Here is a 57,671-nt window from a genome sequence, read left to right as displayed (position 1 = left end):
AGGTAACTGAATGAAATTCCCTAAAAAAACAACACGGAAACGAAACAAAGCGATCGGCTGGCTGAAATGGCTAATACCCGGTCTGTTTGTGAAACGTTGGCTGTTTTTAAGTATCTTTGGCATTATTTTAATTAGTCTAGGGCTGGCAATTTCTGCCAAACTCACGCCTGTTCTATTTATTACCCGTCTGGTTGGCTCAGTGCTCGAAAACTTAGCGCAATTGCTACCACGCCATATTAGCGGACCGATCGCTGTCGTCCTTGGCATCGGGCTTTTGTGGTTGGGGCAAAAGCGCATCCTGCGATCGATTACTCAAGCCTTAGTACCTGACAACGATAAAGAATTGGTGGATCTCTTACTCACCCATCGCAAACTCAATCGAGGACCAAAGTTAGTAGCGCTTGGAGGTGGCACGGGGCTATCTACGCTACTTAGAGGACTTAAACGGTATAGTGCCAATATCACTGCGATCGTTGCTGTTTCCGATGATGGTGGCTCTTCGGGGCGCTTGCGACGCGAGCATGGGGTCTTGCCCCCTGGGGATATTCGCAATTGCCTCGCTGCCCTCGCTGACGAAGAAAAACTGGTCACAGAATTATTTCAATATCGGTTTCAGTCAGGCGAAGGTTTATCTGGGCATAGCTTTGGGAATTTATTCCTCACGGCGATGAGTGAGATTACTGGAGATTTAGAAAAAGCTGTCACCGCCAGTTCGCAAGTTTTGGCCGTAAGAGGTCGCGTTTTGCCTGCTACCTTAGATGACATGGTACTTTGGGCTGACTTAGAGGATGGTCGCTACATCGAAGGCGAATCTAAAATTTCCGAAGCCCATGGCAAGATCAAACGGATTGGCTGTATCCCTGAAAGCCCTACTGCACTTCCCCAAGCCGTCATAGATATTGCTGAGGCAGACTGCATTATCATCGGGCCTGGCAGTCTTTATACCAGTATTATTCCAAACCTATTAGTGCCTGATATTTTAGAAGCGATCGTCAATCGTCAAGCTCCTTGCATTTACGTATGCAATATCATGAGCCAATCAGGAGAAACTGAAGGCTATAGTGTTGCTGACTATGTGAGGGCGCTAGATAACGTGGCTGGGGTACGATTGTTTGATGTGGTTCTCGTCCAGAAATATCCACCATCCGAGCGATCGCTTCAGCACTATGAAAGTAGCGGCTGTCATTTCACCAACTTCGATCGCGATAACTTGGTAATACTCAATTGTCCAATTTTACTTGCCAATGTCATGCAAGAAACTGCCAATGGGATCGTGCGGCATGATTCCGATAAATTAGCTGGAGTACTAATGCGTTGGTACAATCGACAATAGGTAAACCGCAGACCCTTAGAATCTTAAGATGGCAGAACCCCAAAAATATCACCTTAGAACCAATAGTGATATCTATGCCCTCAACCAAGTTCAACGTTGGTTTAAACAGTTTACGGTGGTTCCTAAGCAAATTTGGATGCAGTGCGATCTGGTTTTGGTCGAGGCATTTACCAACGTTGTTTGCCATGCCCATGAAAAGCTACCAGAAGATACCCCCATTGATATTGAGGTAACTATGTTTCAAGAAGCTATGGAAATTCGGATCTGGGATTTTGGTAAGCCCTTTGATATGCAACAGGAGATCGAGAGACTTACTGCCGAACAACGAACATCTTCTGAAATTGCAGATCTTCCTACAGGGGGTAGAGGTCTGCTGATCAGCCAGAAGATCGCCGATGAAATTCGCTACGAACGGCTGTCCGATCATCGAAATTGCTTTATGATGCGAAAAAATTTCACCAAAACCTCAACAAATTCTGTTTAGAAATACTAATAAACATTGGGCAGATGAAATCTGCCCAATGTTTATTTCTGCGTAAAAGGTAAAAGTTTGAAGCTTTTTAAAAGGGTAACCCCCTGTGAGGAACTACAAATAAATACTGAGCTAGGAAGATTGCTATGACTGTAAACAAGATTTCCGAAAGTATCGGTGGATGGAATTGGGGAGCATTTTTTCTCACTCCATTTTGGGCGCTTTCCAATCAAGCATGGCTAGGCTTAATTTGTTGGCTACCTCACTTAATCTTGAACCTAATATTAGCGATCTTGATGTCCAACCAGAAAAATTTGATTGGAGCAGTTTTAGGCATCTTAGATCTATCATTGAAAGTAAACCATCCAGTTTGGATCGTTACCAATACTCGCAACTCCCACAAATAAATCTATATTTCGCATCACTTCTGAAAAGGCTAATGTGGGAACTTGCTCTAAAGAGATTGGAATATGGCGATCGTTTAAAAAGCAAACGCGATCGCTTACTACATACAGATAAATTTGGAATGTACTCCCTGTTTGACATCACAGTTGAGGTATTCCACTGGATTCAACTCTGGTGAGTATGAGGGTAAGGGAAATAGTTCGATCTGTCCGTGCATGTTGCTTAATGCTTGGATACTCATGCTCCAATCAGTGCTTGACGGCGTTTGGGTCTGGCTCATAAGCTCGCTTGAGAGACTTTTGAGGCGTATAATCCCATCGTCTCAAATATTCACCTACTGTGCGGATAGGCATCTTGACCCCGCACTCTTGGGCTATTAATTTTTGTGCCGTGGGGTCTACGAGTCGTCTATCAGGTTTCTTCATACCTCTACTTTAGCAATTTCACCTCTGACTACGCATTCTGTTTAATTGCCAAGTTACTATGTAGAAGGAGTTTCATCAGAACTCTGCGCTTTGTCCAAAGCCGCGTCATAATGACTTCTTGACTCTTGGAGAAGTTGCTCTACCTTAGCTGTTTCCTCTGGATCTAAGGCTTTTCCTGCCTCTTTCGCCGCACGTTCAATTGAGCGCACCTCCTCGTAAAGCTTATGCCCAACTCCATTTTTGACATCCATTATTTGCTGTAAATGCAATTGAAGTTCGGCAATATGACCGTTAGAAAGTCTGACATTCAATAAGATGTCTCGATATCCTGCAGGAGTTGGCTTGGCAAATCGATTTTTTTCCCGAACAAGAGCTAGCATTTCCTTGCATTTACCGAGCCCTAGCATCAAATCGCGATAGCTATTGTAAATGATTGAAGCTCGACATATATCAACAAGTCGAGAATGATCTCCACCATATTCGCCTTCACTCTTTGCCACTGCTGTGTTTTGGTCTTTTAATTTGGGTATTTTTGCAGTGCCATTTGTTATAGAAGCAATATTAGAGACTATCGGATCGAACTCTACTTTAGCGACAGATGCCTCTTCGTAGAGTTTAAACATAAATTTTTTGCCTACACCTTGATGTAGTTCCTCGACTTTACTTGCAGGTTCTTCTGCGGGCTTACTAGTCGCTTCATCACCATCTCTTTGGATATTGGCTTTTGTTTTTGCAGTAGTTCGCACTAGTGGCGTTGTCGTCGGTTTCTTTTGAATCACATTACCATTTTGCTGCACCACATGCGTCAACTCATGGGCAATCAACTCTTGCCCCCCGCGACTGCTTGGATCGTAGGCACCCTGCCTAAAGAACACATCCTGCCCTGTCGTAAACGCCCTTGCCTGAATCGATTGATTTAACCGATCGGACTGCGAATCCGTATGCACCTTCACGCCACTAAAATCTGCTCCCATCGCCTCACCCATCTTTGCTTGCAGATTGGGCTCTAAAGATTGACCACTACCCCGCGCGTTTTGAATCGACGACTCTAAATCTGCTGATGCCTCTACTCCAGCTAGGGTGTCTCGCCTTTGCACCAAAGACTTTGCCTGTAGTTCTTCCTCTTCTTCTAGCATCGCCTCGCGCTGAATTGAGGAGATTGCGGGCATCATCTGTAGATCCTCTTCCTCCTCGGGTTCGCGTTGGATTGAAGAGATTACGGGCTTCATCTGTAAATCCTCTTCCTCTTCTGGCATTGCCTCGCGCTGGATTGAGGAGATTGCAGGCTTCATCTGGAGCTTCTCTTCCTCTTCTGGAACTTCTTCCCGTTGAACGCTTTCAGGAACATTAATCTTTTGTACGACTTCTGCTGCCACCCGATCTGCTTCCTGCTCGTACTTGTCGCCCACTGCCCCGATCGCTAACTTAGCCTGTATCGTTTTTGCTTGATTTTCCCTATACCTCTGCACCATTTCCTGATGTTTTCGCTGCATGATGCTCTCTGACGAGCCACGTACAGGGGTATACCCATAATTAGGGTCAGGTGCTACGTTCCCTCCCTCTTTGACCCTTTGCCGCATCTCGTCTAACTTGCGTTGCATGATGCTCTGTGACGAGCCACGTACAGGGGTATACCCATGATTGGGGTCAGGTTCTGCGTTGCCTCCCTCCTTATATCGCTGAACGATACCCTCCCACTTTCGTTGCATCACCCTCTCAGACGAGCCTCGGTCATCATTACCAGAGAAGCTAAGATCGGTAAAGTAAAGATTTTCTTGAGACGATCGCTTGTCTTGATTTTCTAAGTCTCTCTCGGCTTGAGAGGATTCCGAAGCTTGAGGTGCAGCAGATGGTTGGACTTGAGGAGGTGCAAAGGGGCGTGTTTGAATTTGTACGGCAGGTGGGACAAATGATGATTGGGCTGCGGGCTTGCTGATATATTCGCTCACGATCGAACACCTCTCTCGAATACTTGAATATTACCTAAATTTCAGGCTGTGAGGCAAACAACAACCTGCGATCATAAACTCTATAAATTGGATTTTACATTTGGTGTAGGCTGTTTAATCAAATCAACAAAGATCTAGTGGAGATCTAGCCACAAGCTATTGATCACTTAAACTTCTCTTATGTAAAAAATTATGGATTTTTTGTTGGGTTTGGGTTGTCGGACTGCAAGGAACACAGTTTCAGCCATTCCTCTTCTTCTTTATGTCTAGCATGTAATCGTCTTTCAATTTCTTTCTTTAGTTCCTCAGGCTTGTCACTTAAATGCGCTAATCCCAATCTTTTTAGTCTTTCTTCGCTCGACATTGTTTTATCCTCTTAATTTTGTTTTCTACTTCGTCTTTTTACTTTCAACCTCTAAATCTGCTGCACTAAGAACTTTATCGATCGTGTCATTTCCTATTATCTGACTGACTCCAAATACAATTCCCGTTCCATAAAATTCTTTTTTCCCCTTATGTTTTGGATGTTCGATAGTTGCAAGTTTGTCACTAGGATTTACTTTCTCAGGATTCTTGTTATAAGTTCCAATACTCGTTTCTTCTACAAATTTCTTGATGTCATCTGATGCGCTATTTAGTTGCTTCTCTACAGATTCTTTGGTTTTACTGCCATCTTCTGCTACTACTAAAAAACTAAACTCATCTCCCCCATGCCGAAATTTTCCTACCTTAACTTTTACAGTCTTTATTGCTTGGACTTTATCATCGCATAATTTGGCTATATGCTTGAATACTTCATTAGCACCCGTGTGTCCCAAAACACTATTTAGCCCTCCTAAGTTTCTTATGTCTACCTCGACATAAAAGCCCGTTGCCTCCTTATGCTCTTTAATATATTTTATAGCATTGCTTACTGAGGGTTCTCTATCGCTGGCTACATCAAATCCAGTTACCGTATCTTTATTAGCAGCTCCGCTCAGGGTGAAGAGATTTCTTGCTGCTGGTTCTTTTACTCCTTGTTTCATTGCAGCTAAAATAAAATTGTTTTCCCGAACTTGAGCGTGGTCTACAAAACCCTCATCTTGGGTCATACGTTCTTCAAAATCAGTAACGATTAGGTCTGTCTTTTTAGCTGCCTCTTGCTCGTCATGTTTTTGCGACAGAAGATAATTTCTTAAGGGCACAATCAAAGTATTTGTAAGAGTAGCAAGTGCAAAATCCCAACCACTGGATTGAGTATCGTTATGAGAAGCTAATTGTGTGGCATTCTTACTAGAGCCATTCTCTGGACTTGCAACACCTATAATTGTATTAACAGTGCTATTTTCTGTTATTTGACTGACTCCAAATGCAATTCCCGTTCCATAAAATTCTTTTTCCCCCTTATGTTTTGGATGTTCGATAGTTGCAAGTTTGTCACTAGGATTTACTTTCTCAGGATTCTTGTTATAAGTTTCAATACTCGTTTCTTCTACAAATTTCTTGATGTCATCTGATGCGCTATTTAGTTGCTTCTCTACAGATTCTTTGGTTTTACTGCCATCTTCTGCTACTACTAAAAAACTAAACTTATTTCCCCCATGCCGAAAGCTTGCTACCTTAACTTTTGTAGTCTTTATGTTTTGTACTTTATCATCGCATAGTTTGGCTATATGCTTGAAGACCTCATTAGCACCAGTATGTCCTAAAACACTATTTAGCCCTCCTAAGTTTCTTATGTCTACCTCGACATAAAAGCCCGTTGCCTCCTTATGCTCTTTAATATATTTTATAGCATTGCTTACTGAGGGTTCTCTATCGCTGGCTACATCAAATCCAGTTACCGTATCCTTATTAGCAGCTCCGCTCAGGTTAAACAAGTCTTTTGCTGCTGATTTTTCTACTCCATATTTCTCTGCAGCTAGAATAAAATTGTTTTCCCGAACTTGAGCGTGATCTACAAACCCCTCGTCTTGGGTCATACGTTCTTCAAAATTAGTAACGATCAGGTCTGTCTTTTCATTAGCCTCTTGCTCGTCACATTGCTTCTTAAGATAGGTTCCTAGAACCATAATTAAAGTACCTGTAAGAGCTGTAAGTGCAAAACCCCAACCGCTTAATTGATATACATTGCTATTGGAAACTAATTGCGTAGCGTTCTTACGATAATCCTTTTGATTGGATTCGTTCAGAGCAGCTAGCCCCATTAAATCTGCTTCTTTTTCTAGACCAGCATCATCATTAACGATCGCCCCATGGTACTGGACAGTCGGTTGCACCCGTCCTTGTTTTTGCTGAGCAACATGCCATGCCTCATGGGGTAAATGTTTCTCCTGACCAGATGCAACATGTATCTCAGTTCCACGAGCAAAAGCATGTGCCTGAAATTGGGTTGGTTTATCCGAGTTGTAATGCACTCTCACATCATCCATTGAATATCCTGAAAGGCTTTCAATACCTGTTTTGAGACTATCGGGCATTCCAGTTTGGTTAGGGTGCTGCTTCTCTGATGAGACTTGGGAATTTCCTGCTATTTCATCTTTCGCTTGAATCTCGTAATCTTCCACTGATGCCGATGAGACTTTAGGGTTAGGATGTTGCTTGTGTTGCTCCAGTTTTTGAGGCGATCGTTGTACTGCTCCTCCATTCTGCTGTACGACATGGGTCAACTCATGGGCAATCAACTCTTGCCCCCCGAGACTGCTCGGATCGTAAGCTCCCTGCCTAAAGAAGACATCTTGCCCCGTCGTAAACGCTCTTGCCTGAATCGATTGATTTAACTGGTCAGACTGAGTATCTGTATGTACTTTCACTCCGCTAAAGTCAGCCCCCATTGCCTCTCCCATCTTTGCTTGCAGACTAGGATCTAGAGACTGACCGCTACCTCGCGCACTTTGAATCGATGACTCTAAATCTGCTGAAGCCTCTCCTCCATCAAGGGTATCCCGCCTTTGCACCAAAGACTTTGCCTGTATTTCTTCCTCTTCCTCTGGCATCTCTTCTCTCTGTATTACATCAGAAAGCGATTTCATTTGTAGTGCCTCGTCATCCTCTGGTGATTCGAATCGTTGAATAGATTCGGAGAGAGGCTTCATCTGTAATTTTCCACCTTCTTCTATTTCTTCTTCCCGTTCTTCCTCTTCCTCCTCTCTCTGAACGTTTTCAACGGCATTAATTGTTGGAGAAATCGGTGCTACTACCTGTGGAGATGGGGCAAAAGCAATATTTTCTGGCTGACGATCTGTTTGTGGTAACGCTGTTTCCATAGGTTGAGTCGTATCAGAGAGAGGCTTCATCTGTATCTCTTCATCTTCTTCAGGGGCTTCTTCCCGTTGAACGCTTTCTGGGGCATTAATCTTTTGTACGACTTCCGCTGCGACGCGATCTGCTTCCTGCTCGTACTTGTCACCCACCGCTCCGATCGCTAACTTAGCCTGTATCGTTTTTGCTTGATTTTCCCTATACCTCTGCACCATTTCCTGGTGTTTTCGCTGCATGATGCTCTGTGACGAGCCTCTAACGGGGGTATATTCATAATTGGGGTCAGGGGCTGTGTTCCCTCCCTCTTTAACCCTTTGCCGCATCTCATCTAACTTGCGTTGCATGATGCTCTGTGACGAGCCTCTAACGGGGGTATACCCATGATTAGGGTCAGGGGCTGTGTTCCCTCCCTCCTTATATCGCTGAACGATACCCTCCCACTTTCGCTGCATGACGCTCTCTGACGAGCCTCGGTCATCGCTACCAGAGAAGCTAAGATCGGTAAAGTAAAGATTTTCTTGAGCCGATCGCTTGTCTTGATTTTCTGAGTCTCTCTCGGCTTGAGATGATTCTACGTTTTGTGGAGCAGCAGATGGTTGGACTTGAGGAGGTGCAAAGGGGCGTGTTTGAATTTGTACGGCAGGTGGGACGAATGATGATTGGGCTGCAGGTTTATTTGTATATTCGCTCACAGTCAAGCACCTCTCGCGTAAAAAAGTATTTTAGCCGAAACTCTTCTCAAATATGAATTTTTTGTGGAGATAAATATAGGAATCCTAAAGGGCTTTCAGTTCTTACTGCATTCAAAAACAATTAAGGATCGCTATAGGCGCGATCCTTAATTGTTTGTAGCTAAGACTTTATGCTCAGCTGTTGAATGAGCGTTTGAATCAGCTCTTGTTCTCGGTAAGGTTCGCAGAAATAAGCCGCAGCCCCAAGATTCATCGCCTGTTGACGATGCGTTTCGTTACTACTTGAAGTCAAGAAAATCACAGGCAAGTGACTCAAAGCTTCATTAGCCTTGAGCTTTGATAGCATTTCGTATCCATCAATGTGAGGCATCTCAATATCAGAGACGATCGCGTTAACGCGTATCCCACTTCGGATTTTCATCAGAGCATCATCACCATCTTTTGCCTGCTCAGTTTTAAAACCCGCTTTTTCTATTGCCAACACTAAATTACGTCGCGTGTTGCTCGAATCATCAACAATCAAAATTACATCGTCAGAATCAGAAGGATTGCCAACATTAGAGGGGTTTGCAGTTCTCTTTTGAGATGGAGACTGTGGAGAATAGACCATGGAGGGGACTCCCATACGATTGGCTTTTAGCCACTGGAGCGAAATTTCAGCAGGCGATAACAGCACGACTGGTTGACCATTTCCAAGAATTAAACATCCTGAGAAAGCATCTGGCAAAGAGATATCTCCCTCAATAGCATGTAAGTGCGCGTCTTGTTTCCCCCAACAAGCGTCAACAGGAATTGCCATAAACTCTTGCTCGTGCTGCAAAATCAGCATCGAAGGCGCTGAATTTACAGGCTTATAATCATGTTGCTTAGCATTTAAATGACAATTTAGCTTGAGGCGATCGCTCAAACGTACAACAGGAACTTCCCGATCTTGCCAAATAAATATACTCTCTTCCTCTTTAGACAAAATGTCCTCAGGTGTAAAGGGAATTATTGCTTGAACTGCATTACAAGGCGTTGCCAAGAACATTTGATCGACTTCGATTAATAAAATTTCGATCCTAGGAGACTTGCGGGGCAATGCGATCGTAAACTTTGTTCCTTCTCCTGATTTAGAAGCAACGGAAATATCAGCACCGATTTGATGGAGATTTGCCCGAACCACATCCATACCCACACCACGCCCAGACAAAGCACTGACTCGATCTGCCGTACTAAAACCCGGTTCAAAGATAAAAGAAATTAACTTTGCCTCACTTACCTGCGTAAGTGGCGATGGGTCAACGCCTTCTTTTAATGCAGTTTGCTGAGCTTTAGTACGAATCTTTTCGATGTCAATACCTCCACCATCATCACGAACTGTAATCAAGATTCTTCCTGCGGATTGACTCGCAGTAATCTCAATATTGCCACGCTCTTGCTTACCTCGGGCTCTACGTGTCGCCATATCTTCAATGCCATGATCGAAAGCGTTACGAATTAAATGCTGGAGTGGATCGACTAAAGCATCAGCGATCGCACGTTCGATGAGTGTTTCCCCGCCTTTGATACTAAGTTCTACCTGTTTGCCATACTGTAAAGACAAATTGTGTAGAATTTTCGGAAACCGACTCACTAAATCTGAGAAGGGTTGTATCTTGGCATAGTTAATGCTAGTCACCAATTGACTAAATTCATGCCCAACACTAGCTGATTCTTGTTCGGCTTCCAATAGGGTTAGATGAATTCCTTCTGAAGTTTCCTCAAGTTGGCTAATTGCTTCCGTAACGGACTGTGCCAAGGCAAGTAACTGACTCGAGCGATCGCGGAGTGGTGTTTTTGTGTAATTAAGGCGTATTACAGAAGTAGAAACACCACCTCCATTCGACTCTCGATATGTTGATTCATTCAGTAGGTTCTCTTTGTTTTTGGCATCTAGTTGATTAATAGCTTGGCTATAGATTGCATGAAGCTCATCTTGCGAGTCATCTAAATTGCGAATATTACGCTGTAGAGCCCGAGACAGTTCTTTTAAACGGGACAACTGCATATCTAGATTGCTTTTACTGATTACAAGTCCATCAGCAAGTCGAGAGAGATTTTCTAGCTGACTTACTGGCAATCTGACATTCGTGCTTTTGGGATAAATTGATACTCCATAAGAAGTTGGTTCGGTTATATTCCCAGACAGATCGATATCTTTGGCTAAATTTATATCTTCAAAGGCATCATAGTTCGCATCAATGACTGCATCAATAGCTTCGGGAGCTATATCCGTATGGAAGGTTAAAGCCACTTCAGGTTTAGCGATCGCTAATTCTTCTACTCGATCTGATTCAGGATGTGTTTGGTCTAAAGGAACTTGAACCTCATTCTCAGTAAGTTTCGGTTGATAAATCTCGGAACTAGAAAGATTGTCCTCAAGGGATTGGTAGCTGGTCTGAGCAAGCGTGGATACAGTAATAGGCTCAGAAGGCAGTGAAGATGACTCGGAATTCCAATCCACCAAGAAATTCCCACCATTCTGAGGAATATCAGCACGGTCGAGCATTCGATCTAGCCCATCCCAGAACGCTTCATCCATTTCAATCAAGTCGGGCTCAATCAAGTCAGGATCTATCAGGCTAGATATCGGTGTCTGTCCTAAACTGTCATCAAATGTTTGCGATCCTGTGTTAGGAATTGCTGACTTACTTCCAGGAAAAGTATCAAGGCTCCTCAAGAATCCAGAATTAGAGGTCGTGCCCTTATCCTGCTGGAAATCTTCCTCAGAGGTTTCATGGGTAAAAATCTCTGATATTTCTACTTCATTGTCGAGAAACATCTCTTGATAGTGAGTAATTTGTCCCACGTCAATCAAATCGCGATCGATCGCATCTTTTTCCAGCAAAGCTTCTTCGCGATAATTCTCAGCCTCCACATCTGCTAAAGCAGTTACAGGTGATGCAATCTGCTCTTCATCTGAATATTCAGGAGGAAATTCCTCAACGAGATTTTCTTCTAAAGATGGATCCGATGAGAATATTTCATTCTCTTCATAACATATTTTTGGCTCTCGATCGGAGTCAGCAACAACAACTTCAATTCTTTCTGGTCTGCATTCAATAATTCCTGCTTCTGCTGATTTAGTTTCTATCGCCTCATCTGCTACAGATTCAACTTCTTGAGGAGATTCATTTCTATGATCGGCGATCGTGATTCGATCTTCAGAAAAGGGATCGGAAACATTGGCGTACAACAAGCTCGAATCCTCGTTAGTTTCAACCGTGGAATGCATTGCATCAAACAAATCGACCGAATTCCTCAATTGTTCTAGATCGAATGGGCTCCGTTCCTCCTCCACCCACAATTCCACTTGGCTCATATCCTCTTCTGATATAAACTCCTCTGATGAAGCAATTAAAATTACTGTTTCTTCCTCATCATAAAATTCTTCTGGTTCCATAATAGTTGGATCCATAGTTGCTGGTTGTGCGATTTCTCTGTCAATTGTTTTTGCTACTGGAACTTTAACCTCAGTGGGATCGAGCCATGTAATTAGATCGGTCTCAAAAAGCTCTTCGCTCTTTTCATGGATGTAGGGTCGATCGATGTTATCTAAATCAGTGAATTCTGGTTCTATGCTGCTAGGAATTGATTCTGATTTACCGATCAGGACTAAAGCTTGCGATCGCCGCCATGCAGACAAAGCCACTTGAGAAAGCATAGGAATAGAATGCTTACCTGCATTGATATGCTGTGAAACAGATTCACACAGTTGGACGAAATTCTCTAATGCTAGCATTTTGCCTATAGCGGCTAGATCGGTGGCTATGCTTAAAAGCTCATCATCCAAACGATATAGGGTTGCTGGGGACGCAAGCAAAGCCTCCAGATTTTCTAAATGGCTCTCGACTTCGGTTTCAAAGATTAATGCAGAAATGTCAACGAATTCTTCAACAACATTTTCAGGCTGAGCCTCCGCAAACTCTTGCAGTTTTTGCTGGAGCCGATCGAAGACAAGATCGATATGTTCTGCTAGCCAAGCCCGATCTACTGACTCCCCTTGACGATTGAGCGCCACAATTTGATGCAATTGCTCGATACCTTGTAAAAATAGCGTGTGAATCTCTTGCGTTAACTTAGGTCGGGCAAAGTCCAGTAACTTTAGAGCATCTTCAAGGCGGTGAGCTGCACTACTCAAACTATCAAGCTGCATCAAGGATGCTCCTCCTTTTAGAGAGTGCGCCGATCGCAGCATACTATCAATTGTTTCTCTAAAATCTAGGGCTTGGGTCTCTAGTCCTGCCAGATTATCTTCAATCGCAAACAGATGTTCTTGTGCTTCCTTAAGCAAAATCTGTCTTACCTCAAATTCAGCATTATTCATAGGGAATCACCATTTGCCTTTAGGCGTGTTTTCAATCGGAGACTGCCCCACGCCTAACATTTTTTGTGCTTAGCTAACCTTAAACCTGTCTACAGATTTTTGTAATTGCTCTGCCAACTTCACAGATGTTTGCAGAGACTTAGATACCTTGGTTGATGAGGTTACCGTTCGTCCAGACACCTGGGAAATATCTTTCATCAAGTTAGCGATGCACTCTGAAGTAAGAGCTTGCGAACCTGTGGCATCAGAAATAGAGCTAACCAGCTCGTCAATCTGTTGCGAAACAGCCGTAATTTGCTGCAAACTTTTTTGAGCATCTTCAACTAGTTGAGTTCCCTCAGTAACTTGGCTTGTGCCCAATTCCATTGCATTCATCACCTCGCTCGTTTCAACTTGAATGCTACCAATCAACTGCTCGACCTCTCTGATCGCTGCCGCAGATCTAGCCGCAAGTGTCCCCACTTCCTCAGCGACGAGAGCAAAGCCTTGACCATGCTCACCCGCTCGCGCAGCTTCAAGACTGGCATTGATCGACAGAAAGTTGGTCTGTACGGCAATTTCATTAATCAGCGATACCACTTTGGCAATTTGCTGAGATGATTCACCCAAACGCTTCACTTTTTTGGCTGTTGCTGTTACCGTCGATCGCAGGTTTAAAATCCCTTGCATGGTCAAATCGATCGCTTGGTTTCCTGCTTGGATGCTGTTAGAAGCATAATTGGCAACTTCCGTAGCTTGATTGCTGTTCCGAACAACCGTTTGAACGGACATATTCATCAGTTGGACGGAGTTCAAGGTGCGTGAAATTTGCTCAGCTTGTTTGATCGCCTCACCCGATAGCTGGGTTATCGCATGTTGATTGTGCCCCAACGATTGGTTTACTTGGGCAGCAGCGGTTTTGACTTGACTGACAATTTGCCTGAGATTTGCAATGACACCATTAAAGAAAGTAGAGATCTCTGCCATATCTCCTTCAACCATGCCCGCAGAAACAGTTAAATCTCCTTTTGAAAGATCCTTTACCTCAGCAACCATTTGCATTAATTGCTTGTGGAAAAGTTCTTTCTCTTGGCGATGCTGAACGATTTCAGCTTCTTTTCGCGCCATATGAGATTGCACCTTATTCACCATGGCACCGATCGACTCATCGGAGACATCTAGATGGGTCTCATCAATTTTGGCTAGCTGTACTAGGGTCTTGAAGAGTCGTAAAACCTGATGTTGAAGTCGCTCGTTATCTTTATGCTGATTTTTGAGAATGGTCTGAAACTCCTCAGTCATTTTGTTGATGCTAAGGGATAGCTCAGCTAATTCATCATCCCCAGTCACAATCAAGCGCGTTCTCAGTTTACCCTTCGAAATTTGATCGATCGCACCATTGATGTTTTTAAGGCGAGTGCTGAGTTGGTTTGAGAGTGCGTAGGCGATCGTACCTACAAGTAAAGGCGTCAAACCAATGCCAATCGCTGCTACCAGCAGCAGCATTTGATTGGCAGCCAAGACATTGTTTTTATCCGTGCTGGTTAACACGTCCCAGTCTAAGGCTGTAGCTGCGAGTTTTGGTACGGGTGCATAGGCAAGCAACCTAGAATTACGTTCGTTGGTAATCGTTTCTTTCGACTGACGATCTGCCCTCAGATCTGCCAAATTTGTAAAATCTGCGGTGGCATCTGTCCCCGTTCGAGCTGACTCCGTACTCACCACATACTTACCCGTAGTATCGACCACCGAAAAATTACTAACTCCAGAGCCTTTCAGGTTTTCTAGTAAATTCTTGATCGGCATCCGAGCTTGCAAAATTGTGCTCACTTTTTGTGTGGTCGGATCTTTAATGGGAACAGCAAAAGCGAGCGCATATTCCTGCTCGGTCAAAATAGGCTTACTAATTAAGAGGCTATTTGCCGCTAGGACTTGTTTGAGAAAGTCTTTATCGATCGTGTGGGGCGTGGGTGTACCTGCCGACTGAGCCAGTAAATTACCTGTAAGATCGAAAACCGCAATACTGTCAAAGTTTACATTAGCCTGTTTGTAGAGGCTGAGTCGATTGGTTAACGCATCTTTAATCGCTTGTTTTTGTTGGGCAGGCGTTAGGGGCTTGGCAGGTGGGGTTTTATTGACTTCTCCTGAGACAAATAGGGTGCTGAGCAGGCTGACGTTTTCATATTGTTTCAACATAAAGCGACTGAGCGTATCAGCAAGACTGGCTGCCTCAACTGCTTTAGTTTGCTTAACCTGCGCGATAAAATTTGCACTACCAGACTGATAGGTTGAGATGCCGATCGCGATCGCTGGGATCGTTGCCAGAGCGATCGCCCAAGCCGTAATTTTTAGCTTAATCGAGGAAAATTTAATTGGAGGAGATGGTTCCTCAGCAGGTTCAGCCATATCATCCAAGGCTATTGCTTTGTTAACGCCTTTGTTAACACCTTTGTCAACGCCTTTGTTAACGCCGTTGCGATCGGGTTGATGGGCAATCTCTTGGATTTTGACTGAAAGATTGGACGAATCCGCCGCAGATGACTGGGTATTACTCTTATTTTTCTTGTTTTGATCGAGCTGACTTTGAGGGGGCTGGCTAGACAGGTTACTTTTGCTCTGCTCGCTCTGCCGATCTTGTTTTGTTTGCTGATCTTTAAACAGTTTTGGGGTAGGCGTATTGGGTTTAAGAGGTTGTTTCATTAGAGGCGGCATAGGTGGAGGAACCGAGAGCACTTGCGTATTTAATCCCACATCCACAGGAACAGAGTTTGCATTTTTAGTAACACTTTCTGAGGAAGTCGTCATGGTATTTATTTTCTGTCCGTTTGTCTTAGGGTTGATGGCAGCACCCATATCAGCAAGCACCTTTACTTGGTTATTACTCGGAAGATTTCCCAGAGTAGCTTTTATTACGGTTGTTCGATCGGATGTTTGCTCTACTTTTGCTGTGGTTGCCTTTGCGATCGTAGTTTGATCGTCTGAAGATTGTTTTTGAATTTGTGTTAGAGAAGTCTGCGCGAGTTCGAGCAGGCTAGGGTCATCGGTTAAGGTAAGTACTTGCTGATACTGAACCTTGGCATACTCAATTTTGCCTGCTTTACGAAAAGTAGCACCTAACCAAATATGTAGTTTGGGATTGCGCGGATCCTCATACAGTAACTGTGAAAACTGGCGCATGGCTTCCTCATACCGTTCTTCTGCATATGCTTGTAAAGCCTCCCGAAACTGTGTCGTCATCATGACAACCCCCTCATAACTAACGATTTAGTGCTTTTATGGATGCGTCAATCTTAAGAAGTAGGGTTATGTCTCACTGCCTTCCTACATATAGTAAAACCTAAACGGGATAAATCCTCTAGCGCCATTTTGCTGTATTTGTAAACTAGTGCTATGATCGTAGCTAACTTGTTGTTTTTATTGTATAAAAATTGAACAAATTAATCTTAATAATTGGCTGCGATTGGCAGCTAAACATCAAGTTAGATGAAAGAAGGCAATCCGATCCTGCACTTTCTTGGGATGATGCCTGCGAGGGGCCCAGTATAATCTGATCGACCTGATAACTATCAGGGTTGTGACTATACTTTTGGGTTTCTACTCTGTAAGCCCATCTAGCTATTCTACAGTCAACAGCCTAGGTCGATCGCTTCTCTCTAGTGAGAAGGCAAGAATTTTTAAATTTTAATAGACAGCAACTGCTCTTAAACGCTCTTTTCTCAGCGTCAAAATTTTAGCGTCTTGTAGTTTTTGTCATCCTCAGTTCGCAATTACATTGCATACCTCACCTTGTGATGTAGTTGTGCCTTTTAACCTGTGATGTCAATACCATGCAAACTTTTTAGCTCTAGGTAAAACCCTGAGTCAATAAACTTTGCCTGTCAAACTGCTGCGAAATGCTCTAACCTCACTCAGCAAATATCGCTGGATGAGCGGATGCTGAAATTGAGTTGTGTCAAAGGGTTTGCCTCTATGCCAATGTCCAAAATTTTACTTGAGCTATTTTTTTAGAGGGTCACCAACCATGAAGCGCGCACAACTATTGCACCAAACCGTCAAACACATCGACATCAAGGCTCATGACGTAGTCGGTTTAGTCGATGCCATGGCACAAACAGCTTTTCAAGGCAGAAATTTGGGTCGTGCAGCTCAAATCTACGACCAGATGATTCAAGACAAAGATTGCGCGATCATTCTTTGTTTGGCTGGTTCTCTATTTAGTGCTGGTCTGAAAGGGGTTGTTGTCGATTTGATCGAAAACAATATGGTAGACATGATCGTGTCTACGGGCGCAAACATCGTCGATCAAGATTTCTTTGAAGCCTTAGGATTTCATCATTACGTTGGCGATATTCTTGCCAATGATGAGGTTTTGCGCGAAGAACGCATCGATCGCATCTACGACACCTACATTGATGAAGATCAGCTGCGGATTTGCGACATGACGATCGCTGAAATTGCTGAAACTCTTCCCCATCGTCCGCACTCTTCTCGCGAGTTTATCTATGAAATGGGTGCCTATCTAGATAAAAACGCCAAGAACCGTCATTCTGTCGTGTTGGCTGCTTACGAACATCAAGTCCCAATCTTTGTGCCTGCCTTTAGCGATTGCTCGGCTGGCTTTGGCTTGGTGCACCATCAGTGGTACTCTCCTGAGTCCCATGTCACGATTGACTCTGTGCGCGATTTCCGCGAACTTACCCAATGCAAGCTCGCTTCACCCCATACGGGTTTGATGATGATCGGTGGTGGCGTTCCTAAAAACTTTGCCCAAGACACAGTCGTTGCTGCTGAGCTACTTGGTTTTGAGGCTGCCATGCATAAATATGCAGTTCAAGTTACCGTGGCAGACGAACGCGATGGCGCATTGTCTGGCTCAACCCTACGGGAAGCCCATTCTTGGGGCAAGGTCGATATCGCCACCGAACAGATGGTATTTGCCGAAGCAACCCTTGCTGTGCCCTTGATCGCTGGCTATGCCTATGGCAAGCGTAATTGGTGCGATCGCGCCCCTCGTCAACTCGCACAGTTGTTTAACAAGACTGTCCCCAGCCCAGTTTTGGCAACAGTTGGAGTATAAGCGCGATTGGTTTGGGCGTTCGTTAACGCGATAAACCAGTTGAGCGAATCTGTTTCAGAAAGCTGCGAAAAGTGTGCGGTAGTCTGGGCGTTTCGCCCAGACTACCGCAATTTTGTTTGATCCAGATTGACAGCAAGATTGAAGATCGGTTAGTTTTTTGGTTAAGGATTAGTTAAGAGCTAATTTAGCTATGATTAAATCCCAAATATGTAGAGTTGGAGATTGCGTAAGGGTAAAGTACCCTTACTACAAGGGTGTGTATGGGTATATCCATGCAAGGGAAGAGTCAGGGCGTTGGTTGGTTAAGTTGATGGAAGATAGAACAAATAGCGCTGTCGAAACAATTTTGATCTCCTTAGAGGAACATGAATTTGAACGGGTTGAGGCTTCAATAGAACCAATAGATTAATCGCAAGCACGAGCAAGAGGGACGACAATGGACGAAGAATTTGAATTTGAAGCACCTAAACCCCAAGAATCTCAGCGAGATAAATTGGATTTTCTGTTCCCATCTCGTCGCTACCTTGGTTATTGCACACCTGAAAATTTGGTGTTTGATGCAAACTTGCAAGAATTTTCACAACGAGTTGGTTACATTACCGCCTTAGAAACAGGTGGTAAAATTTCACCCCATGAAGCATTTCAGCAGCTCGAGGCTTTATGGCAGCAACTCAAAACTTCAAAAGAGAATCTGTTAGGTGTGGGAGATGAATAAGAGCTAGGGAATTTCTAAGTATGATGAAGGTAATCTTGCTTCAATCGCCCTTTTTATGCAGCTAGAACCTAATCAACGCACAAAATTAGACACTTCGGATGATGCGCTATTTTATGAATATCCCCGCTTTGTTACCCATGTTGACAATGGCTTTATTCAACAACTAACCAATTTGTATCGCGATCGCTTAACCCCTCAGACGCGGATTCTCGATCTGATGAGCAGTTGGGTGTCGCACTTGCCCGATGATTTGGAATTTGCCCATGTGGAAGGGCATGGTTTAAACCAAGAGGAATTGGCACGAAATCCTCGCCTCGATCGCTACTTTGTCCAAGATCTCAACCAAAATCCTCAACTTCCCTTGGCGGATGGGAGCTTTGATGCGGTGCTCAATACCGTCTCGGTGCAGTATCTCCAATATCCCGAGGCAATCTTTGCGGAAATCCATCGCATTCTCAAACCTGGTGGGATCGCGATCGTCAGCTTCTCCAATCGCATGTTTTACCAAAAGGCAATTCAAGCTTGGCGCGATGGTTCCGATGCCAGTCATTTACAGTTGGTAAAAAGTTATTTTGCCTCCGTGCCCCAAGGATTTACCAAGCCAGAGGCGATCGTCCAAACAACCCAGATGCCAGGCTTTCTATCATGGCTAAATGCAGGCAATAGCGATCCGTTTTACGCGCTGATCTCCACACGCTGTTAGGATAGAGCCATTAGCAGTTAGCTGTCAGCTTTTTTGTATAACAATCCTATGTGATACATAAGAGATTCTTTGTTCTGCCTAGACTTGTAGGGGCAATTCATGAATTGCCCCTACGCACTCATTTAGGATTGCTATAGCATGGCAGTTGCCTATAAATTCCCATGGATAGAATTCCCACAATATTGATGGTTTTTAAAGAGAGATTTCGCTTGCTTAGCTTTGCTTTGGGGGCGATCGCTTTACTATTTAGCTTGGTACTCGCAAGTTGTAGCGCACCCGTCCAAGATGGCAAAATTCATCTCACGTTTTGGCAGGGGGTAAATCCGCCCACCAATCGCGAGGTGGTGAATAAACTGGTCGATCGCTTTAACCAGAGCCAAAACCAAATTTTTGTGGAGTCGGTGTATGCAGGACAGCCCGATCAGCAAATTCCCAAGATTTTATCGGCTGTGGTCGGCAATGCCACCCCAGATTTGCTGTGGTATTCCCCTATGATTACAGGGCGACTGGTAGAACTCGATGCCATTCGCCCTGTGGATGACCTGTTGAAGCGATCGCCTATGGCAAGCGAACTCGACCCAGGACTGCTACCGACGATGCAGTATAGAGATCGGTTGTGGTCTGTGCCGTTTGGAGTGAATAATATCGGCATTTACTATCGTCCCAGTTTGTTTGAGGCGGCGGGCATCAAAAAATTACCCGAAACTTGGGATGAGTTGCGCCAAGTTGCCCAACAGCTAACCCGCGACACTGATGGGGATGGTCGCATCGATCGCCACGGCATCTTTTTACCCCTCGGCAAGGGTGAGTTTACGGTGTTTATCTGGACGCCCTTTTTATGGAGTGCGGGTGGCAATTTGGTTAAGGGCGATCTGCCGCAGTTAAATACCCCCGAAGCAACTACAGCGCTGAAACTTTGGGATGACTTGGTGAAATCAAATGCAGCAATTTTGTCTCAGCCCGAGCGCGGTTATGAAGAAGACAACTTTATCGCGGGGAAAGTTGCCATGCAGATCAGCGGCTCTTGGGCGCTGCGGTTTATGACCAAAAAGAAAATTGATTTTGGCGTGATGCCGATTCCACGCGATCGCATCGTGGCAACTACCATTGGTGGAGAGAATCTGTTTTTGTTTAAAAGCTCTCCCGAACGCGAAGCAGCCGCATGGAAATTTGCCGAGTTTGTCATGAGCGAAGCATTTCAGACAGAATGGGCAAGCCAGACAGGCTATTTACCGACCAACCTCAAATCGCAGAAGAGTGCGGAATATGCCAAATATATCGAGCAACAACCAGAGGTAAGTATCTTTTTGCAACAAATGTCGGCGGGGCGCACCCGTCCTCTCTCACCCGACTATCCGCGTATTTCTGAGAGCGTGGGCAGAGCGATCGAGGCAACGCTGTTACAAAAGAGTACCCCAGAGGAAGCCTTGGCAAAGGCTCAGCGAAATTTAGATTTGGTTTTGGGTAAAGGGTAATTAACCCGAACTGAGGTTAGCTACAGCCCATTCCCAATCAGGACGAAAGCAGACCAGTAATAGGGATGGTTGAAGTTAATCTCTCCCTGCTTTACCGATCTGCGAATCATGCTGAGCTGTGCCTCTCTGAGCGAAGTTGACATGCTGGTATTTCCCTTTTGCAAATTGCTATACAGCGCTTCCATTAACAACTGCGTGCCGCCATCGGATACCGTCCAGAGAGAAGCGATCGAAGCCTTTGCCCCCGCACGCTGTACCTGATAGCCAAAACCGAGAATTTCCGCACCATTGCCTAAGCTGCCTACACCTGTCTCGCAGGCACTGAGAACGACTAAATCGGCATCCTTGAGCTGCCAGTCATTAATCTCGGCTAGGGTGACTTTGCTGCCATCGCCAAACAACACGTAGGAATCTAAGGGGCTGCCCGATATAAACTTAGCATGGGTGGCGATGTGGACGATCGCATTACCAGAAACTTTTACTTTGCTGGCTTGGGCTGTGAAGTCCTGCTCGATGAGCTTGGTCGTATTTGGGAATGAAGTTTGAATGTTTTCGACTTCGGGAATGGTGGCAGGCAATCCGTCAACTCCAAATCGGTTTTCTCCTTTTTTACCACCAAATGCACCTGCAAAGATACGAATGTTGGATTGAGGTTTGCTATCTGGATCGAAGAGGCTATAGGCAATCAGGTTATCGATGCGATATTTCTCTACTAACCACTGTTTGCCATCATAAAGTGCAGCAAGGGGAATGTAGCGCAGGATTCCGTCAGGGGCATAGAGAATGGTGGTAGCGTTGGCTTGTTTGAGATCGGCTTCGATGGGTTTGATCAGAATGTCGTAGAGTTTGGGGCTAGAGTTTTTGATGTCTAGGGAAGTGTAGTCTCGCAAGTCAGCGCGAACATCTGTAACGAGTTTCTCTAGATCGGCTTTTTTGATGGGAACGGTGCGGTTGATGGGGAAGGTATTGGCGGAGAAGACGATCAGTTCCAAACGATCTTCGAGAATCAGGGGATAGAGTAGGACAGCTCCTTTTGGTAGCTTTTGTAAGTAGTCAGGAACTTTGTTGATTTCTGATTTTGGCAGTTGCTGAATCTGGCTGGCAAGTTGGCGGTTGAGTTCTGGAATCTTTTCATAGCTGAGAGCTGATAGCTGTTCGCTCATCGCTTTCTCTGGCGCTAAAAGTTCGACTCCCTTTGCCGTGCGATCGTTTCCTTTGACATTTTTGAGATAGTCTTCGAGTTCTTGGATTTTGAGCAAGTCGAGAACTTGTAATGCTTCAGTGACTCGCCCTTGTTGGAGTAGGAGATCGACGAGACTACGATAGCTAACAGAGACGGTTTCTAAATAAGATTTTTGCTCCGATTTATCGAGTTTGCGAATATCTTTGCGAATGGACTCCCATACTTTGACGGATTGTTTGTAAAAGAGAATGGCAAGATCTGGTTGTTTTTGGGTTGCCAAGACAGAGCCGATATTGTTGAGCGCTTTGCCTTCGCCTTCTCTATCCTTGATTTCCCGCGTGATCGCTAAGCTTTGCAGTTGGTACTCGATCGCTTTGTCGTACTTGCCGAGGTATATGTAAGCGTTTCCCAGATTTCCAAGCACTGCGCCTTCAACCAGTCTGTCTTTGATTTCCCGCGTGATCGCTAAGCTTTGCAGTTGGTACTCGATCGCTTTGTCGTACTTGCCGAGGTTTCGGTAAGCAATTCCCAGATTTGCCAGTGACTGTTCCTCACCCTTCCTATCTTTGATTTCCTGCGCGATCGCTAATCTTTGCAGTTGGTACTCGATCGCTTTGTCGTACTTGCCGAGAGCATCGTAAGCAATTCCGAGATTTCCCAGCGTTGTACCCTCACCCAGTCTGTTTTTGATTTCCCGCGCGATCGCTAAGCTTTGCAGTTGGTACTCGATCGCTTTGTCGTACTTACCCAGATAAAAGTAAGTGAGTCCCAGACCTCCCAGCGCTGCGCCCTCACCCAGTCTGTCTTTGATTTCCCGCGCGATCGCTAATCTTTGCAGTTGGTACTCGATGGCTTTGTCATACTTGCCGAGGTTTCGGTAAGCAATTCCCAGATTTCCCAGCGACTGTCCCTCACCCAGTCTGTCTTTGATTTCCCGCGCGATCGCTAAGCTTTGCAGTTGGTACTCGATCGCTTTGTCGTACTTGCCGAGGTCATCGTAAGCGTTTCCCAGATTTCCCAGCGACTGTCCCTCACCCAGTCTGTCTTTGATTTCCCGCGCGATCGCTAATCTTTGCAGTTGGTACTCGATCGCTTTGTCGTACTTGCCGAGGGCATTGTAAGCAATTCCCAGATTTCCCAGCGACTGTCCCTCACCCAGTCTGTCTTTGATTTCCCGCGCGATCGCTAAGCTTTGCAGTTGGTACTCGATCGCTTTGTCGTACCTGCCGAGGGAATAGTAAGCGTTTCCCAGATTTCCTAGCGCTGTACCCTCACTCTTTTTGTCTTTTAGTTCCTGCGCAATCGCTAAGGCTTGCTCTGCGTACTCGATGGCTTTGTCGTACTTGCCGAGGGCTTGGTATACGTTTCCCAGATTTCCCAGCGCATAGCTTTCTCCCTGACGGTTGCCGATCGCTCGGTAAATCTGTAATGCTTGCTGCCATGATTGAAATGCTGCCTCAAACTGACTGATGTAAGCTTGCTGAATCCCTTGCTGCAACAGCCGATCTGCCTCTGCCTGACGATTTAGTAGTGTCGTTTGGGCAGAAGCAGGCCCTAGTAATTCCCTAAGCGATTCATTCAATGCTAAAACTAGCTTGCGCTCTTGTGTTGTTTGGGCAGAAGCAGGTTCTAGGGGATAGAGGGTAGAGACTTGGCTGAAAGAGAGAGATAGCGCGATCGCAGTAACACCAATTAATTTCAGACGAGAGCGCATCGTACAAGCCTCCTAGGGCAATGTGTCACACATCTCAAAATCTACCACGCCTGCACTTTCAATAGCACGCTATTTTCGCCTAAGTTTTAGATAGCGACAGGTGTGGGTCTGTAGCCCCAAAGCACAAAGCACCACTCAAATTTGAGATGCAAGATTTCACAACACACCCGACTCAAGCTGCTCTAGATAGATAAACTCAGGAGCCTTCACTCCTGCCTCTGCTCTGATTTTAATCAGTTCGGGCGACTCAAAAAATGCCTTTGCTGCCGCAATGGATGTCCATTCCGAGAAATGGACAATTTTATTGGGTTCGTTCTCATATTTCAAAACTTGATAAGAACGTTCGCCAGCCTGCTTTCTGATACCTGAAGCCGCATCAAAGATTTTCTTCCAAGCTGCATAATTCTCGACTTCATGAATAATCAACACATACTGCATAACGACTTCTCAATATCTAAACAACTCAATCAACGCTGCGACAGATTTGGGATTTGGTACCTCCTGTATCATCAGTTCGGGATAAGAAAACCTGAAATTCTCGATCTAAACGACAAGAAGTCTATGCTCCGTATGAAGTATTAGAGGTACTGGCGCAAAGTCGAAGTAATCATCGAATAGATACTCGACTTTTGTAAGGAGTCCACCTTCGTGAACAAAATCATAAATTATTTCAAGAGGATCGTTTATCATTTTTCTAGTTGTGCGATCGCTATATTCAACTCAGTTTCTGGATACAAACTGAGATCGAGGAAATTGCCTTTGACTTCCACGCCATTGACTTGCATCGAGCTAACCCCTGAGTTTTTGCCGAGGGGATTTTTGACATGTAGATGCAGGGTCTTGCCGCGAAACTTGCGTTGGGCGCGAAACTCTTGCCAACCAGAGGGGATATGAGGATCGATCGCCATGCCAGTCAACGTAGGTTGGAAGCCGATGATGAAGTCGATACCGATGCGCAGCATCCATACCGCCGTGCCAGTCAGCCATGAGTGGCTCGCTTGCCCTTGGGTGGGATGATCTGGGCTGGTGACATACTCGGCATAAACGTAGGGTTCGACTTCATAGCGATCCAGATCTTTTGAGGAATTTAACGGCATCATGCGCTGATAAATCTCAAAGCCAAAATCGACATCCCCATTCAGTAAAGAAGCGAGTACGAACCAAGAGGAAGCGTGATTAAATATGGCTCCATTCTCTTTTTTGCCGGGGACACAGCGACTGATCAAGCCGACATTATCCTCAACTTCCGTATAGGAAGGAAAGACAATCTGCATTCCATAGGGTTTGGCGAGATATTTTTGACAGGAGGCAAGGGCGCGATCGCCTCTTTCCTTAGGAGCTAGACCCGAGATCACAGACCATGATTGCGCGTTGAGAAAGATTTTGCCTTGGGTATGCGCCGAGATTCCAATCGGTTCGCCATTGTCTCGAAATGCCCGTAAGTACCATTCGCCATCCCAACAGATATCATTTACGCTCTGACCGATCTGCTCGTACACTGTTTGGAAGCGCAAACGGGTCTCGCGATCGCCACGCAGTTCCAAAAGTGGGAAAGTTTTCTTGAGCGCATAGCCTAAAAAGAAAGCCCCCCAAGTTGTTTCTCCTTTTCCCTGCGGGCCCACATAATCGAGCGTGTCATTCCAATCACCCGTCATGATCTTGGGCATCCCATGTTCGCCTAAATTTGCAATCGCGTAATCCAAAGCACGAATGGTATGTTCGTAGACTGTTCCGCCAGCATCACCTTCAGAATCATCATGATAGGCAACCACTTCATCTAAGATTGAGAAATCTGCCGTCTCGTTCAAATATTCCACAATCCCAAAGGGAATCCATAGGGGGGTGTCGGAATGGTTGGTGCGTTCGCCTGTATTCGTGAGCTTAAAGAAATTATGCAGGGTCGAACCATTTTGAAATTGAAAGCGCAGGGCGTTGAGCAACCGACTGCGCACGCGTTCGGGATCGACCATGACCACGCCGAGAATATCTTGGAACTGATCCCTTAAACCCGTACCAAATAGCAGACCACCGTGATAGTAACCCGCATTCCTTGCCATATCAAAGGTAACGGCGGCTTGATACTGATTCCATACATTCAACATCAGATCGAAGTTGCGATCGGGCGTACTGACCTGCACTGCGGATAAATGCCGATCCCACTTCTGTTTGAGCTGTGCAAATTGGCGATCGATCTGCTCCAAATCCGCCAGATTTTGTCCTTCTTTTTGCAGAGGGCTAGGATCGCCTTTAGGCGAAATTGCCAAAATGACAGCAAAGTTACTGGTTCCATTGGCTGGAAGTTCTAATTTTGACTGCAAAGCGGCGATCGGATCGCCTGCGTTAATCTCCGTATTCTGCATGACCCCTGTGGCGATCGCTTCAGGATTTGCTTCCGATCGCCAACGTCCGATGAAGGTATCCAAGCTGCTGTCAAACCCTGTAATGGGGAGGGTTTGCGTAAAATAGATCTGATATTTCCAATCAATATTGGGCTGTTTTACAGATACACCTTTATTTAGCACCCAGTAACGCCGCGTTGCTACCAAGGCTTGCAGGTTGGCATCGAAATGAATATCTGTGAAATGCTTGTCGTTGGGTTGATTGATCAGGTCGTTCAACGCATTTCCCATCAACAGTTCTGTGAAGGTGTAAATCTCTAAGTTGCGATCGCTTCCACTCAAGTCTGTAAGTGTAATTCGCCAAATCTCGGCATTCGCATCTGTCGGTACGAAGTAGGTGATTTCACCCCTGATTCCATAGATCTCGGTAATAATCGTCGTATAGCCTTGTCCGTGATGGCATTCGTACTTGTCATAGTTGAGATCGATGGTGGGAGCCCAACTCAGCGACCAGTAATTTCCCGTAGAAACATCCTTAACGATCGCATAGCGACCGGGGCGATCCCAAGGCAGGCTGTTATAGCGCATACGATTAATGCGATTGTCACGCGGCGAATCTAAGAAGCTGAATCCACCTCCTGTATGCGAAACCAACCCCGTATAGTGCCCGTTCCACATATAGTTAAACCAAGGGCGAGGGGTTCTAGGATTTGTGATTACAAACTCGCGATAGTCCTCGGTGTAGTAGCCGTATTGATTGGTAATGCGATCGGTGGTGGTCATCTCTCGTAAAAAAATAGGATAAGATCGTGCGACAATCTCCGTAGATTAACCGAATTTGCGACTTTTTAAAACGGTATAAATTGTAGAAGCTTTTCGAGGTAGAGCTGATGAGTGTGACTCTAGATCGAAAAATCTCAGAGAACTCTTTCCAAAACACACTTGAGCAAAACCACGATCGATGGGTAAAAACCTCATGGGATGATTTTCTGACCAGTTTGCAATGTCTTAAGAACTGCTGCCATATCATGACTCAACAGTGCATTTACATTGAGCCATAACCCTGTAAATTCTCGACTACAGAGCATTCCATTGACATCGGGTTCTAAGTTCTGATATTCGCCATTTTCTAAAACAAACCAATCGATTTGTTGATCTAATGTCCGCTCCTTCAATGAGTTCGGCTTTTTTGATGTTTGATGCGGCATACCGACGTTCAAATTCATCTCGATCTAAGCGATCGCCATTTTCGAGAATGGTCAAATGGGATAGAGAGTTCGCGATCGCCATAGCTATTCCTGCCCAAGCTTTTAGGTGTTTTAGAAGCGAATTGCGTAGAAACTAAAGCATAACATATGCCATTTAAGGCGCGATCTACAAAACTGTTTACCAAAAGCTCAAGAGCAAGCGGATCGCCCAGCGATCGCGCTTCTCCAAAGCAATTACCAAATTACATGACAATCATAGTTTTGAAAAACTGGGTCTCGACTAATTAATGCTGCATTTTCAACTTTAGATTGAGCGATCAGAAGTCGATCGAATGGATCTTTATGATGAAACGGTAAATTTCTTAATTCCAGAATATGGGGAAATGTTACAGATACTAGAACGATATTATTCTGCTCCTGTTGAATCCTGAGCATAAGTTCTAAGTCATCTCTGAGGGTTAGTTTTCCTAACTGAATTTTGATTTGCATTTCCCATAGGCTGACTACACTGACGAACAGTTCGTAGCTGGGATCTTGGAGTAATATCAGCGTATCACTAGGAATCTTTTCTGGTTCGCTATGCCACCACATAAAGGTGTGGGTATCCAATAGTAATTTCATGCTTCGCCAAGCCAAAATTCATCGGGTAGCGGATCGTCAAAGTCATCGGTGAATAGGCAAGAGCCTAGACCGAGTCCGGGCGATCGCAGCTTTTTGAGTGGTGTAACTTGAGGTTCTTTTTTAACCTTTCTTTCTACCCATTGCAATAGCTGTGTAGCTAGTTGAATTTGCTCCTGAAGATCCAGATTTTTAGCTTCGGATAAGAGATCTTGTAAAGTCATATAATTTCCCTCTCTGACGAGATACTAGGCTATTTTCTCAACCGTTTCACAAATTCATATAGCTCGCTTAGATCGTCTTCTTTTATCTTGCTAATTTCTGCATAGATTAGTTCTTTAAGAGTCATGCCAATCTTTCCTCAAATCCTCTTTCTGAAAGTATAACTTTTTAGAGAGCACTAGCAATTTCTCTCACAACAATTTCGTTTATGGGCTTATAATGCCTGAAATGCGCTATAACTCGCCATGACTCAAGAGCCAGAATCGAAAGAAGCAAAATCTAAGTCCGACAAGCAAAGTACTACCAGTAGTGCGCCTAGTACCGAGAAGAAATTTGTGCAGCGATCGCTTCAGGCAATTGCGCGATGGTCACCTTTAGGGGGAACAAGTTTTGCTTTTGGCTCGTTTTTGCTCAAGCAAGAATGGGCTACGGCTTTGGCGCTATTTCCTGTAACGGCAATCTCAGGGGTTTGGGCAACGTACAGCAAAAATTTTATCGAGCGATTGAGTGAAATTTATGCTGAGCGTGGCAAGAAGGATGCTGAAGGCTTTGTAGCGAATATGGATCGCTGGAATCAGTCTTTTACTCAAGCTTGGAGCGAGTGGAGTAAATGGCAGTTTTCAGGTTTTGAGGCAAAGTATCTGCAATGTCAGCGTTGGGACTGTCACGAAGATTATGCCGTTGGGCTAAAGGAAGAAGAAGATCTGCCTCAGAGCAATCCATTATTGCAAGAAGTGTTTGTACCGTTACAACTTTCGACAGATTCGATGGAAGCAGGTTACGAATTTCGGCAACGTGGTGAAGAGTACCCAGTGATGCAGATCTGGGATTTGCTGCGGCTTGTCAAACAAAAAGATAACTATCGTCAAATTGTGATTCGGGCTTGGGGTGGCTATGGCAAATCAACACTGTTAAAGCATCTAGCCTATACTTACAGCGTTCGAGGATATGGCAAATATCGAGCGCCAAAATTCATTCCATTTTTGTTGTATTTAGCAGATTGTCGAAAAGAAATCATCAAAGAAAATCCGCCAAATTTGCCAGAATTATTAACTTCCTATCATTTCAAAAGATTACCAAAATTGTCACAGGCTAAGGGGTTGGAGGCTCCACCCAACTGGGCGCTAAATTTGCTCAATCAAGGTGATGCGTTGGTGCTGTTTGATGGATTTGATGAAGTACCACCCTCTGAGAGAACAAAGGTAAGTGAGTGGCTGAGTTGGGAAATGCAGCAATATCGCAAGTCTGTTTTTATATTGACTTCGCGCCCAACCGCCTACAAAGAGGATGATGTAGCGAGGAAACCTTCAGCTAGTTTTTGGATTCAGGATTTTAATCGAGAACAGCGCAAAGAATTTGTGGAACAGTGGTATCTATGCCAAGAACGTCATGCAAGAGCGGAACGCAATACGCCAGATGTGGGACAAAAAGCGAAAGAAAGAGCAGCTTCTTTGTTAGCACAAATTGAAGCACGTCCAGAACTCAATGATATTGCGGGTAATGTGCTGTTGCTAAACATGATGGCGCGTTTTCATCGGGATAAGCAGGGAGCAGAGTTGCCCCAGCGCAGAGTGGAGTTATATCAGGATATTTGCGAGATGCAATTGGGACGGCGACCAAAAGCAAAGGGAGTTACTTTACTGCTAAATTCCATCAGCCAACGTCAGGGAGTATTGCAAAATTTGGCTTTGAGGATGATGGTTCGGGTAGCAAAAAATATTAACGATAAAGAAGGATTTAAACAAATCCAACGGAATAGCTTATTACAACTGATCGAAATGTCTTTATCCAAAATCGATCCCGATGTGGATTCGGAAGAGTTTTTGACACAAATGGAACAGGTAAGCGAACTGTTAGTAAAAAGAGATGGAAGTATCTATCAGTTTTCGCACCTCAGTTTTCAAGAGTTTTTGGCGGCTGCGGAAATTGTACGCTTAAAGGAAGAGGGTGAAAGGTTGATTTTTAAATGCTTAGGCGTCAGTACATGGAAAGATCTAATTTTGTTTTATGCTAGCCTAGTCAATCCAACTAGAATTATTCAAGAGGCGATTAATCGCAATCAGACAGATTTAGCATATCAAATCTATCGCCAAACAGATAAACGATTAAATCTGTTACCTGCGGAAAGGAAAGCACTACAGGGTCTCAAAGAACCTGTAAAAACTTCGCGATATCAAAAGTTAGAAGAACATCTCAAGACGAAGCAATGGTTCGAAGCAGACCAAGAAATCTATCGCTTGATGATTACGGCGGCGGGTAAGGACGAGGGACAGTGGTTTGAGCCAGTGGACTTGCAGGAGTTTCCCTGTGATGAGCTATTGGCAATCGATCGCCTTTGGGTGCAGTACAGCAACGGGCTTTATGGCTTTAGCGTCCAAAAGCAAATTTATGTAGAATGTGGTGGTAAGCTAGATTTTAGTTATCCAAGTGAAAAGGCTTGGGATCAGTTTTGCGATCGCATAGCGTGGAAAAGCGAGGGTAAATGGGTGAACTATCCTCAGCCATTTTTAGATAATAATTTCATAAATAATAAGGGACATCTCCCCTTTATTTTTAAGCTGTATTTTTTTAAGAGTTATGAGGTTGGACTTCTTTTCTCGCATCGAGACTTGTGAAGTATAATCCATAAGGCTTTTACACTTCTATTTGCTACGATATAATCAATGCGAATTGAGATCCCCGACTTTTTCTTTGTAGGCATAGATAACTTTTTTCATTCCCACAAAAAGTCGGGGATCTGTGCCGACGCGGCATTTGTCGCTCACCTCTATCCCATGAGAATTGAACTAGCATAACCTCAGTTCGAGATAAGAAAAGCTGAAATCCTTTATCTGAGCTATTGATGCCGTAAATGCCAAATTCTCCCAAAAAAATCCTATTTATCCAGAAAATCAGGGCAGGCACGGGGGCGCTGCCCCTACGAATTGTGGTAGGGGCGATGCCCCCGTGCTCGCCCTGAACGCTTGTACACCCTATGTTTCGTTCTCAATACCTTATCCTGAATTCACGTTAGCATAGATTTTTGGAGATCTGGCGAGCGAGTTTTCCCATAGGATAGTTGGATAACTCCGCGATCGCAACCCAATCTAAGCAGGGGTGTTTGCACAATTTCTCTGATGATTCTCTAAACGGAAAAAGATAGGCATGAAGCGTCACTCGAAAATGGGTGTAGGCATGTTTGTAGGTTCCAAACAAATTGGGAACATAGGTTCCCACAGGAAATTCCTTCGCAAATGCAGTCACGAATTCAGAGCCAAATTCAGTACTAAATTCAGTCAAGAGAAATTGGTGTAGGAACTTTGGCAGGTTTGCGCCTTCGCGGCGGGACGCGTCCTGTAAGGAATCGCCAGTCAAATTCTCATCCACATAGCAACAGGGAAACTCCCACAATCCACCCAGCAAGCCTTTCTCCTGTCGCTTAGTCAGCAAGACCTTCGATCCAGATTCAGTTTCTTGCAGAATAATCGCTGCCACAGCCGATCGCTGAGGAATCTGTTTGTGGGGTTTCGGTACGGGGCGATCGCTTTGAATGCCCAACCCATAGGCTTGACAATCCGATCGCAGCGGACAGAGTTCGCATTGAGGATGGCGCGGCGTGCAGATCGTCGCACCCAAATCCATCCAAGCTTGGTTGTAGTCCCCTGCGCGTCCAGAGGGAAGATGCGTTCTTGCCAGTTCCCAAAGGATGCGATCGCCTTGGGAAGAGCCTAAAGGTTCCACCACATTAAACAGCCTAGAGAGCACCCGCCGAATATTGCCATCCAGCGTTGGTTCGTCACAAGCAAAGCAAATGGAAGCGATCGCGCCAGCGGTGTATCTGCCAATCCCCGACAATTTCCGCAGGTCTTGCAGGTTATTGGGAAGTTGACCGCCATAATCCCGAACGACTTGTTTGGCAGCTTGATGTAAATTTCTGGCACGACTGTAATAGCCCAAACCCTCCCAGAGTTTCAAAACATCCTGTAAAGAAGCCGCAGCCAGATCGGCGATCGTGGGGAATTGTGCCAACCAGCGATCGTAGTAGGGAATTACTGTGTCAACGCGGGTTTGTTGCAGCATAATCTCTGATACCCAGACCGCATAGGGGTCGGGATGATCGCGCCAAGGTAGCTGGCGGCGATGTTGGTCGTACCAATGTAACAAGCGATCGGCAATTGTCAATGTCATGCGATCGGAAAAATCATTCGAGTAGGTGGCTTGTTCAGTAGAATTATGAATGCTTGTGCGTTTTCATATAGCAATCCTATTCGATCTGCGAGAGATTCTTTTCTCAGCGTAAATGAGTAGGGGCAATTCATGAATTGCCCCTACTCATCTAGGATTGCTATAGGCTCAAATTTAATCCTAACCCCTTAAGATATGACCACTGACAAAGAAGTTGTCCGCAATTATTTCAATACCGTTGGCTTTGACCGCTGGCGACGCATCTATGCCGATGAATCCGTCAAAGTCAATAAAGTACAACTAGATATTCGCACAGGACACCAGCAGACCGTAGACTACGTGCTGCAATGGTTTAAAAAAGACGGCAACTACAGCCAAATCAGCGTTTGCGATGCGGGTTGTGGGGTTGGCAGTTTAAGCCTGCCCCTCGCCGCCGCAGGGGCAAAGGTATATGCCAGCGATATTTCCAAGCAAATGATTGCCGAGGCAAAAACACGCGCTACCGATCCTGAAAACCCAGTATTTACGGTCAGCGATTTAGAGAGTCTATCGGGTGAATACGATACGGTGATTTGTCTGGATGTGCTGATTCACTATCCGATCGAGCAAGCCGAGTCGATGATTAAACACTTGGCATCCATGGCAAAATCCCGCTTAATTCTCAGTTTTGCGCCAAAAAATGCCTATTACTCCCTACTCAAAAAAGTGGGCGAACTATTCCCCGGCCCCAGCAAAACCACCCGCGCTTATCTCCATGCTGAGTCTGATATCAAACGCTTATTGGCGGATAATGGATTTCAGGTAAAGCGTAAAGAACTAACCTGCACGCAGTTTTACTTTTCGCGTTTGTTAGAAGGCGTTCGCAATTAACGAAGCTAAAAAAAGCTGAATAGAAAGCATGAAATTCACAACATCTTTGGTTCTGACCTTTAGCCTTTCACTCGGCTTGATTTCGCCTACCTATGCCTACACAGGTCTGGGGAAAACCAGCGTGGATGCAGCGACGCTCAAACGCTATGCACCGCCTGCCCTAGACCCTGCGATCGCCAGACAAATTGAGGCAATCTTAGACGTGCGATCGCCTGGGCTAGGATTCCTCACTCCCGATGGCAAGAAATTGTTTTTTGGGTGGGCAGCAACCGGTTCATCCCAAGTATGGCGAATTGATGGGGCGCAACGCTTTCCCGTGCAAGTCACGGGTGGACAGGATTCCACCTCGATGGTGGGTATCACCCCCGATGGGCAGTACTTGCTCTTATCTCGCGATCGCCAAGGCGAAGAAAATGCAGGGCTTTATCTCCAGTCCACCCAAGGTGGGGCAGTGCAAGAGATCCAACATCAGCCCAAGGTCAAAACTTCGCTGCAATACATCGCCGATGATTCTCGCACGATCTATTTCTCTGCAAACAATCTGCGTCCCGACTCCTTTGCAATCTATCGCTACGATTTGCAAACAAAACAGAAAACCTTGATTTTGGCGGAATCGGGCGTGTGGTGGATTGCGGATGCATTACCCAATGGGAAATTCCTGTTTGGCAAAGCTACGGGGAGCCAGTCGCGGGAATATTACGAATTTGACGAGACCACCAAGCAACTCACCCCAGTTTTAGGACAGGGCGAAAAGGAAGATTATCGGGCAGAATTTGGCGCTCATCCTGGGGAATTGTTGGTACTGACTTCAAAATTTGACGAGTTTCGCCGCCTCTATCGCTATATAAAAGACCCAGTAAAAGATTCGGCAAAAGATTCAACGAAAGACCCAGTAAAAGATCCCGTGCGTGGCAAGTTCTCACCGATTACGCCAGCGATGCCTATGGATATCTCTAGTTTTGATATCGATACCACCAAGCAACGCATTCTCTATACGGTCAACGATCGCGGTTATAGCCGTCTCGAAGCGATCGATGCGCGGACATTTCAACCCATTCCTTTACCCCAATTTCCTCAAGCCAATCAAGTCTATGCAGGCACGACTACACGTAACGGTCGCTTTACCACAATTGGCGTAGAGACTGCCAAAGCCCCGCGTACCAGTTATGTCTATGACTGGTCAACCCAAACCTTGACCCAATGGGTACTCCCTAGCACCCCAGAAATCGATCCCAACGAATTTGTCGCAGGTACGTTGGAATCCTATCCTGCCCGTGACGGTACGCAGATTCCTATGTTTGTCTATCGCCCAAAGCAGTGCCTACAAACTTGCCCTGCGATCGTACATTTTCATGGTGGGCCTGAAGCCCAGAGTAAGGCGAGCTTTAATCGACTGGCACAAATCTATGTCAAAGCAGGGTTTATCTATGTAGAGCCTAACGTGCGCGGCAGCGAGGGCTATGGCAAAACTTGGTTAAATGCAGACAATGGCGTTAAAAGGTTAGAAGTGATTAGCGATATTGAAGATGCCGCCCTCTATATCCGTGCGAATTGGCAAGTGAATGGCAAACCGCCCAAGATTGGCGTAATGGGAGGTAGTTATGGCGGATATTCGGCGCTGATGGCAATGACAAAATTTGCAGGCAGCTATGATGCAGGGGTGTCCATCGTAGGCATGAGCAATCTGCTGACGTTTTTGCAAAATACCGCAGCAGCAAGGCGGATCTTGCGAACTTCTGAATATGGCGACCCCGATCGCGATCGGGCTGCCCTGATTGCCCTCTCTCCAATTACCTATGTAGATCGAGTGAAGTCCCCTTTGCTGATCGTTCAAGGGGCAAACGATCCGCGCGTACCTGTGGGGGAAGCAGTACAAATGCAAGCGGCGCTAGAGAAACGCCAGATTCCATCCCAGTTGATCCTATTTCCTGATGAGGGACATGGTGCAGGTAAGCGTAGCAATCAGGTCTTAGAGATTGGACATACCCTACGTTTTTTTCAGCAGCACTTGCAATAGATGCGGTGATATTTTGGCTCCGTAAGGAACCCCATAATGAAAATGATTTGGCACTGATGAAAGTACCAAATCATTCAGGTGTTTCCACCAAATCAGCAATTATTCATTGGCATTAATTTAGTCCAACTACGTAGGTTCAGGAGGAGGTGGTGGTGGCGCTACAGGAGGAGGTGGAGGTGGAGGTGGCGGTGGTGGCGGTGCGACAAATATAGGTAATGGGGGAAGAGTTCCACCAGGAGGAATGTTCACTCGTACTATTGATACATCTCCTTCAGGAGACATATCAATGATGTTGCTGCGAAGTCTATTCCCGTCATCATTGTAGTTGTCATTGAAAACATTCGTTCCTTCCGCAAAAGCAGTAGGAGTTAATGTGGAAAGCAAAGGGACAAAACTAAAACCAGCAAGGGCAATAGCTATCCATAATTTTTTAGACATAACTAGACTGCCTCCATGGCAATGTTTAGAATGTAAAAGTCGTTCTGATCGCACCGATAGTAATCGTATCGCTACCTGTACGATTGCCTGGATTGAATAGGAAAATCAAACCTGGCGTAATACTGATATTGTTAGAAATTCGATAGCGATAAAACACTTCTAGATGGGTTGTGGCAGTGCTCTGCCCACCCGCTGCGGCTCCAGATGTGGCTGATAGGGGATTGCTCAGATAGTCAGGAACGTTGCTATTGCCACTCAAGTCACTGCCTGTAATTTTAGGCAGTTGCCCCACATAGATGCCCCCCAAATTACCATCCTTAAACAGATCGGGGAAAGTTAGATAAGACATCCAGTTAAAGGTCTGAACGCTGCCTGACAAACCATTGACTGTTGAGCTGGTAAAGCCAACCCATCCACCAAAGTTAAGCTTTGGCAAAATTCGCCAGTTCACTGTACTGCCAAAGGCATCTGTATGCGTTGGTAACGTCCCCCCCAGCGTGTTAATTGCCACAATGTCATCACCCACACCTGTATTTAATCTACCCAATCCTGCATTGTTTGTATACGAGTGGAGATAATACAAGGCGATATCTACAGGATCGACAGGTGCAAATACAAATTGTGCGCCTGCGGTATAGTTTCCACCAAACAAGCCGCCATTACCATTCGCCGTTGCTGGCGCAGACGCTGCATAAACACCTTGTAAACTCATGGTTTTGCTGATTTGCCAGTCAAATCCCACCCCACCCGTTGTGTTACCAAGCCCTAAAATCGGATTGCGCTGAGCAAATAATGAGATGGAGCCTTGTCCAGCACTCTGATAACGATTGGGTCCACGAAAAACCGTGATTGGGTTAACGCCCGCAGGCCCAACAATAACGGCGAGGTTATCGGTAACAAGCGTGCGATAGGTTAAATCGCTGAGGACAACGGCGTTGCCCGTATCTCCTGTGAGAGACTCGTAGCCTAACCGCGTAAATAAGTTGTTAAAGCCGCTGTTTCCAGTTGCTGCTGTGGAGATATTGCCAATGCTAAGACCTGTAAGCAGAACGTTGCGGCGATCGAACTGCGTTAAGAATGTGAGTTCGACATTGCTGCCGAGGGTGAGGTTGGTTCCAGTATCAGGGGTACTTAACCCAACAATTCTGGAAGTATTATTTGTCCGTCCTTGTAAACCAAAGATAGCTTGTCCAAAAAGTTTGGTGGTCGTGGAAAATTGCTGGGCTTCCAGTTTTGCAGTTTTAGCTTCTAGGGCATCAACCCGCCCGCGCAGGGTGGCAAGTTCGGCAGCAAACTCTTCTTGCAGTTTCTGTAGAGCCGCTAGGTCTTCTTTACTGACTTTGTCAGCCAAGCCTGCGGAAATAATTTCATTAATCTTATCGAGGCAGGCATTTAGACCCGCAGCAAATTCATAACGACTTAAGGCTCTTTGACCGCGATAGGTGCGATCGGGATAGCCTGCAATGCAGCCATAGCGCTCAACCAGAGATTGCAATGCTGTAAATGCCCAGTCCGTCGGACGAACGTCACTTAGCTGTGAAACGGAGGTAACATTCTGGGCGGTTTTATTGGTGGCAGGGATGACTTTCTGCTGACCGATCTTTTGGATCAGAACCGATTCTGTTGATAGTTCGCGGGTGGGAGCAGTTTTTTCTTGCGGACGCTTTAACATCGGATCGCTGCCGATCGCCTGAATCAAACTCGAATCACTTGCCTTTGCTGCATTGGTTGGAACGGTTTTGGTTTGGGCTTGGGCAATGCCACCTACGAGCGTGGAAGATGCGATCGCAGCCCAAAACCACAATAAATTCGCCTTGCGCCAATCTTGACGATTGTTAATTTCCTGAAATCTAAAAGACATTTGACGACTCCTGACACACTCTTACACACACGCTACAGATAATACATGGAATATAGAGACATGAGATAAATATGAACATACAACTCAATGATTCTCAATTTGGGATAAAAAACTATTAAAATCTTGCGTGCAGAAGGGGATGAGGATTACTTGCAAGCCCCAAACACCTATAATCGATCGATCTCGTCCGTATTAAGAATTGCTTCCTGTAGGCTTTTTGAGGGGATTTGGGGATTTCAGAGATTTGCGAGCATTAAGTCATTAACAATTCGTTACAATAGTCTTAGCAGCTTATAAAAAACTCCTATGCACCTAACTTGGCTAGACAGCAACTCTTGGTCGATCGAATTGGGCGGACAACACATTTTGCTTGACCCTTGGTTGGTGGGTAGTTTGATGTTTGGCAATGCGGCTTGGCTATTTAAAAGCGATCGCAAGACCCCCCGTTCCATTCCCGAAAATATTGACCTGATCTTGTTGTCGCAGGGTTTGGAAGATCACGCCCATATCCCCACGCTAAAGCGACTCGATCGCCAGATTCCTGTGGTGGCTTCTCCTAATGCGGCAAAGGTCGTGAAGGAATTGGGCTATACCCAAGTCACAACTTTGGCACATGGCGAAACCTTTACCCTGCCCCAGCAACTGGAAATCAAAGCCGTCCCAGGATCGCCTGTAGGCCCCACCGCCGTAGAGAATGGCTATATTCTGCGCGATTTGGTCAATGGAACTTCTTTATATTACGAACCCCACGGTTATCATTCCCCTACACTCAAGGATTCCGCGCCTGTGGATGTGGTGATTACGCCAATTATCGATCTAAAGGTTCCATTACTGGGAGCCGTAATTAAAGGGCAAAAAGGAACCTTACAGGTAGCCCAGTGGCTGAAGCCACAAGTGATTTTGCCCACAGCCGCAGGTGGAGATATTACCTTTGAAGGATTGCTCCTAAAGTTCCTCAAAGCCGAAGGTGGTGCGAAGGAAATGCGATCGCTGTTGGCTCAAAATGGCATGACTACAGAAGTGATCGAACCAACCCCTTGGGAACGGTTTGAAGTGCGTCTAGCTCAGAAATCCTGCATTTAAAATCACGCTAATACATTCGATCTAAAGCGCGTTCGCCGCCCCAAGATTCCACGATTTCATCATCGTATCTATCCGCAGTTTCCAAAACCGATGAGACAGAAGTATGAAGTTCCTTGCGATCGCAGGTAGAACCCACCAAGGTCGAGTGAAATCGAATATCGCCATCGTCATCTACGCTAAACACGCCAAACTGTAACTCAGAGTTTTGCTTTAACAAAAAGCGCATCAGATCGGCAGTTAGCTCTGCTCCTGTGACCACATAAGACCAAGTAGCAATAATTGCTTCTGAGTTGCCCCAAGGCAGCACCTCCACCATTGCCGTTGCCGACCCCATCGGCAAAATAAAGATCGGCAGATCGTAGGGTGGAATCGCTAGATTTTCATACATTTCATGGAGCCAAGGCTTAATTTTTTCGTAACAAACTTTTTGGGCGATGGTTGCAAACTTCATCTCGACTCTGGGGTTAAGGCCTTTACAAAATATTTAGATGGCTCGATCTCTGAGCGCTAAGAATAGAGATAGCGTTAACGTAAAGTTAACTGTTTCTTATTCTGCCGAAATTCTGGCATTTAATTGGTAATTTTGACTACGCTATGATGTCTCTTGGTTACTTATTGCTTACTTACTCAGATTTATCTACGGGTAAAATTTATGACGGCAAAGACAAACTACATTGACTCAGAGCATTATCGCCAAATGCTGGTCAGGGATGGCGATCGCCGCTTTCATGAATGGCACACCAGTTTTTTGCAGTACCAACAAATGTTTCTCAATCGCGGTAAAACGGCAAAACCTAAGGACATATCGAGATAAATCGAAAACTTTCGCAAAATACCTGTATCAATTTGCAACAAGCCTCTAATACAGCGCGTCTTCAGATTTGGCTAAAGATTGGCTAACTACTTCACAGCATGAACCCAGAGCGATCGTCGGACACTTCCAATATTTCCCCAGACGCGGAGTTAGCCCAATTGCAGCCGATCAAGGCGCATCTGGACTTGGTGCTTTTGGCATTAGAGGCGCTAACAGGGATTGGCTCAGAGGCAATGCTACAAGCGGCTGAAGATTTAGGCTTACATGAGGTACTCAGCGATCGCATTACGCTTTGGCGACTGCGGCAGGCAAGTCCGTTGCGTAAAGGCAAGGGGGGACGCAAAAAGTTAGACGTCGATGAAGCAAGAGCAATGACCCTGATCAGCGGTTATCTGGCGGTAAAAAGTCAGTTCGGCATTCGGAATGCCGTGGCACAGTTGGAGAAATGTACGGCAAACAAGCGCCCACCTTACAAAGAGGCGATCTTGGGGGACTATCTCGATCAGTTTAACAACCTCTATCAAGAGCGCATGGCAGAAGAAGATCAACTTGCGCCAGACGCATTACAAAAGTTAGCGTTAAAATTATTAATAGACCTATTGTTTTATAGTTCGCCTACGGGTTCTCGCCATCTTTGGGTGGCTTTATTAGAGCGCAGCCGTTCATGAATTCTCAATCCCAGACATCTCAAATGCGTCGCTACGATCTGCCTACCTGTTTGCTAGAGGTTTGGTCAGAGCGATCGCCCCTGTCAGAATGGACAGATCGTCCTGTTGCCAAAAATCTCCGCTTTCGCCTGCGGATCGAGCAGCAAACGCAGCAAAAGGTGATTAAAGGGAATCAAAGCCAGATGACAAGGCTGATTGAGGCAGTAATTACCCATGTCGATCGCCTGTTAAGTAGCGATCGCTTACCCGATCTCACCCATACCCTTACGATTCCGAATTTTCACGCACTCAACTTGAGTACGCTCCAGCTATTCGATCTGTTTACCAGCCTAGAGCAATGTGCCGATGAGATTGCAATCTTGCCCAGCCTTGAGCTAGAGGTCAGACGGGTAACACCTGCTTGGCTAAAAATTGTGGCAGTGGCGATCGCTTCCGTTGGTGTGACCTTGGGCGGACTGCGCCTGTTGACGCCGCAGTCTCCCAGTTTACAGATTGCTTCTACGCCTAATTCTAATGTGGGTTCTAGTTCTGAACAAGCCAATTCCCCCCAAGCCAGATCGGGTGTGGGCAGTGCTAAGACTAGTCCGAATAAAGATACTAATGGGAATGTGGCGATGCAACCCAGCCAGCCAACTCTCAGTCAGCCAAATCCCAGTAAGACCGATCCACTTCCTTCAGTCCAAACGCCACCACAGGGCAATGCGAGAACGCAAGTTACACCGAATACTGGTTCTACAACTCCTATAGCTCCTACAGTGCAACCGAACTTTGGTACTACAGACAATCGCTTCCGCCGTCCTGAAATCGATAAAGTAGCTATAACACCCCCTGCTCCTGTAGCACCTCCTGCTTCTGTGACTACACCAAGCAATGCTCCTGCTCCACCCATGCGGGCAAATCCAATCGTACCGAATTTGGAACCCAAATTGGAAGAAAGACAGCAGCCTGGAACTTCAGTGCAATCAGGTCGCGCCAGCGTTCCTGCTCCATCGGGAGGAGATCTGGCTGCGGAAAGAAAAGTAGATGGAATTGCTTCAGGTTCGACAACTTCGAACACAGGTAAACCTGTGGAAGATGCGATGCCTAAACCTCAAGATCGCGATCGCCCGTCTGCGATTAAAGTTGTCAGCCTTGAGTCCGTCGATGATGAGATTGGGCTGCGCAAAGACACCTCAAATGCTTATGTCACATCCCTTTCTGAATATTTGCAAACCCTGCGATTGTCGTCGACTTTGCGTGGAACGATCGCGATCGAATTGGTGCTACGCGATCGCCATGTGGAATCCGTCGCGATCGATACGCAATCCTCGAATTTTTACAATACCGATAGCAAAGCAGCAGTGGATGAGATTCAGCGATCGCTGCTCAACTGGACTGCACCTCAAGCCCTTCAGGGAGGTGTATCGAATACTCCTGTTAGATTGCGGTTAGTTCTACAAATTCAATAGTGCTTTCGCTTCTATGGCAGACAGTCTGTATCGAGTTCTCTAGATAAATAACGTCAGTTCGGGCTAAGAAAACCTGAAACGCTATACATTCCAAGGATTCCCCCCAGCCCCCCTTGGAAAAAAGGGGGAGAACTCACTTCCCTTTTTCAAGGAGGATACCCTATCGGGCAGGGGGATCAAACCCCTCGGTTCCAGCAAGTCGGCTTACTCTGTTCCAAAATCCTTAACCCGAACTAAAGCTGGACTATTAATAATTTACACAATTGGGTGCAATAAAATCTTCGCGCACCCATCCTCTGGTTCGACTTGGAGTATATTCCACGTAAAACCAAGTTGCGCCTTCGCTATCTATACGGCTAATGCGATTTCCAGAATAATTATTCAACATATTCACAACTTGACCGACCAAGATAAAACCTGGGCTGCCATATTCGGTTCCTGCTCCTGTCCGCATATTCACGCGCGAACCCTGCTGTTGTCCAACAATTTCGACATAGCAATCGCTCCGTTCTTGGGCAGTAGCGATCGGGGTAAATTGGGGTAAAAGTGTTGCTGTGGATGCGATTGCAGTGAGTAACAAAGCTCTGATATTCATAGATTTTATGTTTGACGAACCAGTGGTTGGGGTGTTGATTTTCCTAGCTCGCTTCATGGTACTAATGCTTATATTCTATATTTGTCAAGAGATAAGCAACAAAATTTAGTTTCCAATCAACTTTCCCGAAAGTGGGTAACGTATCTTTATCTTGGCTGAGTCCCTATGACTCCATTCCTGATGAATATGTTCCGCTAAGCAAGGAGAAAAACAAGATTTCATAGGGATTTTATGATTGAGATCGCTGTTGGCTAGTAATCTCGATCGCAAGCACAAATAGAGGAAACGATAGAATGAAAAGCAGGAACTTAGAAATGGAGTTTACATATGCAAGCCAGCGATCGCAGACTTGAAGCCAAAGAAGTGCAAGCGACTTCAGCAGGGGTAATTCGCCTCAAACCTCAACAATTCATTCACATTCTGGATAACAATACTGGCATCACGCGCTTAGAGATTGGACCACAGACGATTACCTTAAAAGATCACGAACGGCTGATCTTGCGCCCCGAGCCCATGATTATCGTACCGCCCCGCCACTACTGCATTGTCACGAACCCAGTCATGCGCGATCGAGATGGAGTACCCATGGTCGATCCACACGGTCAAGTGCGCTTGCACTATGGCGATCAAGAAATCCGTTTTGCCCAAGATCCTTTCCCGCTCTATCCAGATGAGGAACTCGTTGGAGAAGTAACGCGCTTGAAGGTCGTGGAGATGAATCAAGCGCTTCGGCTCAGAGCAATTCGAGACTTTACGGATGAGATTTCAGTATCCATAGATGGACAGGTACAGGAGCAAACAATTTCTCGCACTGCGGGAGAAGAGTGGTTATTTGAGGGTTCAGCTACCTATATTCCGCGTGTGGAAGTTGAAGTGATAGAGACAGTGACAGCTAAAGTGATGAAGCCAAATCAAGCACTGCGACTGATCGCGCGCCAAGACTGTATAGATCGTCAAGGAATTCGCCGCCGAGCTGGTGAAGAATGGCTGGTTCGTGAAGAAGGCGCATATCTCCCCGGTGTTGATGAAGAAGTCGTGGATATGCTAAAAGCCTACGTTCTTACCGAACGAAAAGCCCTACATCTTAGAGCCAGACGTACGTTTACCGATGTGTTTGGACGACAAAGACGTGCAGGCGATCAGTGGTTGGTCACCCTCGAAGATGCTGAAATTCACATCCCTGATGTCTATGAAGAAGTGGTGGGGGAGGTTGCAATTACAACCCTCGGCGATCGCGAGTGGTGCATTGTTCTCGATCCAATCGATCGCACGGGCAAGCCTCAGTTAGGTTTGCGAGAAGTACGTCAAGGTAGAGCTTCTTTCTTCCTGCATCCAGGCGAGTCTTTAGAGAATGGCATTCAAACGATTTATATTCTCGGCGAACAGGAATCACTCTTACTCAGGGCAAAAGAAGCCTTCAGCGAAGGCGAAGGTGAAACGAGCGAGCGTCAGCCAGGCGATCTATGGATGCTGGCGGGACCTAGAGACTATATTCCGCGTGTGGAGGTCGAGGTCGTAGAGCGCCGCAAAGCGATTCCCTTAGACAAGAATGAAGGGATTTACGTGCGCAATACCCAAACTGGAGAATTGCGTCTCGTCAGCGGGCCGCAAGCCTATATGCTCAGTCCCTACGAGCAACTGTGGGAAAAAGATTTGCCTGCTATCGTTGAAGAACTCCTCACAAAAAAAGGAAATCCTGTCAGCGATCGCGGTCAGCCTGTACTCAATCTTCAAGAGTACGCCCAAGGCATCGTGAAACGAGATCGCACCAGAGCTGTGGTATTTCACGTACCGCAAAATGCCGCCGTACAGTTGCACGATTACAAAGACAGAACTGCACGCACCGTATTTGGTCCCGATCTGGTCATGCTAGAGCCCGATGAGGCTTTTACCGTGTTGAGTTTGTCAGGAGGGAAGCCCAAGCAACCCAATCTGATCAAGTCCTTGGCTTTGTTGCTAGGTCCCGACTTTATGACCGATGTGTTTACCGTGGAAACCTGCGATCACGCACGTTTGCAACTCCAACTTTCTTACAACTGGTACTTTGATGTCGATCGCCACGATGAAGCGGCAGCAGCACATCTATTTCAAGTTCCTGATTTTGTCGGAGATGCTTGCAAGGCGATCGCTTCGCGGGTACGCGGTGCGGTTGCCAGTGTGAAGTTCGACGAGTTCCATCGCAATTCTGCCCGCATTATTCGCTTGGCTGTGTTTGGTACTGATGAGGAAGGTCATATTCGCGATGAGTTCCGTTTTCGCACGCATAACCTCGTGATTACCAATATTGACATCCAATCGGTAGAACCTGTAGATGAACGCACGTTAGAGAGCCTGCAAAAGTCTGTGCAAATTGCAATTCAAATTACGACGGATGCCCAAGAGGCGGCAGCGCGGCGTGATGCTGAGCGGATCGAACAAGAGGCTAAAGCCCGATTGGAACGGCAAATCATTGTCGATCGCGGTGCTGCCGAACTCGAACGCAAGCAACTTTTGGAATGTCAAGCTGAGAATGCGGCGATCGAGTCAACGGGGCACGCAACCGCCGAAGCCAGAGCGAAAGCGGAAGCAGCCAGAATTCAAGGTGAGTTAGCCGTGAATCTAGCACAGCAGGAAACCGAAGCCGCAAGGATTCGTTATGAAGCCGAACTCGCAAAGCTCACAGCTAATTATGAGGCGGAGCTGGCGCACCAACGCGCTTTGAATGAATTAGAAATTGCTAAAGCTACTGCCATGGCACAGATCAATACTGTGGAATTTCGAGAAAAAGTGGAAGCAATTGGAGCGGAAACGCTTAAGGCAATGGCACAGGCTGGGCCTGAGATGCAGGCTCGCTTATTACAATCCTTGGGACTCCAGAGTGTTTTAATCACGGATGGCAAAAATCCAATCAATTTATTTGGTACGGCAACTGGACTGATTGGTCAGTAGGATGCATTGTAAATTTAGTAGATTTATTTTGATTTTGTGGGCAGTTCGTAACGATTACGAACTGCCTCTTATGTTTAGAAGGAAGTTACTTCTTATCAGCAGACTAACTATTCACAGTGACAGTCTGACCGCCATTTTCAGCATGGTTCTCCTTGGTTTGATTCCATAAAAGCATTCCCATCAGTCCATCAACCAGACCTGCACCGTTGTTACCACTGACAGCGACATCAGGCACGACACGCACGCCGTTGTCGCCGATTACCTGCATGAGTTGTAAAGCGGTAAAGCCCTGCGCACCCAAAGCATTTACACCCGCTTGATAAACTTCGGCTTTGGCTTGACCCGTCACGCGAATGGATTCGGCTTCACCATTGGCTTCCATCACTCTGGAATTAGCCTCCAATTCCGAAATCTTCACGCCTTGCTCGGCAGTTACTACCTTCTGCTGAATATCTGCGAGGGCAGTTTCTCTGACCAACTCTTGACGTTGGGTTTGTGCAACGCGCTGTACTTCGTAGGTTTTTTGCTGTTCCTCGGCAATCTTGCGATCGGTTAAGGTTTGCATCAACTCGGGCGGCGGCGTAATCAGACCTATCAGGGTATCCACTGCCATGACATCATAGGCGCGGAGAGCTACCCGTACGTATTCTGCTGCCTCTGCTTGGCGATCGCTACGGGCTGTGAGGAAGTCAAGAATCGTATATTCCTGTGCCGAGTTGCGGAAGTAGTTACCGACAATGGGGCGCAGAACGTGATCGACGAGATTTTGCATCGAGCCGAGTCGCGAAATCACTTTGGGGGCATCCTGTGCGCCGACATGGATGATTTGGAATACCTCTAGATCGAAGGTGAAACCATCAAAGGAGAGTAATTTCAAGGCACTCAATTTAGTATCATAGCCATGATCGCTGTTGATCCGCGATGAGAAATTCAACACGATATTGGTGGTGGGCACGAGTTCCACCTTCATGATTTGCGTGTTGAGAGGATGTTTGCCGGGGTAAAGCGGATCGACCCAAACCCCCTTGTTGCCAACGTTAACGAGATTGCCATGGGTAAATGAATCGCCACTGACATCTTCATGCGATCGCCCTACGAAGGAAATCACCACACCTACATAACCTATGGGAACCTCAGTCATGGGAACCTGCTGAACCTCAGCAAACCAGGGATTGAGATTCCAAGAGCCCGAAAGAATCACTTGCTCTTGCAGACCTCTATGCCCCCCATTCTCGACAAACGATTGGGCTTTCTGGAAGTTGTCATGAGCTGGAACAATAGCCCCAGCAATCTCTCCCTCGTCAATGGGCGCACCATCTAGGGTAGTAACAATTCCCACCGTACTCGGATCGACCGTATGTACCAGCAACTGTTTAGGACTCATGCCATGCTGAGCGCAGTTTTTAGATGTGATTACACTAAATAGCGCCGTATTGATTCGATACGTACCCGCTGTCACAATTCCTAGTTGTCGCCCTTTTTCACCACCACTCGTAAGAAACTTGCGTGCATCTTGAAAATCGTCGCATTCCACGACTTTACCCAAAATGCGCTGGGGGGGAATGGGCAGACCATCATTAGCCAAGATTAGCCCGATTTCATTTTGCGGCACTTCCACCACGGGTTCTCTTTTGACATTATATTGCCAAGGGAAATAGCCAAAGTGCCAACCAGGGGGGAGCGTATCTGCTTGAAACCCTGCTTCTCCGTTGAGTGCCACCAACTGTCCTGGGGGAAGGCTACGACTAGAGAATTTCTTGACTACAATGCCAACCTCTCGTTCGCCCACCACAATTAAGCCTAAAATCCAACCAAGCTGGGGCAAAAAGAAAACCAGAAAGATTGCCCCACCCACAGGATAAATCCATATGGGCAGATCGAAACCAGCCATCTGGATGGGGATCGCAGTTTGCTCGTCTGTACGTTTGGCAGTTTGACTCGAATTTTGAGCGATTTGAGAAGGATCTTGTTGAAGTTTTTGAGCAGTCTCAAATAAAGGCTCAGACTTGGCTTCTAACTTATTGGGTGTGGAAGCAACAGAAGTCGTGTTTTTTGCCCTTTGAGAAATGCTGGAAGCAGTATTCGCCTGTGCGGAACTTGCTGAGAAAGTCACGCCTGTCGAAGCGATCGCAGCAATGAGTGCTGTAGCGAGGGATACAATCTTCGTGAATTGAGCGAACTTTAAATTGGTAACGATCGGTTTCATAAGCTTTAACCAAGTTATTTGCGTGTAGAGCGCACTATCACTATATTCAATCAGCCATAACGAGCCATCAGCGATCGATAAGCTACTTACGCAATTCTTTACGTTTCTTTACAATTGAAGCTGAATCCCAAGGCTTTGCTCCACTTTCTGGAAAGTGTGCTAGGTTAGTGGGGTGAGAATTAAGTATCGGTTGCGGCATTTGTTTATCGTATTAGCGAGTTTTTCGTGTTTTGCATTGGCAGGCTTCCCTCCGAAATTTCACTCTCTACACACTTCTAAGTTTTGGAGATAATTTATGTCAATTTACGTTGGTAACCTATCCTATGAGGTTACAGAGGCTGACCTAAGCGCTGCATTTGCAGAGTATGGCACAGTCAAGCGTGTTCAGCTCCCTACCGATCGCGAAACGGGTCGCATGCGTGGCTTTGGTTTTGTCGAAATGGGAACGGAAACAGAGGAAACGGCTGCCATCGAAGCTCTTGACGGAGCAGAATGGATGGGTCGCGATCTGAAAGTCAACAAGGCTAAGCCTCGTGAAGACAGAGGTTCATTTGGTGGTGGTGGACGTAGAGGCAACAGCTTCTCACGTAACTACTAAATCTTGAATTTCAATTCTTTGGATTTTAGATCGAATGTCGTAAATTCATGGCTGTAAGAAAGAACTGAAAGGTTCAATTTTCACCAAATAAATTTATCTGACCACAAAAGGCTCAAGCAGCAATGTTTGAGCCTTTTGCTACGATCGGCGATCGCTCTATTTGGGATCGCTCTATTTGGGATAGATCAGAGGATACTGGGCGGGATCGATCGCGCGTCCATCACAGCTAAATTTGGCGCGATATTCTTGCAAGACAAATTGCTCGTTCTCAAATTTGTACTTGGCAAAAGTACCGCAGTCACCCACACCCCTCGACTTGGTGTAATTGCTCAAAATGCCCGTACTGGCGTTAAACTTTGGCAGCCCTGCAAACTGCGTAGTAGTAGTTTTAAGAATTCGACCATCTTCTTGCTTAAAGTCATCCAAACTGAGCAGGCGAATCTCTTTGGTGTTAGCGTTATAGAGAACCAGCGCGTAAGAGCCCTGATAGGCTGCAAAAAAACATTGCACCATCACCAAATACTTATCTTGCCCCAGATTGTAGATTTTAGAATGCTGACTTGCATCTGATTCTCTAAAGTTGGAATCGCAGATCCCAAACCTGGCGCGATCGCGTAAAACTGCTTGCAGAGGTTCCTCTCGATCTGGACGAACTGCCGAGTTGCCTTTGTATCCGAGATAACGTAATAGGGGCTCGAACTTAATCAAACCATTGGGAAAAGTTATTCGTAAAGAAGGTGCGAGATTTTGGGCGGTGGGGATTTCAATCGTATAGGTATAGCCCTCGTTCTGAAATTCGATGATATCTTCCCTGAGTGGATTAGAGGATTTTCCATCAAGGCTAATACCACTGGAACCATCCATATTTTTGCTGATATACCAACGAGGGCGATCGGGAAGTTGCTCCTCCGCACACAAATATATTTTGAAGTTGCGCGTTTCCGTATAAGCAAATAGAATGCTGTCGGAATGGGCATTTTGACAAACGCGATCGCTTCCCAATTCTTTAAGATCGCCGATCGCAAGGACTCTAGTCGTTGGAGCAGCCTCGGTCGTTGGGGAGGTTACGGGCTTGGGTGTGGTCGGGATCGCAGAGGGAGTTTGTGTAGGTTGGGGCGTGCTTGCAGGACTGGAACTAGCATTCGGTGCGGGAGATGTGCAACTCCAAGAAGTCAGCGCGATCGCTCCCAGACTAAGCCCCAGTTGCAAAAGTTTTTTCATAATCCTCGCCGATCAGATGTTCTTCAAAAAATTCCGTACAGATACCATTGGCGCCAAAAACATCATCCCATCTATCGGTTGGTTTGGCTTTCACGCCCAAATTGCGTCCAATCACAACACAGAACCATTGCAAAAACCGATCCATGTTTTCTAGGAATTTGCGATCGCATTTTTGCAGGTCGCTCCATGTCGTGCGGTTGCCCAATCGACGGGCTTCTTCTAAGGTTCGCACTAAGAGCGAAGATTTGCCCATGCGATCGGGAGACTTGAAACGAAAGAGAGCATGGAGGCGGGCGATCGCTTCGTAGGCGCCTTCTTCTTGAGGCGATCGGGGAATGTAGAATTGCAAACCAATTCGTACCGTTCCTTCGGGTTCTTCTAGCGCGATCTGGAGTGGTAAAACTTGGTTGGGGATGCGATTCCCATTTTGGGGATGTGTTCCGCCGTGGCGTTCTATCAGAACTGGTGTTTGAACTTCGGGAATATTTTTTAAGGCGATGCGATTTTTGCCCAACTCAAAGGCATCCTTCGCCGATTTGCCTTCAAACAGTGCGCCATAAAATCCCTTGGCAAATGCGATCGCTGCCGTATCGCCAATTGCCTGATTTATGCCCAAGACGTAGGGCACATGATGGGCGATCGCCTCTGCCTGCACCTGAGAGAAACAAGCATTTAACACGACGCAATCAATACCATTTTGGAGAATGCGAAACAGTTCCGCGAGGGGTTCTGTGGCAACCAGTTCCCATGTGCCTGCATCCGTTTCTAAAACCAATCCATTCTCTGCTGCCCCATGTCCCGAAAAATGCACCACTTTGGGTGCTTCTTGAATCAAAACGGGTTGCAGATCCTCAATCCGTAAGGCTCCTTTTGCCACAATCGCAAAGCGATCGCGTAACGTCGATTTTTGACAACAGGTCTCGATTTCGCGAAATTCTGCCTCTACCCGCAAGCGATCGGTATTGGTTGGATTGGCTGATAGCAGCAGTACTTTGTTGATTGCCATAGCGGGGAATGTTTAAAAATTAGGCAGGTTTCTTGGGAAATGCACACTTAACCGTAATTTTGAGGTTGGAACTAGCGCCACCTGAGGCGATGATTCAAATTCTCCTAAAGCGACTTGCTTAACTTCTCAAACACTCTCTTACAGTTTTCTTATGTATCTTCTCATACGCAAATCGATTTCTCAGCGATCGCTTTAAACTTCAATCACAGTATTTGTTTTTGCCGCTTTTTCGGCAGCGCAGGCGACTGCGATCGCGTGGAGCGAACTGTCCGAATTGGTATAGAGTGGAACGCCATCAAACAAATAGTCTAAAACATTTTCTGTATCGCGTTTAAACAGACCCTTAGGACTATCGACGGTAAGTACGGTTTCACCATCTGCCGTAATTAATTTGCCCGACTCACCCTCAAATAAAACAGCACCACTGCTACCTTGAATCTCCATACTGCGCTCTGATTTCCACAGATGTTCGCCTTTGCTGTAGCTAATATCGGCAACTAGCCCACTGACAAACTGAAGCTGGGCGTTGCAAATACAAGAAGTATATCGTCGAGGCAAGGCATCGCCTTGATAGCGCAACTGACAAGCAACCGACTTGACTTTACCAAATAGAGCCGTCAATCGATGCACGCGCGAAACTGCGGCGACCAAGGGAAACCCAAACAGCTCTGGCATATAGGTCCATTTATCTGGGGCTGGACGCTGGGGATTTTGAGTCACATAACGCGCATAAAATGGCTCCCCTAGGTCTGGCAAAACCTTTGTGACAGTTTGATGAACCGCACCGAGCAGTTCGAGATGTTCGACATGGAGGAGTAAATGGTTGGCTTGAGCCAATTGCACGAGAGCTTCCGCTTCGAAATAGCTAAAGGCTAGAGGATATTCGACAATGACATGCTTACCCGCTCTAAGTGCTTGAGCCACAACTGCACCGTGATCGCGATTGACATTGGCAACAACCACGAGATCGAGATCGGGTCTGACCACTAGCTCAGACCAATAGGAATGGGCTTCGATATTAAAGGCTTGGGCAAGGGCATTGGCTTTGTCGGCGCTACCTGCGATCGCTTTGAGTTGTACCCTCGGATCTTGGCTTAAAATTTCAGCGCGTAACTTGGCAACAAAGCCAGTACCAACAATACCAACGCGTAAGGGTGAAGTTAGTTTACTCAAAGAATTAGAAATCCCAATCAATGGCTAGCGGATGCGGCGAGATCTAGAAGGGGGCAAGCGTTTTTGCTTTGTCCGAAAGATCCGGCGACCAGCAGTCGTATTTGCCCAAATTGCCACTTTTTCCCAGACAGGCTCAGAAACAAAGCGATTTGCCAGTGCTGAGAGGGTCATAATTGCGACCACGGGAAACATGGCTGCCAGTGAGTTACTATCACGGCTGCCGATAAATAGGAAAACGACCGAGGTTACTAGGGCTGAGACCAGAAGAAACTGGAATTTAGTCATAGAGATTCCAAACGACTGACAAAATGAATATTAACCGAGAGACCTATAGAGATTTTAGCCTACAAAGATTAGCCACAATATACACTACCGCCGATCGCAGATCGTCAAAGCGATCGCAGTCTCAGCGCTGTAGTCAACCGTAGCAAGCTAAGGTAGCTGAAGTGCTTCAGGCAATTAACCTGTAATAGTTGTGCCATTCTTGGCGATCGCGAGGCATTTCGCTGTCGAAATCATACCCGTTTCTTGCCAAGCCGCACGCATTGCTTCTGCTACTGCTTCTATTTTAGCAGGGCTACCAAGCGCTAATAGGGTTGGGCCAGCCCCACTGATCACCATGCCATAGGCTCCTGCCTCGATCGTCGCTTTCTGGACGGCTTCCATCCCCGGAATTAGGCTTTGACGGTAGGGTTGATGGAGGCGATCTTGCAAGCCCGATTGCAGCCAATCTTGATTGCCCGTGGTAAGGGCGTGGGTTAACAGGGCTAAGTGCGAGGCATTAAAGATGGCATCTTTCATCGGAACGTCGCGGGGCAAAACTTGACGGGCTTTGGCAGTCGAAAGCTCAAAGTTGGGAATGGCGATCGCGATCGCCACCTGTTTATGCCAGTTAATTGGACAAAATTCCCATCCGCCACTTTTATTGGAAGCCATCAAATAGCAGCCGCCTAACATGGCAGGTACGACATTATCGGGATGTCCCTCCATGTCGATCGCCAATTGCAGCAAATCTTTTTGATCTAGAGGGGAGCCAGCCAAGAGATTTGCCCCTACCAATCCACCCACAATTGCCGTTGCCGAGCTACCTAACCCCCTTGCTAGCGGAACCTGAGCATCAATATGTAGAGAGATAATTGGTTTTGGCTGACCGATATGGGCATAAAACTTTTCTAAGCTCTCGTAAACAAGGTTGGATTTATTTTTCGCAACTTTATCTGCCCCTGCCCCAGAGGCTGTAATCTTCAGCTCGTCTGACACCGCAAACTGAAACTTGTTATAAAGCGATAGGGCTGCACCTAAACAGTCAAACCCGGGACCAAGATTACCAGTGGTGGCAGGAACTGAGACTTCAAACATAGGCTTAGACTGAAATTATTAACAAATAAGGAGCATAGCGATTCTACATCGCGCCATCTTAGCTTCTGTGTACCTCGTCGTAAAGAATGTATAAGAGATCGCAATAAGTTATTCGTTAAGGACAATCATGCTACTTGGAAGACTTTCAAGAAAATGGGTGGTTACAACTTGGAGAGCTTCTGAAATTGCCTCACGGGATACGCGTCCGCGAAATCCCTGCACAATGTTATCCATACTTTCACCTGTAGCTAGCCGTTCGATCGCGCCTGTAATTTCGATGCGCGTATATTTGAAGGTTGGGCGATCGCCACAAACTCCAACGGCTCGAACGACGTATTGTCCAAGTGGATAATAGCTATAGGGTTCTCCGTTAAGGATCTCTGTGTTTAGCGATCGCATACAAGGTTTTGAGTTCACTGGCTACACTATATTGTAAACAATGTGATTATTTTTTACGATTGCAGCAAATAAAGCACGAGCTATCGCATTTGTTTTGGGCAGAGTCGCGATCTACATCAGACTAGCTAAAGGTGATTGCTAAATCGACCTAACTTAATTTTCTTGTAAAATGTTAGCAGTATGTATTTCGGGTGATTTATATGGAAGTTATTGCTGAAAATCTCTATACTGTCCAAAAGATCGAGGCAATTTTGAAAAGGCTCTCACCTGAACGGTTGCGCGTGGCTGCTGATTTTTTAGCTTATCTGGACGAAAGAGAAAGCAATGAGGCAACAGATGAGTTATTGAGTATTCCTAACTTTGAAAATGACTTTCAAGAGGCTTTACGAGAGGTTGAAAGAGGGGATGTAGTTTCTTTCAAAAGTATTCGCCGCCATGTATGAGATATTGATGACTCGTAAGGCTCAAAAGTTCTACGATAAAGCTGAGAATGAGTTAGTCCTTCAATTGAATGAATGCTTTGATAATTTGAGTCAAAACCCTTATCAAGGTTCTGATATTAAGAAACTAAAAGGAAATTTTTTGGGCTATTGGCGATATCGCATTGGTGATTACAGAGTGGTTTATCTCGTTGATGAGAAAAGCAAGAATATTACAATCTTCTTGATCGCCCATCGGAAGGATGTGTATAGGTGAGATATTACAAGCATAGTTGCTACTCAATCACTCTGCCTCAATTGTAACCTTCTTAATGCCTCTGCCATGAATATTGAAAAACTTAAGGAATTGCTAGGAAGGAAAGAGGGGTTAAAGTTTGACTTCAAGCGACAGTTGAACATGGTTGATTCATCTGACAAGTCAATGAAAGCTAAATTTCAAGATGAGTTTGTTAGAGATGTTTTGGCTTTAGTAAATGGGAATATTGGTACTGCTGGGGAAACGGCATTTTTGATTGTTGGAGTTGAAGACAAACTGAAATCTGATGGAACAAGAGACTTGTATGATTGTAGTCACATTACATTGACTCCTAAAGAAATCCTTCAAAAAGTTAATGCTTGCTGTAATCCACCTATTCCTGATATCCAATGCAAATTCATAGAGATGGATAGTAAACAACTATTCATAGTATCTATTCCGCCCACACCTTATTTGCATGAAACAACCCGCGATCTGATGCTCCCTAATGGAACGCGATATCCGAAAAGCACTGTTTTTATCCGTCGTGGTGAAGAGATCCATCAAGCCACTATTAATGAAATAGATGAAATAAGAAAAGAAAAGCAACTAGCAATGGATTGTGCAAAAGCAAATGGTGTGATGAGTTTGGAGGAAGGGAATTATCTAGAGGCTGTTAAGCAGAAATATCAAGATTGGTGGGAAGATTCTTATTCTTTCATGAATGAAATTAATAATGCACCTTGGCAGGAGCTTGAACTAACTGTAAAGGTGCCTAAGTCTAAACTCAATAATGAGACTAATTCACTTTCAGCGAGTGATGATGATAAGACAGCTATATTGCCAATTTTAGATGCACTTAGCCAAGTTTCAAGCGAACGAGTTTTAATTGTTGGTAAAGCAGGAGCGGGTAAATCAACTATTTTAGCTAAAGTTTTGCTTGAAGCGGCAAAAGAAGCACTACAAAATCCAAATTCTCCTATTCCACTATTAATTAAGTTAAAAGATTATCAGAATCAGTCAGATTTTTTACTATTGATTAGAGATGCATTTGAAGGATTTGAATTTTTGGAAGAGATGCAGGAAAGTGAACAGATAACTTATATAAAGAGACTTATTAAGTATAAGCGGTTAGTGCTGCTTGCAGATGGTGTTAATGAGTTATCAAGTGATGGATATAGAGCTTTTAAGTATTTCTGTGGTGATCATCTCCCGATGATTGCAACTACACGCGATATTAATGTAGGTAATTTAGGCATCCAGACAAAGCTAGAAATTCAACCATTAAGCTCTGAAAAGGTTAAAGACTTTTTTAGTGAAAAATTACCCGATCATCATGGTAATAGTCGGGTTCAGGAGTTATGCGATCGCGTGCGTGATTTTGGGCAAACTCCTCTGATGGTTTGGATGTTATACATTATTTTTAAGCAAAATCCTCTTAAAGAGACTCCTAATACTCGTGGAGAAGCTTACCAGGAATTTACAGATATCTATTCCAGAGAAGCGAAAGATGAAGTTGATTGGGTTGTTTTGACCGAGATGCGATCCCAGTTAAGCTTACTTGCATTTGAAATGACTCGTTCTGAAAAGCCTTTTAATGAAGGAGATGTTCTGACCTTGATTGGCAGAGAAAAAATACGGAAAAATTTATTGAGCAATCATTTATTACAATGTAATGGAACTGCTGGTAGTCGTAAAGTTCAGTTTTGCCATCCATCGCTTCAAGAGTACTATGCGGCAGAGTATATACTTGCTAAGCTACCTGAACTTATAGAAAAAAAAGAAGATCAGAAATATACGCCATTTCAGATGGATTATCTCAATTATCTAAAATGGACTGAGGCGATCGCTATCATGCTTGGGTTCCCAGACATCAATGATTTAGTAGAACAAGTCGTACAACAAGCTTTAGATGTTGATTTATTTTTGGGCGCAAGACTATCAGGTGAGGCAAAAGCAGAAATTCAGGAGACAACAGTTAAGCTAGTTGAAAATATTAATACGACTGACCTTGTTAAAATTACGCTTTTAGAAAAAACTGAGTCAATTCAATCTGTCGATGGGTTCAAAACTTTACTCAGCCATCAAAATGAAAATGTTCGTAGAAGAGCGGCTTGGGCATTAAGAAAAATGCCTTGCGATGTAATTATTACTCTATCGGAGATTGCTTTGAAAGACTCAGCCCCTAAAATTCGAGAAAATATAGTTTGGGCTTTAGGTGACTCTAAGAATAACATTGCAATCCCAATTTTGGATAGAGTGTTACAAAATGACTCATCAGTAGATGTTCGCCTAAGAGCGGTATTCGCATTGCAAAAATTTGTGAATGAAGAAGCAATTCTTAGCTTACTCAAAGCGACAGAAAATCCTGAACGTCAAATAAAGAGACTAGCAGTTGAAACATTAAAAGAACTTGATCGCCAAAAGGTTCTAAATACCTTGTCTAAAGTTTTATCTAGTAAAGATGTATCACTTAAAATAACTGTAGTAAAAATGTTGAGGGAATTAGGTGGTAGCGAAGTTATTCCTCTCTTAAACGAAGCACGTTTAGATTTAGATCATTATGTTCATTTGGAATCTGAACATTCATTGGAATTTGTGAGAGATCAAATATCTTTGCAAATCCAGAAAAATATAAAGTCTTCACGTCTTAATCATGAGGCAATACAAAAAAGAGAAGCAGAACAGTGTATTTCTGCTTTAAAATCTAATATTCCCATTCAAAGAGGTAATGCAATCCAGAAATTGTATACCTTCTTGGGAAGAGATGCGCTGTCAAAAGTAATAGAAGCATTGAGTGATTCAGATAGTTGGGTTCAACTTAGTGCTTGCAATATTTTAGATGCTAAATTAATTCGACAATTTCCAGAAGAAATTGAAATTCTAAGTAAAGCCATACCACAATTAATTAAAATCATTGAGAATGAAAATCCCTCGAATAAGGCGTGTGCAGCATCAGCTTTAGGACAACTCGGAGATAAAAAAGCATGTCCATCTCTATTAAAAGCCATAAGATGCGAAGACTCTACTACTCGTAGAAATGTATTAGAAGCTCTTATTAAATTAGGTTGTCCAGAGGTGAAAATAGAACTTCTCAAGGCATTAAAAGATCCTGACTTCTTAGTAAGGTCTTCTGCAATTATTGAATTAGGGTCAATTCAAGATAGAGAATCAATTCCAGACCTAATCAATCTACAAAAGATCCTGATGAGCTAGTTCAAGATTCTGTATATCAGGCTTTCAGTCAATTTCAAAAAGATTCTGCTGCTGAGTATTTACCTCAGTTATTTGAACTCGTCAAAACTGAGTTTGGTGTACAGGCACTATATTCGATCGCTTCCATTCAGTTAAATTGCCAGTATTACAACTATGAAGTCGCCCATCTTTCTGAATTAGAAACACAAAAAGGAGAAAATCTTTACTTGTCAACACAAGGAAAACCCATAGTCAATTATTTTGACCAAAGCCACTCAACTATAGGCGTTGGCTATGCTGCTGAAAATAGCAATATCAAATTTAACCAAATTATCAAAGATATAACTAGAAAGGACTAACCATCATGACTGACAAACAACCAATCATCAACTTCAATCAAAACAATGCAACTATCGGTGTCAACTATGCTGCTGAAAATAGTAATATCAAATTTCAGCAAAATGTAAATATAACCGAACAAGACCTTGCTGTAGCTGCCCAAAAGATTCAAGACATATTAAATCAGCTTGCTCAAACCTATCCTCCTACTACTGAGACTCAAAAGGAGAGTTTCGTTCACAAATTCTTAGAACTGCTTGAATCCACACCTGACCTGATCAAAGTGATTCTTGCAGGTGGCATTGAATGGGTAAAAGTTCAATGTCCTCCTGCTGGAATTCCTATTGAGATGTCACGTCGCCTCTATGAAGCAGTAAGAGAACATCATAACCAATCATATCGCGGTTTTCAAGAAAGTACGGACACAAGGTAGAATTAGAGAAAAGAGGAAAAGAATGGGAGTCGCATATTCAGAAGACCTGAGAAAATGCATCATCAAAGCACATGAAGAAGGGCA

The 57,671-nt window shown here is 45.2% G+C and carries 46 protein-coding genes (1 of these 46 running past the window's edge); 21 read left to right on the top strand and 25 right to left on the bottom strand.

Annotated elements, in window-relative coordinates:
• The 4 genes from ACP2WE_RS00230 to ACP2WE_RS00215 form a co-directional block, all read left to right on the top strand.
• Positions 1-10: the final stretch of a secondary thiamine-phosphate synthase enzyme YjbQ gene (locus tag ACP2WE_RS00230; RefSeq protein ID WP_425213610.1), read on the top strand. The gene continues 416 nt to the left of window position 1, outside the view; 10 of the gene's 426 nt are visible here — the last part of the coding sequence; its start codon lies off the left edge, out of view; it ends in the stop codon at positions 8-10.
• Entirely contained in the window at positions 11-1,333 is a 1,323-nt protein-coding gene (locus ACP2WE_RS00225) for a gluconeogenesis factor YvcK family protein (RefSeq protein ID WP_425213609.1), read from the top strand.
• A 28-nt stretch (positions 1,334-1,361) separates the two neighbouring features.
• The gene (locus tag ACP2WE_RS00220) at positions 1,362-1,817 is read left to right on the top strand and encodes an ATP-binding protein (RefSeq protein WP_425213608.1); all 456 of its coding nucleotides are present in this window, start codon (positions 1,362-1,364) and stop codon (positions 1,815-1,817) included.
• Between the two features lie 134 nt (positions 1,818-1,951).
• Positions 1,952-2,212 (top strand): hypothetical protein, encoded by a 261-nt coding sequence (locus ACP2WE_RS00215; RefSeq protein WP_425213607.1) that lies wholly within the window; start codon positions 1,952-1,954, stop codon positions 2,210-2,212.
• A gap of 98 nt (positions 2,213-2,310) precedes the next feature.
• Here the strand turns inward: ACP2WE_RS00215 and ACP2WE_RS00210 are convergent, their stop codons facing one another.
• The 7 genes from ACP2WE_RS00210 to ACP2WE_RS00180 all read right to left on the bottom strand — a co-directional run bounded on the left by ACP2WE_RS00210 (position 2,311) and on the right by ACP2WE_RS00180 (position 16,083).
• Positions 2,311-2,427, bottom strand: a complete 117-nt coding sequence (locus ACP2WE_RS00210) for a transposase (RefSeq protein WP_425213883.1) — start codon at positions 2,425-2,427, stop codon at positions 2,311-2,313.
• A gap of 31 nt (positions 2,428-2,458) precedes the next feature.
• The gene (locus tag ACP2WE_RS00205) at positions 2,459-2,635 is read right to left on the bottom strand and encodes a helix-turn-helix domain-containing protein (RefSeq protein WP_425213606.1); all 177 of its coding nucleotides are present in this window, start codon (positions 2,633-2,635) and stop codon (positions 2,459-2,461) included.
• Between the two features lie 56 nt (positions 2,636-2,691).
• The gene (locus ACP2WE_RS00200) at positions 2,692-4,584 is read right to left on the bottom strand and encodes an eCIS core domain-containing protein (RefSeq protein ID WP_425213605.1); all 1,893 of its coding nucleotides are present in this window, start codon (positions 4,582-4,584) and stop codon (positions 2,692-2,694) included.
• Between the two features lie 190 nt (positions 4,585-4,774).
• Positions 4,775-4,948, bottom strand: a complete 174-nt coding sequence (locus tag ACP2WE_RS00195; RefSeq protein ID WP_425213604.1) for a hypothetical protein — start codon at positions 4,946-4,948, stop codon at positions 4,775-4,777.
• Positions 4,949-4,973: 25 nt separating this feature from the next.
• Positions 4,974-8,516 (bottom strand): eCIS core domain-containing protein, encoded by a 3,543-nt coding sequence (locus ACP2WE_RS00190; protein WP_425213603.1) that lies wholly within the window; start codon positions 8,514-8,516, stop codon positions 4,974-4,976.
• Between the two features lie 160 nt (positions 8,517-8,676).
• Entirely contained in the window at positions 8,677-12,864 is a 4,188-nt protein-coding gene (locus tag ACP2WE_RS00185) for a hybrid sensor histidine kinase/response regulator (RefSeq protein ID WP_425213602.1), read from the bottom strand.
• A 69-nt stretch (positions 12,865-12,933) separates the two neighbouring features.
• The gene (locus tag ACP2WE_RS00180; RefSeq protein WP_425213601.1) at positions 12,934-16,083 is read right to left on the bottom strand and encodes a methyl-accepting chemotaxis protein; all 3,150 of its coding nucleotides are present in this window, start codon (positions 16,081-16,083) and stop codon (positions 12,934-12,936) included.
• 781 nt (positions 16,084-16,864) lie between these two features.
• Between ACP2WE_RS00180 and ACP2WE_RS00175 the strand changes: the two genes are divergently transcribed.
• The 4 genes from ACP2WE_RS00175 to ACP2WE_RS00160 all read left to right on the top strand — a co-directional run bounded on the left by ACP2WE_RS00175 (position 16,865) and on the right by ACP2WE_RS00160 (position 20,813).
• Positions 16,865-17,920, top strand: coding sequence for a 1,9-bis(guanidino)-5-aza-nonane synthase (locus ACP2WE_RS00175; protein WP_425213600.1), 1,056 nt, complete (start codon positions 16,865-16,867; stop codon positions 17,918-17,920).
• A gap of 436 nt (positions 17,921-18,356) precedes the next feature.
• Positions 18,357-18,635, top strand: a complete 279-nt coding sequence (locus ACP2WE_RS00170; RefSeq protein ID WP_425213599.1) for a DUF7219 family protein — start codon at positions 18,357-18,359, stop codon at positions 18,633-18,635.
• 55 nt (positions 18,636-18,690) lie between these two features.
• Positions 18,691-19,338, top strand: a complete 648-nt coding sequence (locus tag ACP2WE_RS00165) for a class I SAM-dependent methyltransferase (RefSeq protein WP_425213598.1) — start codon at positions 18,691-18,693, stop codon at positions 19,336-19,338.
• Between the two features lie 161 nt (positions 19,339-19,499).
• A complete protein-coding gene (locus ACP2WE_RS00160; protein ID WP_425213597.1) occupies positions 19,500-20,813 on the top strand; it encodes an ABC transporter substrate-binding protein in 1,314 nt (437 codons plus the stop codon).
• Positions 20,814-20,833: 20 nt separating this feature from the next.
• Here ACP2WE_RS00160 and ACP2WE_RS00155 read toward each other — a convergent pair whose 3' ends face one another.
• From ACP2WE_RS00155 to ACP2WE_RS00130, 6 genes are all read right to left on the bottom strand, one after another.
• The gene (locus ACP2WE_RS00155; protein ID WP_425213596.1) at positions 20,834-23,710 is read right to left on the bottom strand and encodes a CHAT domain-containing protein; all 2,877 of its coding nucleotides are present in this window, start codon (positions 23,708-23,710) and stop codon (positions 20,834-20,836) included.
• Between the two features lie 156 nt (positions 23,711-23,866).
• Positions 23,867-24,148: an antibiotic biosynthesis monooxygenase gene (locus ACP2WE_RS00150; protein ID WP_425213595.1), complete on the bottom strand. Its 282-nt coding sequence runs from the start codon at positions 24,146-24,148 to the stop codon at positions 23,867-23,869.
• Between the two features lie 248 nt (positions 24,149-24,396).
• Positions 24,397-26,832 carry a glycoside hydrolase family 94 protein gene (locus ACP2WE_RS00145; protein ID WP_425213594.1) on the bottom strand — a complete coding sequence of 812 codons (2,436 nt, stop codon included), beginning with the start codon at positions 26,830-26,832 and terminating at the stop codon, positions 24,397-24,399.
• 191 nt (positions 26,833-27,023) lie between these two features.
• Positions 27,024-27,224 (bottom strand): hypothetical protein, encoded by a 201-nt coding sequence (locus ACP2WE_RS00140; protein ID WP_425213593.1) that lies wholly within the window; start codon positions 27,222-27,224, stop codon positions 27,024-27,026.
• A gap of 267 nt (positions 27,225-27,491) precedes the next feature.
• Entirely contained in the window at positions 27,492-27,878 is a 387-nt protein-coding gene (locus ACP2WE_RS00135) for a type II toxin-antitoxin system VapC family toxin (RefSeq protein WP_425213592.1), read from the bottom strand.
• A complete protein-coding gene (locus ACP2WE_RS00130; protein ID WP_425213591.1) occupies positions 27,875-28,099 on the bottom strand; it encodes a hypothetical protein in 225 nt (74 codons plus the stop codon). The genes ACP2WE_RS00135 and ACP2WE_RS00130 overlap by 4 nt, the downstream gene beginning before the upstream one ends.
• A gap of 243 nt (positions 28,100-28,342) precedes the next feature.
• Here ACP2WE_RS00130 and ACP2WE_RS00125 point away from each other — a divergent pair, with 243 nt between their 5' ends.
• Complete coding sequence (locus tag ACP2WE_RS00125; protein ID WP_425213590.1) at positions 28,343-30,712, top strand: GUN4 domain-containing protein; 2,370 nt, start codon at positions 28,343-28,345, stop codon at positions 30,710-30,712.
• Between the two features lie 394 nt (positions 30,713-31,106).
• Here ACP2WE_RS00125 and mutY read toward each other — a convergent pair whose 3' ends face one another.
• Positions 31,107-32,264: an A/G-specific adenine glycosylase gene (mutY, locus tag ACP2WE_RS00120; RefSeq protein WP_425213589.1), complete on the bottom strand. Its 1,158-nt coding sequence runs from the start codon at positions 32,262-32,264 to the stop codon at positions 31,107-31,109.
• Between the two features lie 192 nt (positions 32,265-32,456).
• Between mutY and bchM the strand changes: the two genes are divergently transcribed.
• Both bchM and ACP2WE_RS00110 read left to right on the top strand, forming a co-directional pair.
• A complete protein-coding gene (gene bchM / locus ACP2WE_RS00115; protein WP_425213588.1) occupies positions 32,457-33,131 on the top strand; it encodes a magnesium protoporphyrin IX methyltransferase in 675 nt (224 codons plus the stop codon).
• Positions 33,132-33,159: 28 nt separating this feature from the next.
• Complete coding sequence (locus tag ACP2WE_RS00110; RefSeq protein ID WP_425213587.1) at positions 33,160-35,148, top strand: S9 family peptidase; 1,989 nt, start codon at positions 33,160-33,162, stop codon at positions 35,146-35,148.
• Positions 35,149-35,274: 126 nt separating this feature from the next.
• Here ACP2WE_RS00110 and ACP2WE_RS00105 read toward each other — a convergent pair whose 3' ends face one another.
• Together ACP2WE_RS00105 and ACP2WE_RS00100 are read right to left on the bottom strand one after the other, a co-directional pair.
• On the bottom strand, positions 35,275-35,586 hold the full coding sequence (locus tag ACP2WE_RS00105; RefSeq protein WP_425213586.1) for a hypothetical protein: 312 nt from the start codon (positions 35,584-35,586) through the stop codon (positions 35,275-35,277).
• Positions 35,587-35,611: 25 nt separating this feature from the next.
• The gene (locus ACP2WE_RS00100; protein WP_425213585.1) at positions 35,612-37,447 is read right to left on the bottom strand and encodes an iron uptake porin; all 1,836 of its coding nucleotides are present in this window, start codon (positions 37,445-37,447) and stop codon (positions 35,612-35,614) included.
• Positions 37,448-37,753: 306 nt separating this feature from the next.
• Here ACP2WE_RS00100 and ACP2WE_RS00095 point away from each other — a divergent pair, with 306 nt between their 5' ends.
• Positions 37,754-38,530, top strand: coding sequence for an MBL fold metallo-hydrolase (locus tag ACP2WE_RS00095; RefSeq protein ID WP_425213584.1), 777 nt, complete (start codon positions 37,754-37,756; stop codon positions 38,528-38,530).
• 7 nt (positions 38,531-38,537) lie between these two features.
• Here ACP2WE_RS00095 and ACP2WE_RS00090 read toward each other — a convergent pair whose 3' ends face one another.
• Positions 38,538-38,981 (bottom strand): T3SS (YopN, CesT) and YbjN peptide-binding chaperone 1, encoded by a 444-nt coding sequence (locus ACP2WE_RS00090; protein WP_425213583.1) that lies wholly within the window; start codon positions 38,979-38,981, stop codon positions 38,538-38,540.
• 201 nt (positions 38,982-39,182) lie between these two features.
• On the opposite strand from ACP2WE_RS00090, the gene ACP2WE_RS00085 reads away from it, so the two are divergent.
• From ACP2WE_RS00085 to ACP2WE_RS00075, 3 genes are all read left to right on the top strand, one after another.
• On the top strand, positions 39,183-39,344 hold the full coding sequence (locus tag ACP2WE_RS00085; protein ID WP_425213582.1) for a hypothetical protein: 162 nt from the start codon (positions 39,183-39,185) through the stop codon (positions 39,342-39,344).
• A gap of 98 nt (positions 39,345-39,442) precedes the next feature.
• The gene (locus tag ACP2WE_RS00080; protein WP_425213581.1) at positions 39,443-40,012 is read left to right on the top strand and encodes a DUF3038 domain-containing protein; all 570 of its coding nucleotides are present in this window, start codon (positions 39,443-39,445) and stop codon (positions 40,010-40,012) included.
• Entirely contained in the window at positions 40,009-41,460 is a 1,452-nt protein-coding gene (locus tag ACP2WE_RS00075) for a DUF4335 domain-containing protein (RefSeq protein WP_425213580.1), read from the top strand. Before ACP2WE_RS00080 ends, ACP2WE_RS00075 begins: the two co-directional genes overlap by 4 nt.
• Before the next feature lie 247 nt (positions 41,461-41,707).
• On the opposite strand, the gene ACP2WE_RS00070 is transcribed toward ACP2WE_RS00075, so the two are convergent.
• Positions 41,708-42,055 carry an SH3 domain-containing protein gene (locus tag ACP2WE_RS00070; protein WP_425213579.1) on the bottom strand — a complete coding sequence of 116 codons (348 nt, stop codon included), beginning with the start codon at positions 42,053-42,055 and terminating at the stop codon, positions 41,708-41,710.
• Positions 42,056-42,382: 327 nt separating this feature from the next.
• On the opposite strand from ACP2WE_RS00070, the gene ACP2WE_RS00065 reads away from it, so the two are divergent.
• Positions 42,383-44,983: a colicin uptake protein gene (locus tag ACP2WE_RS00065; RefSeq protein ID WP_425213578.1), complete on the top strand. Its 2,601-nt coding sequence runs from the start codon at positions 42,383-42,385 to the stop codon at positions 44,981-44,983.
• Between the two features lie 103 nt (positions 44,984-45,086).
• Here the strand turns inward: ACP2WE_RS00065 and ACP2WE_RS00060 are convergent, their stop codons facing one another.
• Positions 45,087-47,189, bottom strand: a complete 2,103-nt coding sequence (locus tag ACP2WE_RS00060) for an SPFH domain-containing protein (RefSeq protein WP_425213577.1) — start codon at positions 47,187-47,189, stop codon at positions 45,087-45,089.
• 295 nt (positions 47,190-47,484) lie between these two features.
• Between ACP2WE_RS00060 and rbp the strand changes: the two genes are divergently transcribed.
• A complete protein-coding gene (rbp, locus tag ACP2WE_RS00055) occupies positions 47,485-47,787 on the top strand; it encodes an RNA-binding regulator (RefSeq protein WP_330486395.1) in 303 nt (100 codons plus the stop codon).
• Between the two features lie 171 nt (positions 47,788-47,958).
• Here rbp and ACP2WE_RS00050 read toward each other — a convergent pair whose 3' ends face one another.
• From ACP2WE_RS00050 to ACP2WE_RS00025, 6 genes are all read right to left on the bottom strand, one after another.
• Positions 47,959-49,008: a DUF1176 domain-containing protein gene (locus ACP2WE_RS00050; RefSeq protein ID WP_425213576.1), complete on the bottom strand. Its 1,050-nt coding sequence runs from the start codon at positions 49,006-49,008 to the stop codon at positions 47,959-47,961.
• Entirely contained in the window at positions 48,980-50,014 is a 1,035-nt protein-coding gene (locus ACP2WE_RS00045; protein WP_425213575.1) for an AAA-like domain-containing protein, read from the bottom strand. Before ACP2WE_RS00045 ends, ACP2WE_RS00050 begins: the two co-directional genes overlap by 29 nt.
• Before the next feature lie 192 nt (positions 50,015-50,206).
• Positions 50,207-51,187 carry a Gfo/Idh/MocA family protein gene (locus ACP2WE_RS00040; protein WP_425213574.1) on the bottom strand — a complete coding sequence of 327 codons (981 nt, stop codon included), beginning with the start codon at positions 51,185-51,187 and terminating at the stop codon, positions 50,207-50,209.
• 24 nt (positions 51,188-51,211) lie between these two features.
• Positions 51,212-51,472 (bottom strand): hypothetical protein, encoded by a 261-nt coding sequence (locus ACP2WE_RS00035; RefSeq protein WP_425213573.1) that lies wholly within the window; start codon positions 51,470-51,472, stop codon positions 51,212-51,214.
• Between the two features lie 174 nt (positions 51,473-51,646).
• Positions 51,647-52,546, bottom strand: coding sequence for a homoserine kinase (gene thrB / locus ACP2WE_RS00030; RefSeq protein ID WP_425213572.1), 900 nt, complete (start codon positions 52,544-52,546; stop codon positions 51,647-51,649).
• 108 nt (positions 52,547-52,654) lie between these two features.
• Positions 52,655-52,963 (bottom strand): DUF433 domain-containing protein, encoded by a 309-nt coding sequence (locus tag ACP2WE_RS00025; protein WP_425213571.1) that lies wholly within the window; start codon positions 52,961-52,963, stop codon positions 52,655-52,657.
• Between the two features lie 182 nt (positions 52,964-53,145).
• Here ACP2WE_RS00025 and ACP2WE_RS00020 point away from each other — a divergent pair, with 182 nt between their 5' ends.
• The 4 genes from ACP2WE_RS00020 to ACP2WE_RS00005 all read left to right on the top strand — a co-directional run bounded on the left by ACP2WE_RS00020 (position 53,146) and on the right by ACP2WE_RS00005 (position 57,587).
• Positions 53,146-53,388 carry a hypothetical protein gene (locus ACP2WE_RS00020; protein ID WP_425213570.1) on the top strand — a complete coding sequence of 81 codons (243 nt, stop codon included), beginning with the start codon at positions 53,146-53,148 and terminating at the stop codon, positions 53,386-53,388.
• Positions 53,381-53,641, top strand: a complete 261-nt coding sequence (locus ACP2WE_RS00015) for a type II toxin-antitoxin system RelE family toxin (RefSeq protein ID WP_425213569.1) — start codon at positions 53,381-53,383, stop codon at positions 53,639-53,641. The genes ACP2WE_RS00020 and ACP2WE_RS00015 overlap by 8 nt, the downstream gene beginning before the upstream one ends.
• Positions 53,642-53,707: 66 nt before the next feature.
• Complete coding sequence (locus tag ACP2WE_RS00010) at positions 53,708-56,836, top strand: HEAT repeat domain-containing protein (RefSeq protein ID WP_425213568.1); 3,129 nt, start codon at positions 53,708-53,710, stop codon at positions 56,834-56,836.
• Between the two features lie 343 nt (positions 56,837-57,179).
• Positions 57,180-57,587, top strand: a complete 408-nt coding sequence (locus ACP2WE_RS00005; protein ID WP_425213567.1) for a hypothetical protein — start codon at positions 57,180-57,182, stop codon at positions 57,585-57,587.
• The last annotated feature ends 84 nt before the right edge of the window (positions 57,588-57,671 follow it).

Origin of the sequence: Tumidithrix helvetica PCC 7403 (genome assembly GCF_965232925.1) — a bacterium.
In the GTDB taxonomy this organism is placed as follows: Bacteria; Cyanobacteriota; Cyanobacteriia; order Pseudanabaenales; family Pseudanabaenaceae; genus Tumidithrix; species Tumidithrix helvetica.
This window is presented reverse-complemented; position numbering and strand designations above follow the sequence as displayed.

What these genes read in the sequence shown, in the direction of transcription:
- ACP2WE_RS00165 (WP_425213598.1), top strand. Translation starts at nt 18,691, where the DNA reads ATGCAGCTAGAACCTAATCAACGCACAAAATTAGACACTTCGGATGAT.
- rbp (WP_330486395.1), top strand. Translation starts at nt 47,485, where the DNA reads ATGTCAATTTACGTTGGTAACCTATCCTATGAGGTTACAGAGGCTGAC.
- ACP2WE_RS00075 (WP_425213580.1), top strand. Translation starts at nt 40,009, where the DNA reads ATGAATTCTCAATCCCAGACATCTCAAATGCGTCGCTACGATCTGCCT.
- ACP2WE_RS00020 (WP_425213570.1), top strand. Translation starts at nt 53,146, where the DNA reads ATGGAAGTTATTGCTGAAAATCTCTATACTGTCCAAAAGATCGAGGCA.
- bchM (WP_425213588.1), top strand. Translation starts at nt 32,457, where the DNA reads ATGACCACTGACAAAGAAGTTGTCCGCAATTATTTCAATACCGTTGGC.
- ACP2WE_RS00050 (WP_425213576.1), bottom strand. Translation starts at nt 49,008, where the DNA reads ATGAAAAAACTTTTGCAACTGGGGCTTAGTCTGGGAGCGATCGCGCTG.
- ACP2WE_RS00130 (WP_425213591.1), bottom strand. Translation starts at nt 28,099, where the DNA reads ATGACTTTACAAGATCTCTTATCCGAAGCTAAAAATCTGGATCTTCAG.
- ACP2WE_RS00215 (WP_425213607.1), top strand. Translation starts at nt 1,952, where the DNA reads ATGACTGTAAACAAGATTTCCGAAAGTATCGGTGGATGGAATTGGGGA.
- ACP2WE_RS00065 (WP_425213578.1), top strand. Translation starts at nt 42,383, where the DNA reads ATGCAAGCCAGCGATCGCAGACTTGAAGCCAAAGAAGTGCAAGCGACT.
- ACP2WE_RS00085 (WP_425213582.1), top strand. Translation starts at nt 39,183, where the DNA reads ATGACGGCAAAGACAAACTACATTGACTCAGAGCATTATCGCCAAATG.
- ACP2WE_RS00155 (WP_425213596.1), bottom strand. Translation starts at nt 23,710, where the DNA reads ATGCGCTCTCGTCTGAAATTAATTGGTGTTACTGCGATCGCGCTATCT.
- ACP2WE_RS00195 (WP_425213604.1), bottom strand. Translation starts at nt 4,948, where the DNA reads ATGTCGAGCGAAGAAAGACTAAAAAGATTGGGATTAGCGCATTTAAGT.
- thrB (WP_425213572.1), bottom strand. Translation starts at nt 52,546, where the DNA reads ATGTTTGAAGTCTCAGTTCCTGCCACCACTGGTAATCTTGGTCCCGGG.
- ACP2WE_RS00035 (WP_425213573.1), bottom strand. Translation starts at nt 51,472, where the DNA reads ATGACTAAATTCCAGTTTCTTCTGGTCTCAGCCCTAGTAACCTCGGTC.
- ACP2WE_RS00175 (WP_425213600.1), top strand. Translation starts at nt 16,865, where the DNA reads ATGAAGCGCGCACAACTATTGCACCAAACCGTCAAACACATCGACATC.
- ACP2WE_RS00125 (WP_425213590.1), top strand. Translation starts at nt 28,343, where the DNA reads ATGACTCAAGAGCCAGAATCGAAAGAAGCAAAATCTAAGTCCGACAAG.
- ACP2WE_RS00185 (WP_425213602.1), bottom strand. Translation starts at nt 12,864, where the DNA reads ATGAATAATGCTGAATTTGAGGTAAGACAGATTTTGCTTAAGGAAGCA.
- ACP2WE_RS00045 (WP_425213575.1), bottom strand. Translation starts at nt 50,014, where the DNA reads ATGGCAATCAACAAAGTACTGCTGCTATCAGCCAATCCAACCAATACC.
- ACP2WE_RS00090 (WP_425213583.1), bottom strand. Translation starts at nt 38,981, where the DNA reads ATGAAGTTTGCAACCATCGCCCAAAAAGTTTGTTACGAAAAAATTAAG.
- ACP2WE_RS00080 (WP_425213581.1), top strand. Translation starts at nt 39,443, where the DNA reads ATGAACCCAGAGCGATCGTCGGACACTTCCAATATTTCCCCAGACGCG.
- ACP2WE_RS00060 (WP_425213577.1), bottom strand. Translation starts at nt 47,189, where the DNA reads ATGAAACCGATCGTTACCAATTTAAAGTTCGCTCAATTCACGAAGATT.
- ACP2WE_RS00010 (WP_425213568.1), top strand. Translation starts at nt 53,708, where the DNA reads ATGAATATTGAAAAACTTAAGGAATTGCTAGGAAGGAAAGAGGGGTTA.
- ACP2WE_RS00150 (WP_425213595.1), bottom strand. Translation starts at nt 24,148, where the DNA reads ATGCAGTATGTGTTGATTATTCATGAAGTCGAGAATTATGCAGCTTGG.
- ACP2WE_RS00170 (WP_425213599.1), top strand. Translation starts at nt 18,357, where the DNA reads ATGGACGAAGAATTTGAATTTGAAGCACCTAAACCCCAAGAATCTCAG.
- ACP2WE_RS00180 (WP_425213601.1), bottom strand. Translation starts at nt 16,083, where the DNA reads ATGATGACGACACAGTTTCGGGAGGCTTTACAAGCATATGCAGAAGAA.
- mutY (WP_425213589.1), bottom strand. Translation starts at nt 32,264, where the DNA reads ATGACATTGACAATTGCCGATCGCTTGTTACATTGGTACGACCAACAT.
- ACP2WE_RS00110 (WP_425213587.1), top strand. Translation starts at nt 33,160, where the DNA reads ATGAAATTCACAACATCTTTGGTTCTGACCTTTAGCCTTTCACTCGGC.
- ACP2WE_RS00220 (WP_425213608.1), top strand. Translation starts at nt 1,362, where the DNA reads ATGGCAGAACCCCAAAAATATCACCTTAGAACCAATAGTGATATCTAT.
- ACP2WE_RS00095 (WP_425213584.1), top strand. Translation starts at nt 37,754, where the DNA reads ATGCACCTAACTTGGCTAGACAGCAACTCTTGGTCGATCGAATTGGGC.
- ACP2WE_RS00160 (WP_425213597.1), top strand. Translation starts at nt 19,500, where the DNA reads ATGGATAGAATTCCCACAATATTGATGGTTTTTAAAGAGAGATTTCGC.
- ACP2WE_RS00100 (WP_425213585.1), bottom strand. Translation starts at nt 37,447, where the DNA reads ATGTCTTTTAGATTTCAGGAAATTAACAATCGTCAAGATTGGCGCAAG.
- ACP2WE_RS00015 (WP_425213569.1), top strand. Translation starts at nt 53,381, where the DNA reads ATGTATGAGATATTGATGACTCGTAAGGCTCAAAAGTTCTACGATAAA.
- ACP2WE_RS00210 (WP_425213883.1), bottom strand. Translation starts at nt 2,427, where the DNA reads ATGCACGGACAGATCGAACTATTTCCCTTACCCTCATACTCACCAGAG.
- ACP2WE_RS00145 (WP_425213594.1), bottom strand. Translation starts at nt 26,832, where the DNA reads ATGACCACCACCGATCGCATTACCAATCAATACGGCTACTACACCGAG.
- ACP2WE_RS00105 (WP_425213586.1), bottom strand. Translation starts at nt 35,586, where the DNA reads ATGTCTAAAAAATTATGGATAGCTATTGCCCTTGCTGGTTTTAGTTTT.
- ACP2WE_RS00205 (WP_425213606.1), bottom strand. Translation starts at nt 2,635, where the DNA reads ATGAAGAAACCTGATAGACGACTCGTAGACCCCACGGCACAAAAATTA.
- ACP2WE_RS00225 (WP_425213609.1), top strand. Translation starts at nt 11, where the DNA reads ATGAAATTCCCTAAAAAAACAACACGGAAACGAAACAAAGCGATCGGC.
- ACP2WE_RS00005 (WP_425213567.1), top strand. Translation starts at nt 57,180, where the DNA reads ATGACTGACAAACAACCAATCATCAACTTCAATCAAAACAATGCAACT.
- ACP2WE_RS00070 (WP_425213579.1), bottom strand. Translation starts at nt 42,055, where the DNA reads ATGAATATCAGAGCTTTGTTACTCACTGCAATCGCATCCACAGCAACA.
- ACP2WE_RS00135 (WP_425213592.1), bottom strand. Translation starts at nt 27,878, where the DNA reads ATGAAATTACTATTGGATACCCACACCTTTATGTGGTGGCATAGCGAA.